We start from the raw sequence: 41491 nt of genomic DNA on the forward strand, positions 1-41491 counted from the left end.
CCGAATACCCCCGCCGCCGCCAGCAGCGCCTTCAGCGGGGACTCGAGCCGGAATGCCAGCAGCGTGGTGCCGGCGGCGGTGGCCGCCATGGACAGCAGGCACCACAGATAGATGGCGATCACGCCGATGCCGAGCGCCTGTGCGCGCCGCGAACTCCCGGCCCGCAACACCAGCCAGATCGTTCCCGCCAGGCAGAACGCCCCGAGCAGGTTGAACTCGGTCATGGGCAGCGGCAGTCGCGAACCCGACTCCGGCAGATAGTGGAAGGCCGAACCGGATCCGAGAGAAGCCTTGCCGGACACGAACTTCAGCAGGAACGGCGTCCACACCGTCAGTGCCAGCAGGCCCGAGACCGCGCCGATTCCGATGAGCCGCACCAGGATCGGCAGCATCGACCGCCAGCTGCGTTGCGCACGAATCGCGAGTCCGGCCGCGATCACCGCCATCAAGCACACCGCGAACACCGCGACACCGAAGTACAGGCTGTAGAAAGTGGCCGCGAGCCCGAGGAACCCTCCGGCTCCGAGCACCGCGCCCCAGCCCCCGGCCGTCGGCTCGGCGGCATCCGGCTCGGCGGGCCGGTGCAGCGCACCCCAGGCCAGCAGCAGGGCAGGGCCGAGCAGCAGGGTGAGCACCGCGCTGTACGCCTCCGGCGCACCGTAGGCCAGTGTCACCGCCGTCGTCGCGGCCGCCACCGCCACCGCCCAGTCGGCGCGAATCAGCTTGGACCACAACACCAGCGCGATGGCGGCCACCACCGCAAGCCCGATGATCGCGTACGGCTTGAACGCCTCCCACCCCGCCATCCCGGTCAGACTCGCGAACCGCCCCCCGATCCAGAACCACCCGGCCGGATAGAACGGTGGCAGATCGATGTAGTTCATATCGTGCAGCGCCGCACTGTCGGTCAGCCGCGTCAGATACTGGGTCCGGAACTCCTGGTCCACCGACATACCGAACAGGTACAGCTTGGTGGCTGCCAAAGGCATCCCCAGAGTCACCGTCACGAACGCTGAAATACCGCCCCAGGACAGCAGTTTCGCGAGCCAACCCCATTTGCGCAGCCGCAGCAGCACAACCGCCGCCACCAGCATGACCAGCGCGACCACTTGCCCCACCGTGGTCAGCGACCGAGTCACATTGGACGAGTTGAACGCCGGCCAGTGCACGGTCGAGAACGCCTTCAGCCCGATGCCCGCTACCACTGCGGCCACCAGCGCCGCCAGAACGGCCTCCCCGGCCGCCCCGCCGGCTTGCCGCGCCGCCAGAGTCAGTCGACCGCCAGCCCGTCCGCTCATCCGCACCCAGCCTCCGCATTCGTGTCCATGGACCGCGCGTCAGCCTAGCCAGTACCCCGCCCCCGGACACTTCGCCGGGCCTGCCGAGGCGGCGACGCCCGCAACGACCGGTGGTCGGCGCGGTAGTGGCCGGGCTCGACCCCGCCGGTAGCCTCGCGGAATGACCGAGCCCGCCTCCGCCGTGCCCGCCCCGCCGGATCGACCGGTCCGGGTACTGGTCACCGGGGCCGGTGGCTATCTCGGTGGGGCGGTGGTGCGGGCGCTGGCCGCCGCTGGGCACCGACCGGTCGCATTGATTCGGTCGGGTGGAGCCGATATTCCCGGGGCTTGGGATACACGGGTTGCCGACCTGCGCGACTCGAAGGACCTCCGCCGGGCGGTCGCCGGGGTCGATGCGGTCTGCCACCTGGCCGGACTGACCCGGGCCCGGGAGTCCTTCGACGAGCCACTGCGGTACTTCGAGGTGAATACCGGCGGCACCGTCGCGCTGCTCGGGGCCATGGCCGAGGAGGGCGTCACCGGATTGGTGTTCTCTTCGACCTGCGCCGTCTACGGCTCGCCCGACCGGCAGCCGATGACCGAGGATCTCCCCGTCGCGCCTCCCCATCCCTACGCGAGCAGCAAGGTGGCGGCCGAAGCGGTGGTCGAGGCCCAGGCTCTCAGCGGTGCCCTCGGCGCGATCGTGCTGCGGCTGCCGAATCTGGCCGGGGGTGAGGACCGCGACCCGACCCGGCTGATTCCCCGGGTGCTGGCCGCGGCGCGGTCACAGACGCCGCTGGGCGTGAACGGGGATGGCAGTGCCGTGCGGGACTACTTGCATGTGGATGATGCCGCTGCCGCGTTCGTGGCGGCCGTGCACCGGCTCCCGGCACCGGGTGTCTTCGCGCGCTACAACCTCGGAAGTGGGCGGGGTACGAGCATTCTCGATGTGGTGGCCGCCGTCGAGCGGGTGACGGGCCTCCGGGTTCCGTTGACGCACAATCCACCCGCCGCCGAACCGGCGACCCTGGTCGTCGACGCCACCAAGGCGGCGGCCGAGCTCGACTGGCAGCCAAAGCTTTCCGAGGTCGACGCCATCATCGCGTCCCTCGGATAACGACAACGCCGCTCCCGGTCGAACCGGGAGCGGCGCTGGTCTGTCGGGGTTTCAGGGGTTTACCCCTGAGAGTCAGATAGGCAGCTTGCGGAAGATCGGGCGCGGGACGTGGCGCAGGATCATCATCACGAAGCGGAAAGAGCCCGGGGCCCAGACGATTTCCTTGCCCTTCTCGGAGGCGGCCACGGCGAGGAGGGCGACGTCCTCCTTGTTGACCGTGAACCCGTTCTCCTTGGCGTGCGCGGAGAGCTTGGTGCGCACCATGCCGGGGCGGATGACGGTGACGCGCGGGCCGAACTTGGCCAGCGCCTCGCCGAGACCCAGGTAGAAGCCGTCCAGCCCCGCCTTGGTGGAGCCGTAGACGAAGTTGAAGCGGCGCACCCGCTCGCCGGCGACCGAGGACATGGCCAGAATGCGGCCGAAGCCCTGCGCCTTCATCTTCTCGCCGAGCAGCACACCCACGGAAACCGCGGCGGTGTAGTTGATCCCGGCCATCATGACGGCCTTGCGCTGGTCCTGCCAGAAGATCTCGCCGTCGCCGTCGATGCCGAACGCGACCACGGCCACGTCGATATCGCCGCCGGCCCAGGCCGCGTCGATGACGGCCGGGTGGGTCTCGGTCTCCAGCGCGTCGAAGTCGATGACCTGCACCTCGGAGGCGCCGGCCGACTTCATCTGCTGCACCGCGTCCTCACGCAGCGGATCGCCCGGCAGCGCGGCCAGGACGATGCGCATGGGGCCCTTCTTCAGATACTCGGCGCAAATCGCCAAGCCGATCTCCGAGGTGCCGCCCAGCAGCAGAATGGACTGCGGATTCCCTACCGCATTGATCACTGAAGCTCCAGCCTTCTCGCCATATCGGACATGAAAACGCCTGTGGGGTCGACACTTCGGCGGATCTTGATCCACTCGTCGATCCGCGGGTACATCTGGTGGAAAGTCTCCGCGTCGGTGCGCGAATCCTTGGCAGTGTAGAGGCGACCGCCGAATTCCAGGACGCGCCGGTCCAGTTCGCGCACGAACTCGTTGAGGCCGGGCCGCACCGGGAAGTCGACGCAGATGTTCCAGCCCTCCATGGGGAAGCTCAGCGGGGCCGGGTTACCCGGGCCGAAGAACTTCAGTACATTGAGCGCCGTGTAATGCCCCGACCGCTGGATATCAACGATGATCTTGGTGAATTCATCGAGCGCCTCGGGCGGCAAAACGAACTGGTACTGGATGAATCCGGGCGAACCGTAGGCCCGATTCCACTCCGAGACCACGTCGAGCATGTGGTAGAACGCCGTCAAGTTCATGATCTTGTCGGTGTAATTGCCGCCGAGCGCGTAGTACGCCTCGCCGACCATGCCCAGCGTGAACTTGTTGACCGCGAAGGTCGGGAAGATATCCGGCACCGTCATCAGATTCGGCGCATCGAACTTCAGCGGATTCTTGCGCAGCTTCTTCGGCAGCTCATCGAGTTTCGCCAGGCGACCGCGAGACACATTGGCGCGCCCCAGCTTCGGCGGCGCGCTGATCGCGTCGAACCAGGTGGAGGAGTAGGTGTAGTTCTCCTCGGACCCGTCCTTGTGGACCGCGATGGTCTCGTCCAGGCCGGTGGTCTTGATGCCGTCGGCGATGAAGTACGCCGTCTCGGTCGGCGTCATCTCGATGGTGGCGCGCAGGATGATGCCGGTCAGGCCGTTGCCGCCGACGGTGGCCCAGAACAGCTTCGCGTTCTTCTTGGGCCCGATGGTCTGCACCTTGCCGTCGGCGGTGAGCAGATCCAGCGAGCGCACGTGATTGCCGAAGCTGCCCGCGCTGTGGTGGTTCTTGCCGTGGATGTCGGAGCCGATGGCCCCGCCCACGGTCACCTGCCGGGTGCCCGGCAGCACCGGAACCCACAGGCCGAACGGCAGCGCCGCCTTCATCAGCTGGTCGAGGGACACGCCCGCGTCCACATCCACCAGCCGGGAGTCCCGGTCGATGCGGTGAATGCGGTTGAGCGCGGTCATGTCGACCACCAGGCCGCCGGCATTCTGCGCGTGATCGCCGTAGGAGCGGCCCAGGCCGCGGGCGATGACACCGCGACGCAGATGCGCGGGCTTGGCGTCGTTGTCCTCCGCGACCATGGCGACCGCCTTGGCGATCAGCTCGGGGTCATTGGTGGAGAGCACTTCCGACGTGGTGGCTGCGGTACGACCCCAACCGGTCAAGCGCCGGGTCTGCGTCGGCAGAACCTGCGACGCGGTGCCCTCTTGATCTTTGCCGACGACCGGGCTCTCGCCTGCGGAGCTGAGCTCCGCGGCGGCCGCGGTGGTGGTCTGAGCTTTCGTGGACATCGGCATAGAGGCTACAGGCATAACCGTCTCGAGGCTTGTGTCCTTTGTCCCGGGCATTACTCTTCTGCTTTGTGACCGCGGAACCCCATCTGCCCCTGCCGCCCGAGCTGCCCCTCGTCGACGAACCGGGTGGTACGGACGTTGATCTGAAGACCCAGATCATTCGATTCGCGGTCACCGGCGGGCTGTCGGCCATTGTCGACTTCGGCCTGTACACGCTGTTGTTCAAGGTGGTCGGATTGCCGCTGCCGGTGGCGAAGTCGATCAGCTTCATCGCGGGTACGACCACCGCGTATCTGATCAATCGCCGCTGGACCTTCAAGGCGGAGCCGAGCCGCAAGCGGTTCATCGCGGTCATCGCGCTGTACGCGGTGACCTTCGCGCTGCAGGTCGGCATCAACCAGGTCTGCTACTACGCACTGCCGGATGCCTGGTGGCGCATGTTCTTCGCCTTCTGCGTCGCGCAGGGCACCGCCACCGTGATCAACTTCATCGTCCAGCGGGCCGTGATCTTCAAGATCCACTAGGAGTCGACGAGGGCGTTGTTCTCTTCCTTGGCCCGGAAGTAGTCGCCGCCCTTCGCGCGCATATTGTCGGTACCCCACTGCCGGGCCTCGCGTTGCGCCGGGACCAGGTGCGGAATGTGTTTGCGGCAGTGGATGTAGGCCTCTTCCACATCGACCACGACCCAGCGTTCCGGCACCCGCCCGCGCTGTTCGGCGGGCAGGTCGGGCACGCAGCGGCGCATGAGGGCGTCGTCGACGATGCGGGCGGTGCCATTGAGGTGCAGGCCGATGAGGTCGTGCACGAAATCGATCATGAGAATGCCCACGTGGGGGTTTTCGAGAATGTTGCCGAGGCTGGCCATCACGCCATTGCCGCGGTATTCCGGATACGCCACGGTGTGGTCGTCGATCACGTGCAGGAAGCCCGGATTGCCGGCGCGGAAGCTGGAATCGCATTCGCCGTGCTTGTCGGAGGTGGCGATGAACGCCATATCCATCCGGCCGATGAAATCGATCATGTGGGTATTGAGCCGATCCCGCACTTGATCGTTGTAGAAGCGCTGCGCCCGTTCCTCGCTACCGTAGCGTTCCTGCAGTTCCCGTTCGCCGTCGCTGCCGTTTCCGATACCGGGCATCGCGGGTCCCCTTTGGTAGCTGAATACCGGATAGAAGAGGCTCGGCCACGAACTACGGCCAGCCGAAATCCTATACGGTTTAACTATTTTCGTGTGGCGAATGCGTGAACCGGCACATCTGCCCTGGTGGGGCTTTCTCGACTGTGGCCGGACAAACGTTCCCGAGCGAGGATCCTCCCGGACGGAAGGGCTCACAAGAGTCGTTTGTCCCTTAACTGGGGGGATGCTGACCGTGGTTCCGGGTCGCAGGTCTGCGAGATCCCTAGGGGGCGCGGGGATTTCGCATTCCTGATTTGTCCATTTTGCAGAGTTTCGGCGTGCATTCTCCGGATGTCATCCCCCTAGCTGAGGGCGATCTTCGGTGCAAGAAACATAAATACCGAAAGGTCTATCTACTCGCCTTGCGCTCCAGTCGCATTCGATCCAGCACCGTCACCGCGCCCCGGCCCAGCCGCACCACGCCCTGATCCTCCAACTCCCGCAACACCTTGTTGGCGGTTGCCCGGGTGGTGCCGGCCATCGACGCCAGATCCTCCTGCGTCAGCCGGATCACCGCCGGTGCGCCCGCACCGTCCCCGTACGCGGCGGCCAGATACGTCAGCCGCCGCAGCACCCGCGTCTCCACCGGCAGATACAACGCCTCCAGCACCGCGGCCGAGAGCCGCCGCACCTGGGCCGCCAGCGAGGTGGTGAGAAACCGCTCCACCTGTGGATGATCGCGCCGCAGCCGCTCGAGCTGGGTCCGGTTCAGGGTCAGCGTCTGCACGTCGGTGGCGGCCACGATGGTCGCGGTGCGACGCGCCTCCGGGCTCAGCAGCGCCTGCTCGCCGAACATCTCGCCCGGCCCGAGCACGGTGAGGGTGGCGGTGTGCCCGAGCGGGGTGGTGACCCGCACGAGCAGCCGCCCGCTCACGATCAGATGCACGGAGTCGCCGGGATCGCCCTCGTGGCAGACGATGTCGCGACGCCGGAACCGGCGCGGCGTGCACGCCGCGACGAACTCTCGCCGCTCCTGCGGCGAAAGCCCGTCGAGCAGTTCGAATTCCGTCACGCTGTGCCTCGCGGTCGGGTCACGCCCGGCTCAGCGTGACTGGAACCCCATTGAACACGGCGTTGCCGGACGGGGCGTCGACCTGCGAATCATCGGTCAGCGCATTGGCGTTCACCCCGGCGTGGGTCCGCGCCACCGCCTGTGTGCTGTCGGCGTGTCCCCACCCGTGCGGCAGGCTCACCACGCCCGGCATGATGTCGTCGGTCGGCTCGACCTCGACGGTCACCGTGCCCGCCGCCGATTTCACCACCGTCAGCCCGGTCAAGCCCAGCCGCGCCGCATCCTCCGGATTGATCTGCAGCGTGCACCGATTCGACCCGCCCATCAACGGCCCCACATTGTGCAACCAACTGTTGTTCGACCGCAGCTGCCGCCGCCCCACCAGCACCATCTCCGGCTGCTCGGCGGTGGCCCGCGCGCGCAGCCGCACCAGATCGGCCAGCATCTCGGCGGGCGCGAGCTCCACCTTCCGCGACGCGGTGCGCAGCACCCCGGGCAGCCGGGACTCCAGCGGCCCCAGGTCGATGCCGTGCGGATTGTCGAGCAGCACTTGCAGATTCAGCTTGCCGCGCCATTCGCTCGACTCGTCGGGCTGGGTGGCCCACTCGCCGAAGGGGCCGAGCCGCAGCATCATGTCGAGGCGCTGTTCGGTGGTGTTGTCGCCCAGCAACTCTGCGCGCCGGTCGGCCACGCCGGCCTTGTGCAGCGTGCCCGCGATGACGATCTCGTCGATCACCGTGAGCGGGTCCAGGCCCGGCTGGGGTTGCTGGCCGGAGATCGCCAGCGCGAGGCGGGCCATCACCTCGGCCTCCGACATCTCGTCCGGGCCCAACGGGACCACGGGGCGCGAGTAGCGGGCGTAGTTGTGGACGGCGAAGTTGAGCAGCGCGAAATCGTAGTGCGGCGACTGCAGAATGCGCGGCGGCGGCAGGATGACGTCGGCGTGGCGGGTGGTCTCGTTGAGATAGCGGTCCACGCTGACCATGAACTCCAGGCCCGCGAAGGCGGCATCCAGCCGTGCGCCGCTGGGTGCGGACAGCACCGGGTTGCCCGCCACGGTCACCATGGCCCGGATCTGCCCCTCGCCGGGGGTGAGGATCTCGTCGGCCAGCGTCGCCACCGGCAATTCGCCCATGGCCTCGGGCAATCCGCGCACCCGGCTGCCCCAGCGTGCGGTGCGGAAGGGCCGCGACCGCACGATGCCCAGCGCCGCCCCGGTCGCGAACATGGCCCCGCCGGGCGAGTCCAGATTGCCGGTGAGCGCATTGATCACATCCACCAGCCACTGGGTGAGCGTCCCGAATTCCGCCGTGCAGGTGCCGATTCGGGCGTAGACGGCGGCCGTCGGGGCGGCGGCCAGTTCGCGCGCGATCCGCACGATGGTCTCGGCGGGCACCCCGGTGCGCACGGCCGCCAGCTCCGGCGTGAAATCGGCGGCGGCGGCCCGGATCTCGTCCAGCCCGTTCACCTCGACGCGCAGCTCGGCCAGATTCTCCGCGAACAGCGTGTGCACGATGCCGAACAGCAGGTAGGCATCGCTGCCGGGCCGCACGAACAGGTGCTCGTCGGCGAGCTTGGCGGTGCGGGTGCGCCGCGGATCCACCACCACCAGTCGCCCGCCGCGTTTGCGCAGCGCCTTGAGGCGGCCCGGGAAATCCGGTGCGGTGCACAGTGACCCGTTGGATTCCAGCGGGTTCGCGCCCATCATCAGCAGATAGTCGGTGCGGTCCAGGTCGGGAACCGCCACCGTCAGCGGATCGCCGAACATGAGCCCGCTCGACACCTGCTTGGGCATCTGGTCGGCGGTGCTGGCCGAGAACAGGCTGCGGGTGCCCAGCGCGCGGATCAGCAGCGGCACGTACAGCGCGCCGGCCACGGTGTGCGCGTTCGGATTGCCCAGGTACAGCCCGACCGCCTGATTGCCGAACTCGGCGGACACCTGCGGCAGCCGCTCCCGGATCACCTCGAACGCCTCGTCCCAGCTCGCCGCCCGCCAGGCGTCGGTGGCGCGATCACGAATCATGGGCCCGGTCAGCCGATCCGGATCGGAGTCCAGATGTCCGAGGGTCGCGCCCTTGGGGCAGATGAAGCCCCGGCTGAAGGGGTCGGCGTGATCGCCGCGCACCGCGGCGATGCGGTTCGCGCTGTCCAGGGTGAGCTCGAGGCCGCACACGGCCTCACAGAGCGGGCAGGTGCGCAGCACCGTCCGGGGGCTGTCCGTGACGTGGGTCATACCCAATGATCGCCCGCGACCCCGCCCGGCGAAACACCGGAACAGACCGAATCGGCTTGTGCGGGACTTACGTGGCCTTGTGGGGGACTCACACAGCCGAAGGACCGAAATGTTGGAGGGTCACACCATCGGCGAAAGTCGTTGCGGTTGACAGGATCTAAACGTATCGGCGCACGTACCCAGATCTTCGTTCCCGCCGGAATGACGAGGCGTTATGTCCGCTCTCTCTGAATTTGCAACGTTTGTACCCGGATACGGCGAAACCCGCGAGCGCCGGGGTGCACTCGCGGGTTTCGCGTCGATATTCGAGCCGGTGTCAGGAGGCGATACGAGCCGCCTGCGGAGCGCCCTTGGCGGCCGCGCGCACCGCGGCGGCGATGGCGACGACCGGCGGAAGCCAGCGGGCCTCGTGCGGGGCGACGCCCCAGCAGGCCGCGCCGGCGGACAGCTTGCTCGGCGGCAGCGGGATGCCCGCGCCGTCGGTGTAGACGGCAATGCCCGCGGCCCGCAGCGCCTCGATGGCCCGCTCGGCCTTGCGCAGTCCGGTCACCAGGTGGATCTCGCGGCGCTCGGCGCCCGGGATCTCGATGACCGGCCCGGTCAGATCATTGGCGCGCAGGTAGCGGCGCACGAAGGCGGCGGTGTCGCCGGTGACCTCGATGCCCGATACCTCGTCGTCGGTGACCAGGCAGATGCCATTGGCGGTTTCGGCGACCGTCCAGCCGCGCTGGATGTAGTCCTGCGCTGATTCTGCAACGGCTGACGAAAACGTCGTACGCACTGGTTTCTCCATTCCCCGGTAGATCTAGTTCCTGCTCTGTGCGTCGTATCGGCCTGAGGTGTCCGGGTCGTTACACACCCTTTTTCACCAACGGTCCGGTTCTGTCTGAGAACGTCCTATGCCCGGTCTGTTTTGACCCTTTAGTGACATTGGCGCAGCAGTGACCCGACCTGCCCGTGACGGTCCTGCCTGCGCCGACGCCGTCAAGGGCGGTGACGCCCGCCGCCAACCCGCAAGCGGGACAACGGTGGGACGTGTTCTACACCACACTGTCTCGGACTGTCCGCCCCCGGCGTTACGGGCGACACTTGATCCGCCGAAAAGGTCTGCGGGAGAGGAGATCGGCGGCATGGCCGATCAATCGGGCGGGAACACAGCCGAACTCGAGGAATTCGAGGAGTTCGACGAGATCATCACCGAGGGTCGCTGGGCCGCCTTCAAGGAGTCCGCGACCCGCCGCATGTCCCGGCGGCTGGCCGAGGAAGAGGAGGCCGAGGAACCGGTCGAACCCTTCGCCAGCCCAAGCGCTTTCGGCTCCTGGAGCGTGGATGCCGCGCGCGCCCTGCTGGACCTGCAGTTTCACCGCGCCGCCACCCGCACCCTGCTGCCGCTGGCCTATCTACTCGGGCTGGCCGGCGCGGTCGCCATCCCGATTGTGGGAACCGTAGGGCTGTGGCGGATTTCGGCCTGGCTGGGCATCGTCTTCGGAGTCTGCTTCGCGATTCCGCTGGGCCTGGTGATCGCCGCGACCGTGCGCCTGCTGCTGGAGTTCGTGCTCAACGCGTCCCGGCTGGCGGGACGGGTCGCCCATATCGCCGATATGGCCGACGATCTTTTCCAGGCGTTGTCCGATGTCGCCGAGCCGGTCAATCAGCTCTCGAAAGACGTTCAGGCCGTGCAGTTCTGGCGCTTCCGCAAGCGCTCTTCGAGGAAGTAACCTGGACCGAAGGTCGACATCCTAACCACCAGGCCGCGTCCCGCGTCCATGGATCGCTGAGTTTTCCTGTGCAACAATGCGATCGCAACACTGGTATAGGGGGACGAATGGCTCTACCGCAGGGGATTACCGGATCGACCGTGCCGCGTCGGCAGCTCGGACGACACCTGCGCGACCTGCGCAATCGCGCGCGCATGACGACTCGGGTGGCGGCGCAGCGATTGGAATGGTCCGAGGCGAAGATCTGGCGCATCGAAACCGGTCAGACCTCGTTGCGCAGCCTGGATGTCGAGGCCATGTGCCGCATCTACGGGGCGCCCGAGGACGCCATCGAACCGCTCACCTCGCTGGCCCGGGAAACCAAGGCCCGCGGCTGGTGGACCGAGTTCGGTGATGTGATCGACGAGGGCTACGAGGTCTACATCGGTCTGGAGGAGGCCGCGAGCCGCCTGGTCAGCTACGAGAACGAGCTGGTCCCGGGGCTTTTGCAGACCGAGCAGTACTACCGGGCGGTGCTGGCGGGAGCCTACCCGGGCATCTCGCCCGAGCAGCTCGACCGCCGGGTGCGGGTGCGCACCGCGCGGCAGTCACTGCTCACCCGCGCCGACTCGCCGCTGCACCTGGACGTGGTGATCGCGGAGGCGGTGCTGTGGCATCGCATCGGCGGTGACGAGGTCACCCGCGGTCAGCTGGATCGGCTGCGCAAACTCGCCGAACTGCCCAATGTCCGGTTGCGCCTGCTGCCGGTGGAGTGCGGCTATCACCACGGGATGGACGCGGGCCGCTTCGTGCTGCTCGAATTCCCCACCGCGGCAGGCGAACCCACCGAACCGCCGGTGGTCTACGTGGAAACCTTCACCGGCTCGTCCTATCTGGACAAGGAGCATGAGGTGGAGCGCTACCGGGAGGCGGTCGCGGCGGTCAATGCCGTTGCGGTGGAAGCACTCCCGGTGATCGAGACGCTGCGCGCCTCGATGTGACCCGCTAGCACTCAGCCCAGATTCCGGGCCAGCACCTCGCGGTGCGTGGGCGCGGCCTGCCGATGCAGTTCGCGCCCTTTCTCCGTCACGCACACGAAGATCGCGCGCCGATCCTCGGTGCACAGCGTGCGATCCACCAGTCCTTCGCGTTCGAGCCGCGCCACCGTGCGGGAGAGCGCGCTCTGACTGAGGTAGATGTCATTGGCCAGGTCGGCCATCTTGCAGCTGTCGCTGCCGGTTTCGACGAGGCGGTCGAGGGTTTCGAATTCGCTGAGCCCGATGTGGTGGCGGCCTTGCAGTTCTTTTTCCAGAGCGCACGAGGTCGTCGCGTGCCGGGCCAGCAGATCGCGCCACTGATCTATGAGCCCGGCCGGTTCCGTCTGCGAGAGAGACGTCACCGCGGGCCGTTCGACAGGCGCTGTCGGCTTCGGCATGCGGCCATCCTAGTCCTGACAGCAGAAGCATGCAACCGCATTAAATGCTTGTGCATTTGATGCGTGCGCATGTACTGTCCTCTCTCGTGACTTCCACCGAGATCCGCCCCGCAGTGAGCAATGCGGCCGACTCCGCGAAATGGACCGGCCGGCTCTGGGGCATGCTCATCACCCTGTGCATCGTGCTGTTCCTCGACGGCCTCGACGTGTCGATGATCGGCGTCGCGCTGCCCTCCATCGGTTCCGAACTCCACATCCAGACCTCCACCCTGCAGTGGCTGGTCAGCGGTTATGTCCTCGGCTACGGCGGCCTGCTGCTGCTGGGCGGCCGCACCGCCGACCTGCTGGGTCGCCGCAAGGTCTTCCTGATCGCCCTGGCCGTCTTCGCAATCGCCTCTCTCTCAGGCGCTTTGGTGAGTTCGCCCGCCCTGCTGATCCTGACCCGCTTCATCAAGGGCCTGGCCGCCGCGTTCACCGCGCCCACCGGCCTGTCCATCATCACCACGAATTTCCAAGAGGGACCGGCCCGTAACAAGGCGCTGTCCATCTACACCGTCTTCGGTGCGGGCGGCTACTCGATGGGCCTGCTGTTCGGCGGCCTGATGACCGGCCTCGGCTGGCGCTGGACCTTCCTGCTGCCGGTGCCCGTCGCGATCGCCGCGCTGGTCTCCGCGTACTTCCTGGTCCCCAAGGACAAGCCGGCCGAAGAGGGCGGGCACGACCTGATCGGCGCCCTGCTGTCCACCGCCACCATGCTGCTGCTGGTCTACACCGTGGTCTCCGCGCCGCAGGCGGGCTGGGCCTCGGCTCGCACCATCGGATCGTTCGCCGCGGTGCTGGTGCTGGGTACGGCATTCGTCTACGCCGAGAACAAGGTTCGCTACCCGCTGGTGCGGCTGGGCATTCTGCGCAAGCCCACCCTGGTCCGGGCCAGCCTGGCCATCATCGCGGTCGCCGGTTCGTATTTCAGCTGGCAGTTCATCACCACGCTGTACCTGCAGGACGCCCTGGGCTGGTCGCCGCTGAAGCTGTCGATGGCGCTGCTGCCCGTCGGTCTGTTGGTGGTCGCCTCCGCCTTCGTCTCCGACAAGCTGGTGGACCGCTTCGGCACCGGCCCGATCATCGCGATCACCATGGTGGTCATGGCCGTCGGCTACCTGCTGTACCTGCGCATCGACACCGCGCCGTCGTACCTGACCGTGCTGCTGCCCGCGGTGCTGCTGGTCGGCATCGGCTGGGTCGGCTTCCCCGCCATCAATATTCAGGCCACCAGCGGCATCGAGGATGACGAGCAGGGCCTCGCGGCCGGTGTGCTGCAGACCGCCATGCAGGTCGGCGCGGCCATCGTGCTCGCGGTGACCACCGCCATCGTCACCTCGGGTGTGCCGAGCGATCCGACTCCCCAGGCCATGCTCGACACCTACCGCCCGGGTCTGGAATTCGCCGCCGGTGTCTCCATCGTCGGAGCCCTGGTCGCCCTGACGGTGTTCATCCCCAAGCTGCGTGCCCGCCGCCAGGAGGTCCGCGAGCGGGAGGTCGAACTGGTCGGCTAGTGACTCACCGGCCGGGACTGCCGCTCACACAGGACCGGCCGGTCACCTGAAAAGAGAAGGGGCGCACCGCAGCACGCGGTGCGCCCCTTCGTTTTACGGCTTTACGGCAAGCGGAGATCCGCGAGGCGCGGGGCCGCCGCGTCCTTGTCGGAGCGAATGAAGGTCAGCGGTTCGCCGTCGCGCCCGACGGTCGGCCACTCGATGGCCAGCTCCGGATCGAAAGCGTCCAGGTCCCGGTCGAATTCGGGGGAGTACTCCAGCGAGCACAGGTAGTTGACCGTCGAGTTGTCCTCGAGCGACAGCAGCGCGTGCCCCAGCCCCTCGGCCAGGAACACCGCCTTGCGCTCCACATCGTCGATGACTACCGCGTCCCACTTCCCGAACGTGGGGGAGTCGCGGCGCAGGTCAACCACCACGTCCAGGAACGCCCCGCGCACGCAGGTCACGTATTTGGCCTGGCCGGGCGGAGTCTCGGTGTAGTGGATGCCGCGCAGCACGCCCGCCGCGGAGGTGGAGATATTGACCTGCAACAGGTCGAAGGGCCGCCCGACGGTCTTCTCGAATTCCGAGGCCTTGAACGACTCGTAGAAAACGCCGCGTTCATCGCCGAACTGCCGGGGCGTGAACTCCCACGCGCCCGGTACCGACAGTTCCCGAATCCCCATGTCTCACTCCCAAGTTCGGCCGTGGTCCAGCAGACCCAGCAGATATTTACCGTAGCCCGATCGCACCAGGGGTTCGGCCAGTCTGGTCAGCTGATCATCGTCGATGAAGCCCAGCCGCCAAGCCACCTCTTCCGGCACGCCGATCTTGAGGCCCTGCCGTTCCTCGATGGTGCGCACATAGTTGGCGGCATCCAGTAGCGAGTCGAAGGTGCCGGTGTCGAGCCAGGCGGTACCGCGGGCCAGCACCTGCACGTGCAGGCGGCCCTGTTCCAGATAAGCCCGGTTGATATCGGTGATCTCGTATTCGCCGCGGTCGGAGGGTTTCAGGTCGCGGGCGATGGCCAGCACGTCGTTGTCGTAGAAGTACAGCCCCGGGATGGCGTAGTTGGATCGCGGGTGCTTGGGCTTCTCCTCGATGGAAATGGCCCGGCCGTCGTCGAATTCGACCACGCCGTAGGCGGTCGGATCGGAGACCCGGTAGGCGAAGACCGCGCCGCCGTCGAGGTTGTGGAACCGCTGCAACTGGGTGCCCAGGCCCGGGCCGTGGAAGATATTGTCGCCCAGCACCAGTGCGGCGCTGCCGGTGCCGATATGGTCGGCCCCCAGCACGAAGGCCCGCGCCAGCCCGTCCGGCTCCGGCTGCACCACATAGGAGATGGAGACGCCGAAGCGACTGCCGTCGCCGAGTAGCCGCTCGAAGGCCGCGCTGTCCTCGGGCGTGGTGATCACCAGGATGTCCCGGATCCCCGCCAGCATGAGGGTGGAGAGGGGGTAGTACACCATCGGTTTGTCGTACACCGGGACCAGCTGTTTGCTCACCCCGCGGGTGATCGGGTGCAACCGTGATCCGGTGCCCCCGGCCAGGATGATTCCGCGCATGTCACGAGAGTCTGCCAGTTCGGCCGTGGGCGCGACGGGCAGGTTCCGACTGGACTTCGAATCGATCACGCCCGTTTACCACGATGCGGATCCGGCCATTTCTGTTGCATAGGTCACGTTCTCATGGTGTTCTGAAACAACACTATGTGAGATGTCAGCGCCGACACTCGTGGTTCGGCGCGCCGATAAAGAGGTAGGTGCGCGATGGGCCACAACGACGTCCCCGTCCAGAATCCGAACCGGACCAGCGCCGCCGCGCGGATGCTCGAGCTCGTCTCCCGGACCATGATCCGGCCGATGGGCGAATTGGTGCCCGTCACAGCCGCATCCATGCCGATGGTCAGCGGTGTCATCAACAACCTGGCCAAGTTGCGCCCGTCCCCGAGTGGGGTGGAACGGGAGCAGGTGCAGCTCAAGGGCTTCCGCATGGAGATCGTCCGGCCGGCCGGGGCGAGCAAATCGCTGCGCGATGGCGCGGTGCTCTACATGCACGGCGGCGGTTTCTTCCTCTGCGGACTCGACACCCACCGACCTGTGGTCGCCTCGCTCGCCCGCCGCACCGGGTTGCCGGTAGTTAGCGTCGAGTACCGGCAGCTCCCCGAAACCGATATCGCCGGAGCCGTCACCGACTGCCTCACGGCCTACAAATGGCTGCTCGCGCACGGCGCGCCGGCATCCCGCGTGGTGTTCGCGGGCGACTCCGCCGGCGGCTATATGACCTTCGCGACCGCGCTGCGCGCCCGCGACAACGGACTACCCGTCCCGGCCGGGCTCGTCGGCCTGTGTCCCGCACTGGATCTCGACTGCACCGAGAAGCGCCGCCACCCCAACTACCACCGCGACGCGCTGATCCCGCTGTCCGCGCTGGAATCGGTGGTGAAGCTGGGCGCGGAGGTCGACGGCCGGATCGATCCGCGGCTGTCCCCGGTCAACAATGTGCTCGCCGGACTGCCGCCCGCGCTGCTCATCATCGCCGAGGACGAGGTGCTGCGCCGCGACAGCGAGATCATGGCCGAACGCCTCGCCGCCTCGGGAGTGCCCGCGACCCTGGAGATCTGGCGCGGCCAGGTGCACGCCTTCATGGCCATCTTCCCGAACATGCCCGAGAGCCGGGCCGCCCTGGCGCACGTGGCGCGCTTCGTCCGCGAGCGCATCGAGGCCGGACAGGTCGCCCGCACCGCGTAATCGTGATCGGCCGTAATCGTGATCGGCACAGCGTGATTGATGATGTGGGGCTCGGGGCGTACGACCTCGGGCCCCACATCTGTTCCAGCACACAGCGAAACGCCCGCCCGGCTGAGCCGGGCGGGCGTTTCGTAGAGCTGCGGTCCGCGAATTACTTGGCGGAGATGTGCGGCTCGTTGATGGTGGAGAAGTACTGGATCGCGGCGGCGATCGCGACCGGCGCGGTCACGAACAGCTGGCCCGCGAGGGTGCCCAGGAAGCCGACGGTCGAGGCGCCGACCATGCAGCCGATGATCGGGCCGGCACCGAACAGGGTGGCCAGCGGGATGGAGGCCAGACCCGCGACACCGAAGCCGAGGACGCAGCCGACGGCCGCGCCGCCGAGGCCACCGACCAGGGTGCCGATGGTGGCACCGGTGGAGATGGTGTCCTTCAGGCGGTTCCAGGCAGCCTGCTCACGGTCGTAGTCCGACTTCCAGGGGGCCTGGTCCTCGTAGGGCAGGGCCACGTCCTGGACGGGCGCGTAAGTCGCGTGCGCCTCGTCGAACTGCGGGGTCAGGGTGGCGGCGTGGTCCGAGATGTCGGCCACGACCGGGAACTCGAAGTTGTCGACGCGGAACTTCAGCGGCATGCCGGCGACGACGGTGCCGTTGGCGGCCTTGATCTCGAAGTTGCCGTTCTCCACGACCATGGCGCCGGCGTCCGTGCGGACGATGGTGCTGGTGTCGGTGGTGGTGGCGGTGTAGTTGATCGGCGCGCTCTCGTCAGCGGCGGGCGCAGCGTTCACGGTTCCGGCGGTGATGCCCAGGGCAGCGACAGCCAGCGCCGCGGTGGCGGCGAATTTCCTCATCAGCATTTTGTTGAAACCTCATCGAAGAGCTCGGGGGGACAACACGAATCGAAATGGAGGACAGCTAACGAGCGGTGAACCCATCGTGACCGTTCGTTCAATTTTTGTTCACCATCACGATCATGCGGTCTGCAAGGTATCGGAAAAGTGCAGCGTGGTAAAGGTTTTGGCGCGGATATACGATCCGCCTGAACGTTACCTGAGAAGCGGTGTGTGACGAAGGTCACACCTCAGACTTGGAAAGTCGTGACTATTGGCGTGTGAATGTCACGCTGAGGACACCAAATTCCGACATTTAGACTGCGTCGGTGCCTTTCGATTAAGTACATATGTTTCAACCGGATGTCCGATTCCGCGCACGTCGGTGGGGTGGGTGGTGTAAAGACCGCAACTTCTCCGGACCGCGCGATGGCATCCCGACCGGGGCGACGTAGTGTTTACCCGGTGCGACTGCTCGTAACCGGCGGCGCCGGCTTCATCGGCGCGAACTTCGTTCAACAGACCGTGACTCGACGTTCCGGCGTGCACGTCACGGTGCTGGACAAACTCACCTATGCGGGTAACCGCGCCTCCCTCGACCCGGTCGCGGATCGAATCGAGTTCGTACACGGCGACATCGCCGACACCGCGCTGGTGGATCGCCTGGTCGGCGGTGTGGACGCGGTGGTGCATTTCGCCGCCGAATCACACAATGACAATTCGCTGGCCGACCCGTGGCCGTTTGTCCAGACCAATATCATCGGCACCTATTCGCTGCTCCAGGCGGTGCGCCGGCATCAGGTCCGGTACCACCACATCTCCACCGACGAGGTGTACGGCGATCTGGAACTCGACGACCCCAAGGCATTCGACGAGAACACGCCCTACAACCCGTCGAGTCCCTATTCGGCCAGCAAGGCCTCGAGCGACATGCTGGTGCGCGCGTGGGTGCGATCCTTCGGGGTGCGGGCCACGATCTCCAACTGCTCCAACAACTATGGGCCCTACCAGCATGTGGAGAAGTTCATCCCGCGCCAGATCACCAATCTGATCGACGGGGTGCGGCCGCGCCTCTACGGCAGCGGTCACCAGGTGCGGGACTGGATTCACGTCGAGGATCACAACGGCGCGGTGTGGGAGATCCTGGAGCGCGGGCGAATCGGACAGACCTATCTGATCGGCGCCGACGGCGAGCGCGACAACAAGTCCGTGGTGGAGTTGATTCTGGAGGCATTCGGCCGCGCCGCAGACGATTTCGACCACGTCACCGACCGACCAGGCCACGACCTGCGCTACGCCATCGACTCCTCGCTGCTGCGTACCGAACTCGGCTGGGAGCCGCGTTACCGTGATTTCCGCCAGGGCCTGGCGGCCACCATCGAGTGGTATCGCGACAACGAATCCTGGTGGCGGCCACAGAAAGCGACCACCGAAACCGCCTACGCAGAAGCCGGGGAAAAAGTCCTCTAGCTCCAGCCGGAGCGGTAGTCCGCCCAATCCTGTTCGGTGGCAGTGAAATCCACATAGAGCGCGACACCGAAGGCGCGGCGATCGCGATCGGTGCGGCCCAAACCCAAGCGGACGCCGCGGATGGCGGCCGCCACGGTTTCGGCGGAGGCGTGATGGCCGAGATCGTCGGCGCGAAATGCGGGCAGGCCCATCAGTAGATCCACGCTCGGCGCGGTGACCTGCAACGCCAGTGTGGTTTGTTGAGCGAGATATCCGCCGTAGAGCGAGCGGGTCGGCATCGCGGTGTCGTACGACATGACCGCGATTTGATCGACCCGCCGCGCGACCTGCGCGAAATAGGCTTGTGACCACCATTTTCCGTGGCCGAACAGCGCAAGTCCGAGTGAATGCAATCCGGGTAGCGGATCGATAACCGGGGCGGATACCGACAGTAGTGCCCGGCGTGCGGAAGTGACGGCGCGCACTTGCTCCAGGATGGTCAGATAACCGGTCGATCCGGAGCGCACCGGCTCGAAATCGAAGTGAATGCCGTCGAATCCGAGATCGAGCACCTGTGTGGATGTCGTGACAACATGATCACGTGTTGTCGAATCCTCGGCATTCAAGCCGTCGAATTCGGGGGCCAGCACATCTCCGAGCCAGGCCTGCACGCGAATTCCGGGCAGGGTCCGATGCACCGCGTCGATGAACCAGCGGGCCTGTGGATACAGCTCTGCGGGCAGGGTGCCGTCATTTTCCAGCGGCCCGGTGTGGACGTACAGATCCTTGATTCCGGTCCCGGCCAGCCGAATTCCCAGCTGAGCGATATCGGTGTCGGATTTTCGACCATCCACCCAGGCGTGCCCGAGCCAGAGGGCGTCCCGGTCGCGGGTCCGGGCGGTGTCCGACGGGCTGCCGGCGTCCTCGAGCCGCAGAAAGACTGCGGCCCCAGCAACTGGCATGAGTAGTAGGCAGGCAATAACCAGCAACACCAAGGCTATTCGCCGTTTCCGGGACCAGCGGCGCCACCCGGCACGCATCGCGACCAGGCAGCGCCGAAGATGACGCAGGCTCAGCCCCAGACGATGGTGGAGTACTCGACCACCGCCGCGAGGAGTGCGACCGAGCTTGCCGTCACCACGGTGATCACCATGCCGCGCACCGGGATCCGGCCCGCCGCGTTCGTGAACCGTAGCGGCATCCAGCGCAGGAGTACCGCCAGACCCAGTACCGCGAGCGGCACGAAGTAGCGGCCCTGCACGCCGTCGACGATGAAGTAGCCGACGGGGGTGAAGGACATGTACAGGGTCACGTAGATCATGGCCACGCTGGCGGCCACGGTCGCCAGCACCAGCCAGGTACGGGTCCGGTTGGCGGCCAGTGGTGAGAAGCGCTCGGCGACACCGATGCTCATGGTGAAGGCCAGCAGGCAGGCCAGCACCGTGAGAGCGGGCACCTCCACGTAGGAGAAGCCGAGCTCACCGAAGAACTGCATGAACCAATGCTGGTCGCGGCGCGCGATGCTGTCGCCGAACACCCGCAGGAAATGCACCGGATCGGTGAGGATGCCGTGCAGCTGGTCGCCCGGACGCACGCTGCCCCAATCCTTCTCGGGCCGCATCAGGCTCATGCCGTCGCCGGTCGGCGCGGCGACCTTCATCCACGCCGCGAACGACACCGCGCCGATGCCCGCGGCCGCCCACGGCAGCACGCGCTGCCAGGTCGCGATCCGCGCGGTGCCGCCTGCACCGGAGATAGCGGAGGCGCCGGAGACATCGCGGCCGAAACCGAAGCGGCGCGCTGGGATCAGCACGGTCAGCATGGCGATCAGCACGTAGGTGGGCTTGCACACCGGCAGCAGGATGGTGGTCGCGAGCGCGGCGACGGTCTCGGGCTTGGAGAGCCGCTCCCCGAGGAACAGCCCCTTCACCACCAGCGCCGACACCAGCAGCGCGAGCGCGTTGGTGACGGTGTCCGCGGTGACCGTGCCGGCCTGGAACAGGGCGATCGGCAGCACCGCGACGGTGAAGGCCAGCCACTGGACCCGGTGCCCGCGCAGCACGCGCAGCGCGAAACCGGCGATGGCCAGGTAGGCGACGAGCCCGGCCCAGCGGGTCGCCAGCATCATGCCGCCGACGTTCAGGTCGAGAGCTTCGGCGATCCGGATGCCCGCGGCGGCGGGCAGATACGGGACGGGTGAGTAGGCCGCGGTATTGGTGAACCACACCTGCTTGGTCTGCTCGGAGACCGCCATGCCGCCGAGCGCATCGTAGGCGTGCGGGTCCTCGACCATGGGTTCCGGCTCATCGGCATTGTTCTGGTAGTCGTGCATGGCGTAACCCATCAGCGCGTCGATGCTGACGGGTACGTCGCCGCCCCAGGCCGGTCCCCGGTCGTCGTGGATCTTCTCGGGCAGGAAGCCGCCGTGCGCGACCTGATAGGCGCGCCCGAACTGGGTGATCTCGTCGTGGCCCCAGAACGGCGGGGTCAGCACCGACCACACCGCGCCGAAGATGCCCGCGATCAGCAGGAAAGTCAGTGCGGCCGAGCCGAATCGGCGTTCGACACCGATCACTGCGCGGCGCAGTCCGGCCTTGCCCGCAGCGCGGTCGGGCGCGGCGGCCGGGATCTTCTCCGGCACGGCGACGGCGGGTTTCTCGTTCGCTTCGGTAACCACGATGTCCGATTCTGCTTTGCCGTTCGGGTCCTGCCCAGCAAGCACCGTCATCGCGTCGGACCGGCGGCCGCGTCATCCGCGCCCACGGCGGAATAACGCAGGTACATCAGGCGGGCGGCCTCGTGCCGGGAGCGGCGGATGCCGTCCAGGATCAGGCCGGCCGTCCAGGCCAGGCTGCCCAGTAGTAGCAGGGTGAAACCGAGGAATAACGTCGGGAACCGCGGCACCGTGTGGGTCTGATAGAACTCGACCACGATCGGGGTGATCAGGATGACCGACACGATCCAGGCCAGGGTGCCGAAGAGGCCGTAGAAGGCCACCGGTCGCTCGTGCCGGGCCAGGCCGACGATCAGGCGCAGGATCTTGAAGCCGTCGCTGTAGGTGCGCAGTTTGGACTCGCTGCCCGCGGGCCGATCCCGGAACCCGACCGGCACGGCGGTCTGCGGGACGCCGAGGTGCTGCGAGTGCACGGTCAGCTCGGTCTCGATCTCGAACTCCCGCGACACGGCCGGGAAGGACTTCACGAAGCGCCGGGAGAAGACGCGGTAGCCGCTCAGCATGTCCTCGACGTTCTCGCCGAAGACCTTGCCCACCACACCGTTCAGCACCTTGTTGCCGGTTTCGTGCCCGGCCCGGTACGCCGATCCGGCCTCGACCTCGCGGCGCACGCCGAGCACGTGGTCGTACGGACCGTCGAGCAGGGCCTGGATCATCTCGGGGGCCGCGGCCGCCTCGTAGGTGTCGTCGCCGTCGATCATGAGGTACACGTCGGCTTCGATATCGGCGAAGGCGCGGCGCACCACATTGCCCTTGCCCTTACGGTGCTCGGTGCGCACGATCGCCCCGGCCGCGCGCGCCTTCTCGGCGGTCGCATCGGTGCTCAGGTTGTCGTAGACGTAGACGACAATGCCCGGGACGGCTGCCTTGAGGTCGGCGACGACCTTCGCGACGGCGGCCTCTTCGTTGTGGCACGGCACAATGGCGGCAATACGAAGCTCGGTGGAGTCCACCCGGTCAATCCTCTGATCGGAGGCGAATATGAACACCGGGAGGGTACCCGACGTTCACAGGTATATGGGTGCGGCGGGTTGGGGTACCGTCGCCCGGTGTCTGCGAATGAGTCGATGGCGGTGAGTGATTCCACCCCGAATCCCTCGGTGACCGGGAAGGTCCGCGCACTGTTGCAGCGTGGGGGCGCATTCCTGGTGGTCGGTGCGATCGGCTTCGTGGTCGACGCGGGCACCTACAACCTGCTGGTCTTCCTGGGCGGCGAGGGCCCGCTGTTTCATCAGCCGCTGCTCGCCAAGATCATTTCCATCGGGGTGGCCACGGTCGTCACCTATTTCGGCAACAAGTGGTGGACCTACTCCGACCACGAGGGTGACACCGGGGCCCGGCACATCCTCATCTACGCATTGCTGAATGTGATGGCCATCGGACTGCAACTCGGGTGCCTCGGATTTTCACGCTACGTTCTCGGACTGGACAGTCCGTTGGCGGACAACGTTTCCGGCACGCTCATCGGCCAGGCAGTGGCCATGGGCTTCCGATTCTGGGCTTACGGGAAATTCGTCTTCACCGGAACACGCGAGGCCGAACGCTAAGTGCGGGTTCGCGCTGCCACCATGATTGGTGATTGATATTCTCGCCCCGCCGTGCAAGAGACAGTGGCTGTGCGACCACGTCGGATTGAGCCGGTGTCTAAGTATTCAAAGGATGTCGAGGGATTCATGGATGCGTCGGCTGGCCAGGCCGTGACCGAACACGAGGACCGCAAGAGCGCCGAAGCTCCGGCGACCCTGCGTGCCGACCACGCCGCGCCGGAACGGCTGGTGTTGGCGCGCGGGATCTTCATGGGTCCCGCGCCGAAGATCAGTGACGACCTGTACGCGGTCGCCAAGGGCAAGGTCACCCGGGAACGGCAGCTGCTACGTCTGGAGAAGGGCGCGTCGGTCCACACCAACACCTACTTCGGTCGCTTCGCCGCCGCCTACTGGCAGCGCTGGACCAAGGTCACGGCCGTCGAGGTGGGCATGACCCTCGAGGTGACCGGCAAGGTGCGGGTGCGGCTGGCCGCCTCCGATATCGCCGGGCACCGTCGCGTGGTCGACACCGCCGTGGTCGAGGAGACCGGTCGGGTGGTGCTGAACGCGCCGCTGGACATGTACATCGACGGTGGCGCGATCTGGCTCGAGATCGAGGCGCTCGGTGGTGACGCCGTGATCACCGATCTGGCGTGGACCGCGGCCGCCCCCGAGCACGTGCGCCCGGTGGCCATCGCCATCTGCACCTTCAACCGCGCGCAGGACTGCGCCAATACCGTTGCGGCGCTGGCCTCGGACGCGACCGTGCTGTCGCTCATCGACGCGGTGTACGTGGTCGACCAGGGCACCGACCTGGTGCAGGATCAGGCCCTGTTCACCGAGACCCAGCCGAAGTTCGGTGACAAGCTGCGCTACATCCGGCAGCCGAATCTCGGTGGTGCGGGCGGTTTCACGCGCGGCCTCTACGAGGTGTCCGGCGCCAACGAGCACGCCGACGTCATCCTCATGGACGACGACATCCTGTGCGAGCCCGAAACCGTGCTGCGGCTCAACGCCTTCGCCAATCTGACCGTGGAACCCACCCTGGTGGGCGCGCAGATGCTGTTCCTGTTCAACCCCGACTACCTCAATGTCGGTGCGGAAGAGACGAATCTGGGCAAGCTGCGCCACGGCCAGAAGGTCGCCAAGGCACTGCGCAACACCTCCATGCTCAAGAAGCATCAGGAACGCCGGGTCGACGCCGGCTACCAGGCCTGGTGGACCTGCCTGATCCCGGCCGAGGTGGTCAAGAAGATCGGGCTGCCGGTGCCGATCTTCTTCCAGTGGGACGACGTGGAATACGGCCTGCGCGCGCGGGAGAACGGTTTCGTCACCGTCACCCTCCCCAATGCCGCGGTCTGGCACGCCGACTTCTACTGGAAGGACTTCGACGACTGGGCGCGCTACTTCTCCTCGCGCAACTCGCTCATCGTGTCCTCGCTGCACCACAACCTGGACGGGAAAACCATTACCCGCCAGCTGTTCCGGGAGATCGGCGAATACCTGGTCGGCATGCAGTACGGCCTGGCGCACACCACCCTGCAGGGCATCGAGGACTACCTGAAGGGTCCGGAGACGCTGCGCGACGGCGGCATCGAGGCGCTGGCCAAGGCCCGCGGCTCGCGCTCGGACTATCCCGAGACGGCCAAGCATCCCGCCGCCACCTCGCCGGTTCCCAACGCGCACCTGCACGTTCGCCGCGCGGGCGGGGAGCCCAGCCACCCGCTGCTGGTGCTCTACAAGCGCGCCCTCAACCAGTGGACCGGCCGCGTCATCCCCGGCCCGGTCGCGATCACCCGCGAGGACGCGCACTGGTGGCACGTCGGCCTGTTCAACCACGTGGTGGTCACCGATGCGTCGCAGTCCGGTGTCCGAGTCCGCGTGCGTGACAAGGCGACCGCCCGCCGCCTGCTGCTGCGCGCCTACCGCGTGCTCAAGCAGCTCCGCAAGGAATTGCCCGACCTGCAGAACCGCTGGCGCGCCGCCATGCCGGAACTGACCAGCCGCGAGAACTGGGAACGCCTCTACGGAATCGACCAGAACGCACGGTAATCGCCTGAACATGGCCCGGGACATCCTGTCCCGGGCCATGTTTCGTTTCAGTGGGCCGTGTTTCGTTTCAGCGGGTGGTGAGCAGGGTGCGGGCGGCGATCGCCAGGTCGTCTTCCAACCAGGCCGGGAGTTCGGCGGCGTGGGAGTGGCGGCGCAGCGCGGCGTAGGGAAGATCCACCACGGCCCGGCTGACGGCGTCGATCTCGCGTTCGCCGTCGGCCCCGTAGACGCCGGTCGCGATGCGGTGCAGCAGCGCGAACAGGGGTTCGTTCATGCGCGCCAGGCGATCCCGGAACTCGGTGTCGGGTGCGCCGTCGACCAGGTCGCTGGGCCGCAGCTCGAGCAGCAGCTTGGCGTCTTCGAGGCATTCGCGGCCGAAGGCGACCGCGCCCGCCGTCATGGCCACGGCCGCTTCGATCGGATCGTCGGCCTCGGCGGCGGCCAGCACGCGGGATTGGAAGCGATCCAAGGCCCGGATCCAGGCTTCGATGAGCACCCCGTTGCGATTGCCGAAGCGGTGATACAGCGTGCCCACGGGTGCGCCGCTGGCCGCGGCGATCGCGGCCACGCCGGCCGCGCGGGGACCCTCGCGCAGCACCAGCGCGCGGGCCGCGTCGAGGATCACATCGGTGTCGTGCTTGCGGGGAGGCGCCATGAACTAGTACGTTCCTTCTATATGGAGCGTTTGCCCTATATCGATGAGCATTCCAGGGTAATCAATGCCGACCGCGCGCAGACATGGGCCGCCCTACTGCGCACGACCTGCAAGAACCCTGACGATCTCAACACACTGCCCCGGGGATTCGAGCTCGACGAGGCCGACCCGCCGAGCCTCTTGGCCATGAAGGGTCAGCACTGGTTCTCCCGCTACGCCCTGACCTTCCGGCTCGACGAGGCAGATCCCGCCCACACCCGCCTCACCGCCATCAGTCACGCCGCCTTCCCCGGCATCCACGGCCGGATCTATCGCGCACTGGTCATCGACAGCCGGATGCACCGCCTGGTGGTGCGGGATATGTTGCGCCGCATCGCCGTCATGGCCGTGCATCCGGCATAGGCCGCCCTTGTCAGAGGAACAGGTCGGTGGTGAGCGGTCCGTCGCCGGGCACCACCCGGTACTTGTCGAGATCCGTGATGCCGTGTGCGGCAAGGACATCGTCGTCGATGAAGAAGTTGCCGGTGGTGTCCTTGGCCGGTGAGGTCAGGACCAGGTAGGCGGCGTCGGCGTAGATGTCGGGGGTACGGGAGGTGGAGATCATCTCCTCGCCGCCGAGCAGGTTCTTGACCGCCGCCGTCGCGATGGTGGTGCGCGGCCACAGCGAGTTCACGCCGATCCCGTACTTGCGCAGCTCCTCGCTCAAACCCAGTGTGGTGAGCGACATTCCGTACTTGGCGATGGTGTAGCCCAGCGCCATGCCCGCCCACTTCGGGTCCAGGTTCAGCGGCGGCGACAGGGTGAGGATGTGCGGATTGCGCCCGGCCTGCGCGGATTCCTTCAGGGCCGGAATGCTGAGCTTGGACAGCAGGAAGCTGCCGCGGCAGTTGATGTCCTGCATGAGGTCGTACTTCTTCATGGACAGGATCTCGGTGGGGGAGATGTCGATGGCGGAGGCATTGTTCACCACCATGTCGATGCCGCCGAAGCGCGCCACGGTCTGCTGTACCGCGTCCGCGACCGCCTCGTCATCCCGCACGTCGCCGAGGTATTTCAGCACCGTGCCGCCCGCCGCCTCCAGTTCGGCCCCGGCGGTGTGAATGGTGCCCGGCAATTTCGGGTGTGGCGCATCGGTTTTCGCGATCAGGGTGATGTTCGCGCCGTCGGCCGCCGCCCGCTTGGCGATCTCGAGCCCGATTCCGCGACTGCCACCCGACATGATCATGGTCCGGCCCGCCAGCGGCTTGGCTGCATCGGTCATGGGTCCCGCTCCCGTCTGCTGTTGTGTCGCCCCCGGGTTCGATCATCCGCGTCTCGGTGATCGAGCGGGGCGGAATTTCTCTCACTTCGGACAGTAGGCGCGAAATGCCCGATATGCAACAAGGTGCATAGGGGTAGCGCTGGCACCACCTCGATTCGGGTGCGCGGGGCATGGGCGGCGACCGGCCGCGTTCCTAGGCTCGAATCGGCCGGAAAAACCGGCCCGAACAGGAGGAATCTCTTCCATGAGCGCAATGCGGCGGCCGCGTGGCCGGGTCGTGCTGGCCGGTATCGGGGTGGTGGCCGTACTCGCGGCCCAGGCATGCGGCACCGACTCCGGGCGCGGCGAACCCGCCCGCAAGGAGCTCTACGCCACCGTCACCCAGGCTCTCGACGGCCTCATCCGGGCCGGGTTTCCGGGCGCACAGGTCGTGATCGACGGTCCGCGGGGCCACCACGTCCTCACCGCCGGTAAAGGCGACCTGAGCACCGGCGCACCCATGCCCGAGGATGGCCGCGTCCGGATCGGCAGCAATACCAAGACCTTCGTCGCCACCGTGGTGCTGCAGCTGGTCGGTGAGGGCCGGGTCGAACTCGACGCCCCGATCGAGCGCTACCTACCGGGTGTGGTGCACGGCAACGGCAATGACGGCAACCGCGTCACCGTCCGCCAGCTGCTGCAGCACACCAGCGGCCTGCCCGACTATCTGGCGGGTGGCGATCCCTCGCTGACCCCGGAACCCGGCTCCCGGCAGTTGAAGGCCGATGCCGAGGAAATTCGCTGGGGTCATTACGAACCCGCACAACTCGTGGACTTCGCCATGTCCTCGCCGCCGCGCTTCGAGCCCGGTGCGCGCTCGGTCTACACCAACACCAACTACGTCTTGCTCGGCATGCTCGTCCAGCAGGTGACCGGTCGCCCGGTGGCGGCGGAGATCGGCAGTCGCATCCTGACACCGCTGGGCCTGCGCGACACTTACTTCCCGGACTCCCGCGAGACCGGCATCCGGGGACCGCATGCGCGCGGATATCAGGAAACCGCCGGGCAGCGAGTCGATTTCACCGACCTGGACCCGTCCTGGGCCGATGCCGCGGGCGCGATGATCGCCACGCCGTCCGACCTGAACCGCTTCTTCACCGCGCTGCTCGGTGGCAAACTGCTGCCCGCCGCACTGCTGGACCAGATGAAGCAGACCGTCCCGTGGGATCGCGGCCAGCCCGGTTCCGGCTACGGGCTCGGCCTGATCCACCAGGCGATCTCGTGCGGAGCGCAAGTGTGGGGCCACGGAGGCAGCATCCCCGGCTTCGGTACGCACACCGGCGTGGCCGCCGACGGCACCGCGGTGGTGCTGACCGTCAATCAGCTCCCGGTCGACAAGGCCACCGACGAAGCCGTGGTCAAGGTTTTCGACACCGCCTTCTGCTCATGAAAGGAACCGCAGTGCGATTTCGTGAGATCGCCCGCAGCCGTAAGGGACTGACCGCGCTGGTGGTCACCGGCCTGGCCGCGGCGGCGGTCGGCACGGCCGCGGTCACCGAACGATCCGACACCGGACGCGCCGAATCCCTGGACCGCTACTACCATCAGCGCCTCGACTGGAAGTCCTGCGCCGAACCGGAACTCGACGACGCCGGCGCGCGCTGCGCCGAGGTCACCGTGCCGCTGGATTACACACAGCCGCAGGGCCGTACGCTCACCGTCGCCATTTCCCGCATCCCGGCCACCGATCCCGCGCAGCGGCACGGCGTCATGCTGTCCAATCCCGGCGGCCCCGGCGGCGCGGGCCTGGACTATTTCGTCGACACCAGCAAGGCGATGACAGCCGATGTGCGCGCACGCTACGACCTGATCGGTATGGATCCCCGAGGAGTAGGCCGCTCCACGCCGGTGAACTGCCACTGGCCGACCGGATTCGGGCTGCAATTCGCGGGCGTGGACGCCAAGGGTTTCGCCGAATCCGAAGCCACCCAGCGGGATCTGGCGGATCGCTGCGCCACGGCCGAGGGAGATCGGCTGCCGTACATCACCACCCGCAATACCGCCCGAGACATGGATGTCATTCGAGAAGCGCTGGGGGAGCGGCAGATCAGCTACCTGGGCACCTCGTACGGGACCTACCTGGGCGCGGTCTACGCCCAGATGTTCCCCGAGCGCTCCGATCGGTTCGTGCTGGACGGCAGCGTGGATCCGGAACGGTACGGCGCGTCGGGCATGGTCCAACTGATGGGCGCGCCCAATGAGGCGGCCTTGGACGCCTGGGCCGTCTGGGTGGCCGCGCGCTCGGACGAATACCGGCTCGGCGCAACGGGACCGGAGGTGCGTGCCACCATCGAGCAGCTGATCGCCCGGGCGGCCGAGCGACCCATCCGAATCGGCGATTTCGACGTCGACGCGCACACCCTGCCGATGGTGCTCTACATCCCGTTCGACTCACCGCACGGCTATGCCCTGGCCGCGCAGCAGATGCGGGAACTCGCCGATGCCGCCGCCGGTACGCCTGTGCAGCCGGACGAGGACTTGGCGGGCAAGCTGGCCATCATCCTGCGCGCGCGGCCTCACGACCTGTCCCCGCAGATGGCCGTGCTGTGCGGTGATGCCGGGGTGCCTCGCGATCCGGCCTGGTACCGCCGCAATCTGGAGGCGGCCCGCACCACCGAGCCGGTTTTCGGGGCCCTCGCCGAGAACATCACGCCCTGCGCGTTCTGGGCTCCACCGGTCGAATCGCCCACGGTCATCGGCAATTCCGTGCCCACGCTCATCGTCCAGGCGACCGGGGACACCCGCACCGCGTACAGCGGCGCGCTGGTCATGCACCGCGCGCTGACCGCTTCGCGCATGGTGACCCTGCAGGATGTGGCCATCCACTCCATCTTCGGCCGCTACCCGAACACCTGCGTCTACGGCGCGGTGAACACCTATCTCCGGGACGGGTCGTTGCCCGCCGCCGATGTCACCTGTCGTGACTGATCAACCGGCATTCAGGTAGGCGAGCACCGCCAGCACCCGTCGATGCCCGACCTCGTCGGCGAAAAGGCCCAGTTTGGCGAAGATGCTCCGAATGTGTTTGAGCACGGCCCCTTCGGAGACCACGAGGCGCTCGGCAATGGTGCCGTTGTCGAGCCCCTCGGCCATCAAGGCCAGCACCTCGCGCTCGCGTGGGGTCAGCGCCGCCAGCGGATCATCGGTCTTGCGCCGCACCAGCAGTTGGGCGATCACCTCCGGATCCATGGCGGTCCCGCCCTCGGCGACCCGGCGCAGTGATTCCAGGAACCGGTCCACCCGCCCGACCCGCTCCTTGAGCAGATACCCGATCCCGCCCGCCCCGTCGCCGAGCAGTTCGGACGCGTAACTGTCCTCGACCCACGCCGAGAGCACCAGGACCGGCAGTCCCGGATGAATCTGCCTGGCGCGCACTGCCGCCCGCAACCCGTCGTCGGTGTTGGTGGGCGGCATCCGCACATCCACCACCACCGCGTCGGGCCGATCGGCGGTGACCACCCGCAGGAAATCGTCGGCATTGTCGACGGCGGCGACCACCTCGATACCGGCGGTCTGCAGCAGCAGCGCCAGACCTTCCCGCAGCAGTGCGTCGTCCTCGGCGATCACCACACGCATTGCGCCCACACCTTATTCACCGTTCCCTCATGAGCCACACGGCAACTCCACCCGCACCACGGTAGGTCCGCCCGCCGGGCTGCTCAGTACCATCCGCCCGTCCAACGCCTCGGCCCGCCGCCGGATCCCGGCCAGCCCGCCGCCCTCGCTCTCGGCCGCGCCACCGACCCCGTCATCGTGGATCTCGACGATCAGCAGCTCGGCCGTACCGCCGAGACCGACCCGAAGGCGCTGGGCCCCGGAGTGTTTGGTGGCATTGGTCAGCGCCTCCGCGATGACGAAGTAGGCGGCCGCCTCGACCGCCGCGGGTCGTCGCCCGATGCCGGCGGGCTCGGCGTTCGCCGGAGCACCCCCGTCGATATCGAGTTCGCAGGGGATCGGCGACCGGGCGGCCAACGCCGAAATGGCGCTTGCCAGACCACGATCCGCCAGCACCGGCGGATAGATATCGCGCACCACGGCCCGCAGTTCGGTGAGTGCGGCCTCGGCGGTGTCCTGGGCCTTGCGGACCAGTTCGTCCGCCGCGTCCGGATCCCGTTGCCGCAGTTGCCCGGCCACTCCGAGTTGCAGGATCACCGCCGCGATCCGCGCCTGCGCCCCGTCGTGCAGATCCCGTTCGATGCGCCGCAGTTCGGCCCCGTGCGCGTCCAGCGCCGCCGCCCGCGTCGCGGTCAGCTCCGCCACCCGCACCGCCAATGCGGTCCCGGACGGCGGACCGAGCAGCGTTCTCGCCAGCAGTGCCTGCCAGCGGGCCACGATCGGCAATTGCAGGGTCAGGACCGCCAAGGGAATCGCGATCAGTGCACTGACTCCCGCGAGCGTCCAGGAATCGACCACGAAGCCGAAGTTGTCGACCCGCACCAGCTGCCAATACGCCGGAATCGCCAGCTGATTCAGCACCCCGAAGGGCAGTCCGATCGCGAACACCGCGACAAAGACTCCGGGTACCCCGTGCAGCACCATCCATGCGACGGTCCGTCCGTTGGCCGGATCCCGGAGGGCGGTCGTCAACCGCTGCCACAGCCCACCGGTGATCGGCGCATAGGTCATCGTGATCGGCGTACCCAGCCGCTTCCCGGCTCGCCGCCGCTCGAACCCGGCCAGCGGCCGGATCAGCCGCAGATACTCGGGAATCGCCGGAATGCCCACGCCGATCACGGAGGTGGCCGCCACCAGCACCAAACCCATCAGGGCCAAGGTCGCCACCATCCCGGTGAGCCCGCCGACCAGCAGATACCCGATGCTGCCCGACAGCGACCGCAGTCTGCCGCGCGGCCGTCCGGCCACGGTGGGTGCCGTGGCCGGACGATGCGGGGCGGTGGTCATCCCACCACCCTAGGTAGTTGATCAGCGCTGCTTGCCGCCGCGCTCCTTGTACATGCGGCGCTGATCCTTGTTGATCTGCTTCCACACCTTGCTGCGGTCGGCCCGCGCACGGGCATCCGTGCGAGAGGCCAGCCAGTCGTTCTCGCGATTGAGCTTGCGGTAACTGTCGAGGCGGCGCTGCGGCAGCGCACCCGCCTCGATGGCCTCGAGGACCGCGCACCCCGGCTCGGACTCGTGCGCGCAGTCGGCGAAACGGCAGTGCGCGGACAGCGATTCGACATCGCTGAAGGCACGGCCGATACCCTCGGCGGCATCCCAGAGACCCACCGAGCGCAAGCCCGGCGTGTCGATGAGGGTGCCGCCGCCGGGCAGCGGACGCAGCTCCCGATGCACAGTGGTGTGGCGGCCGCGCTTGTCACCCTCGCGAACCGCGTTGGTGGCGAACACTTCCGCACCGAGCAGGGCATTGGCGAGGGTGGATTTGCCTGCGCCGGAAGGCCCGATCAGTGCGACGGTGCCGTAGAGCAACGAGGTCAGCACATCCATCCCGACACCGTTGTCGGCGCTCACCGCCAGCACGGTGACGCCGGGCGCGGCGGCCCGGACGGCCTCGATCGGAATATCGTGCGCCAGATCGGCTTTGGTGAGGACCACGGTGGGTTGCGCACCGGATTCCCAGGCCAGCGCGAGCAATCGCTCGATGCGCCCGAGATCGATATCCCCGTCGGCAGGCGAGCACACCAGCACGGTGTCGACATTGGCCGCCAGCACCTGGTGCGCGGATTTGGCTCGGGCATCGGGTTGCCCGGACACGGCGGCCCGGACGATGGCGGTGCGACGCGGCAGCAGCGCACGCACGGTGCGGCCACGATCGATGGCCACCCAGTCACCCGTGCACAGTCCGCTGATCTCGGAATCCGAGCGGGGGAGCTGGGCGCGGACGACCGCAGCGCTGAATCGGCTCTGAAAGTCGGCGGTGGGAAGCGGTGCGGCGATATCGCATTCGCTGCGATCCATGCGGATCACGCGGGCCGGAATCAGATCGTCACCCAGCAGCGGCAGATAGTCGGCGGCGAGGGTGGAGTTCCAACCGTAGGGGTTGAGCAGGTCGAAGTCGACCGAAGACATGTGGAGTCCTTTGACGGGCCGAGCCCGAATCACGGACTCAGCGAGAAGAATTCGAGGTGGATACGCGGGCCGCGCGCCATAGCGCGGGCACAGCAATCCGCACTGCCGTCGTCACGTAACTCCACCTCCCATCTCTCCTCATGCCGTCACCGAGGTGACTGCGCCCAACAAGAACGGGGACAACCTTGTCAGGCTGTCCCCGGTTCGCGCAACGTATTTTCCAGCGTCAGGATTTGGGCTTGTCGAATTGTTCTCGACGGCCCATCCGCTGCAGGCGTAGCCACTCCATGAGCCCGGCCGGATCCTTCTGCTGAACCAGGAAGAACCACCCGAATCGGGCGACTTCCTGCGGCAACAGTTTCCGCATGCCCGGCTGGGCCATCAAATACCCGCGATTGCGATACGTGAAGTGCCGCTTGACCGGATCGTCCGGGTACTGGGTGTGCATGCGCCCGCCCAGGATCGGCTTGAACTCGGCGGAACCGTTGGGGTGCAGGTAGGCGGTCTGCAGACAGGTGCCGAACGGCAGCCCCGATCGCACCAGACGGCGATGCACCTCGACCTCGTCGCCGCGCACGAACAGCCGCAGGTCCGGCACGCCGATCTTGTCCACCGCCTCCGCGGACACCAGCGCGCCATTGAACAGCGAGGCGATACCGGGCAGGAAGTCCTCGTCGCCGAGTTCCGAGCGCAGCCGCCGCCACACCACGCCCCGGCGCAGCGGGAAGGCCAGCCGGTCGGGATCGTCGATATCCGCGACCACCGGCGACACCTCGACCAGGCTGTGCCGCTTGGCGCAATCGAACAGCGTGGCAAGCACTTCCGGCCCCTCGGGCCGCCCGTCGTCGTCGGCCAGCCACACCCAGTCCGCACCCATGGTCAGCGCGTGCAGCATGCCGAGCGCGAAGCCGCCCGCCCCGCCCAGGTTGTGTTCCGAACCCAGGTAGGTGGTCTCCATCGGCTGCTGCTTCACCAGCTCACCGACTTCGGCCTCATTGCCGTTGTCCACCACGATCAAATGGTCGAGGGGACGGGTCTGGCTCGCGAGCACCTTCAGCGACTCGGCCAGCAATTCCCGGCGTTTGTGCGTGACCACGATGGCGACAATGCGCGCATCGTCGCCATAGACGGGCGTGGACTGCTCACTCATACGGGATTCCGTTCCGGTTCACGTTCCAGATCCCGCAGCACCTGCGCCACGTGATCACCCGCCTCGGGGCCCTCGTAGGCTCGCACGACTTCTTCGATTCCACCGTGCATCCGCACGTTGCCGTGGTCGATCCAGAGAGCGGAATCACACAGTTGCGCCAGGAATTCGTTGGAATGCGAGGCGAATACCAGAATTCCGGAGCGGGACACCAGTTGCTGCAGCCGGATCCGCGCCTTCTTCATGAACTCCGCGTCCACCGCGCCGATGCCCTCATCGAGCAGCAGGATCTCCGGATCGATGGAGGTCACCACGCCCATCGCCAGCCGCACTCGCATACCCGTGGAGTAGGTGCGCAGCGGCATCGCCAAATACTCACCCAGTTCGGTGAATTCGGCGATCTCGTCGATCTTGGCGAGCATCTGCTTGCGGGTCTGCCCGAGGAACAAGCCGCGAATGATGATGTTGTCGTACCCGGAAATCTCCGGATCCATGCCGACACCGAGATCGAAGACCGGCGCGACGCGGCCGCGAATGCGCGAGGAGCCGCGGGTCGGTTCGTAAATGCCCGAAAGCAGGCGCAGCAGCGTCGATTTGCCCGCACCGTTGTGGCCGACCAGGCCGACGCGGTCGCCCTCCTTGAGCGAGAGGTTGATATCCCGCAGCGCCTCGATCACGACGACATCGGACTGATTGCGTCCGATCGCGCCGCCCGCCTTGCCCATGAACGCCTTCTTCAGCGAACGGGACTTGGCGTCGAAGATCGGGAACTCGACCCACGCGTTCTGGGTTTCGATACTCACATGGTCGGTCATTGAGCCTTCACACCCAGTAGGGGACGCGGGAACGGAACTGCTTCATTGCCAGGATCGCGACGGCCCAGCCGACCACGGTGATGGCCAGCACCACGATCCAGGACAGCACCGGCTGCGGCTCGCCCAGCAGGGGCGCGCGCACGATCTCCAGGTAATGGTAGGTCGGAACCAGTTCGACCAGCCGGGCGCGTTCGCTCACCGCGCCGCCCTGTTCGTGCAGCGACTTGGTGCTCCACATGACCGGCGTCAGCACGAACAGCATGAGCGTCATGCTGCCGAGGATCGGCGCGATATCGCGGTAGCGGGTGCTGAAGATGCCGAACGCGATGCTCACCCACATGGCGTTGGCGAACAGCAGCAGGATGCCCGGAATCGCCAGGATCGCCGTCCAGTGCAGATCCCGCCAGACCCCGAAGCCCACCAGCATGACCAGATAGATCACCAGGTTGTGCGCGAAGAACAGGAACTGCCGCCACACCAGGCGATACACGTGCACGCTCAGTGCCGACGGCAGCTGTTTGATCAGGCCCTCATTGGCGATGAAGACATCGGAGCCCTCGAGAATGCTGGCATTGATCACATTCCAGACGATCAGGCCGACCGTCACATAGGGCAGATAAGTGTGCAGCGGCTGATGGAACAGGGTGGCGTAAAGGAACCCCATGGCCGCGGCTTGCACGCCGGTCGCGATGGTGATCCAGAACGGCCCGAGTACCGATCGGCGGTAGCGCTGCTTGATGTCCTGCCAACCGAGCGATAGCCACAGCTCGCGCTGCGAGAATCCGTCGCGGAAGTCCTTGAAGGCGCGACGGAACGTCTGGGAGTCCGACACTAGCGGCACTGGAGAATTGTCCAGGGTCGCCTCGGCCTCGACCGAGTCGGGGGGAGCAGCAGCAGGCACAGCACCCGACCTTATCTAATAGCTGTTCCTTTGCGACGAGAACCTGCCGCCGACCCCGACATATCTGCGGCAGGCTGTGTCTCTACGCACTGCTCAGAGGTATTGACCGCCGCCGGAGCCCTGGCCGCCGCGCGGGTCGCCGCTGCTGCTCGCACCCGGGGGCAGGGCTTGGCGCATCTGCTCGAGTTGGGCGCGGGCCGCCATCTGCTGGGCGAACAGGGCGGTCTGGATGCCGTGGAACAGACCCTCGAGCCAGCCCACCAATTGCGCCTGGGCGATTCGCAGTTCCGCGTCCGACGGGATGGTGTCGTCGGTGAAGGGCAGCGCCAGCCGCTCGAGCTCTTCGCGGAGTTCGGGTGCCAGCCCGGTTTCCAGTTCGCGGATGGAGGTGCGGTGGATCTCGCGCAGCCGGGTGCGGGAGGCGTCGTCGAGCGGCGCGTGCCGGACCTCTTCGAGTAGTTGCTTGATCATGGTGCCGATGCGCATGACCTTGGCGGGCTGCTCCACCATGTCGGCCAGCGACTCCCGATCCCGAGCCTCATCCGAATCGCCCGAATCGTGTTCGCCGACAAACTGTCCGGTGATCTCCACCGGCTCGCCGCCGATCTGCGCCGCCGCCGGGATGAACAGCGGCTTGCCCTCGGGTCCGATCACGACGATGGATTCCGGAACCCCATCCGATTGCGTCATCCCCCCATCCTGCCGAATCCCGCCCGAACCCGCTAAGCGCCACCCCACTTCGCAAGCATTCGGGAGCCACATTGCAAGCATTCGGGGAGCCACGGTGTAACTCCCGGCGGGCCCGAAGCGAAGCCGTGGGTAGGCCAGACCAATACAGTCCGTCCGGTTTGCGCGGTAGATGCAGGTCGTCCCAGTACTTCCATCCCTACCGTTACCCAGTTGTGCCCTCTCCCTTTAGAGTGGCCAGCATGACTTACGACGTCGCACGGGTGCGGGGCCTCATACCGTCCCTGGGCGACGGCTGGATCCACCTGGACCCGCAGGCGGGCATGCTGGTTCCGGATGCGGTATCCCGGGCCGTCTCAACGGGTTTCCGGACCTCCGCCTTCTCGCACACCAATCGGCATGGCGCCGCGCAGCGCAGTGCCGCGATTCTGGAGGCCGCCCGCGAGGCCGTCGCCGATCTGGTCGGCGGGGACCCGGCGGGCGTCGTACTCGGACCGGACCGCGCGGTCCTGCTGGCCTGGCTGGCCGAATCGCTGAGCTCCCGACTGGGCCTGGGCACCGGGATCGTGCTGTCGCGCCTGGACGACGAGGCCAATGTCGCCCCGTGGCTGCGCATCGCGAATCGCTATGGCGCACACGTGCGCTGGGCCGAGGTGGAGATCGAGACCTGCGAGATGCCGGCCTGGCAGTTCGAGGAACTCATCGGGCCCACCGCCCGGCTGGTCGCCCTGACCGCCGCCTCACCCATCGTCGGTTCCGCGCCCGCGGTCCGGGTGGCGGCCGACCGGGTGCACGAGGTCGGCGGGCTGCTGGTCGCCGACTGCTTCGGTGCCGCGCCCTACGCGCTCATCGACATCGACGAACTCAATGCCGACGTGATCGCGCTCAGCGCCCCCGCCTGGGGCGGCCCGCAGATCGGCGCGCTGGTCTTCCGCGATCCCGCGTTCCTGGACCGGATTCCGTCCATGTCGCTCAATCCCTATGCCAAGGGCGCGGAACGGCTCGAGGTGGGCGGTCACCAGTACGCGCTGCTGGCCGGGCTCGCCACCTCCATCGACTACCTGGCCTCGCTCGACGAACGCGCCAAGGGCACCCGGCGCGAACGCCTGGAAATGTCGATCACTTCGCTGCAGGACTACCACGATTCGCTCTTCGAGCAGTTGATGGCGGTGCTGGACACCATCCCCAACCTGACCGTCATCGGCCGCGCCTCCACCCGCATCCCCACGGTGAGCTTCACCATCTCGGGGATGCAGGCGGAGAAGGTCTCGGCCAAGCTGGCCGACGCCCGCATCGGCACGCTGAGCGGCTCGCACGGCGGCAGCCGCCTCCTCGACGCGCTGGGCGTCAATGACGAAGGCGGCGCCGTGACCATCGGACTCGCGCCCTACACAACGAGATTCGAGATCGAGCAGCTGGGCCGCGCGCTGGCGGCCCTGGACACCTAGAGCTCGCGGATCTGCAGGATCACCTTGCCGACGCTCTCGTCGGAGTCCAGCAGGCGATGCGCTTCGGCGGCATCGGTGACGGCGATCTCCGCCGACACCACGGGCACCACGGTGCCGTCCGAGATCAGCGGCCACAGGTGTCGCCGCAGCTCGGTGATGATCTCCGCCTTCGACCCGCGCCCGTGCTCGGGCCGCCGTCGCAGATTGGTGGCGTGAATGGAACCCCGCTTGCCAAGCAGCGCACCGAGATTCAATTCCGCTTTCACCCCACCCTGCATGCCGATCACCACCAGATGCCCGTCCTCGGCGAGCGCCTCGACATTGCGTTCCAAATACGCCGCGCCCATGACGTCGAGAATGATGTCCGCGCCGGGATATTCGCTGTGCAGCGTGGTCACGAAATCATGCTCGCGGTAATTGATCAGCACCGTCGCACCCAATTCCCGGCACCGATCCAGCTTGAACTGCGAACCCGCGGTGACCGCCACCCGCGCGCCCAGCGCCCGCGCCACCTGGATGGCGTGCGTGCCGATCCCGCTGCCGCCGCCGTGAATCAGCAGCAACTGCCCGCTGTGCAACCCCGCGGTCATCACCAGGTTGGACCACACCGTCGCCGCCACCTCGGGCAGCGCGGCCGCCGCGGCCACATCCAGTCCCTCCGGCACCGGCAGCACCTGGGTGGCGGGCGCGTTCACCCGCTCGGCGTACCCGCCGCCGGACAGCAGTGCGCACACCTTGTCCCCGGCCCGCCAATCCCGCACCCCGGCACCGACTTCCGCGACCACCCCGGACACCTCCAGGCCCAGGGTCTCGCTGGCCCCGGGTGGCGGCGGGTAGAAACCCTGCCGTTGCAGCAGGTCCGCGCGATTCACCCCCGCGGCCACCACATCGATCGCCACTTCGCCCGGTCCGGGCGCGGGCAGGTCGTCCACCTGCGCCCACTTCATGACCTCTGGCCCACCGAAACCGTCGAGTGTCACCGCATACATGAAAACGAGCGTACGACCGGAGCTCACCGTTTAGTGTCAGGCACTCCTCGGTGCGGGCACGGGAACATCTCGGGATGGGCACAGCGTCCGCTCAGCTTCACCCGTCACCGTAGGTGGAGGCATTCGAAAGGAGATTCCATGATCACCACCCTGGCCGCCCTCGGCGGCATGGTCGTCCTGGCGGCAATGGCGATGTCCGGCTTTATCGCGGAGGACGCGCCCCGAGCCCTGGTCCGCGTGCGCAAGCGCTGACCGAGTCGGATATTTCCGGACTCGAAAGTTACGCTCCGGGAAAGTAACTTCGACCCTCTCCGCGCGGGGGTGCGAGGTACTAGCGTTCCCGGCTATGAGCAGTTTCGTCGATTTCCAGAACGAGATCTATCTCTCCGGCCTGGCGGGCATCGTCCCGGCGCTACCCATGACGGCGGCGGGGCTGGAAGAGAAGGCTCGGGAAGTACTGGATCCGGCGGCCTTCGCCTATGTGGCGGGCAGTGCGTCCACCGAACGCACCGCGCACGCCAATCTCGCCGCCTTCGAAAAATACCGGCTGCTGCCGCGCGTGCTGCGCGGCGCGAGCGGTCCCGGGGCCCGCGATCACACCGTCGAGGTGCTCGGAACCCATTTGGCCGCACCGATTCTCACCGCACCGGTGGGCGTGCTCGGCCTGCTGCACGAGCGCGGCGAGACACTGGTCGCCGAGGTGACCAAGGAACTGGGCATCGGCATGGTGCTGTCCACCGCCGCCTCCTCCACCATCGAGGAGGTCGGTGAGCGGGCCGGCGCCTGGTGGTATCAGCTGTACTGGCCCAATGACATGGAGCTGGCCCGCTCCTTCGTCGAGCGCGCCGAAAAGGCCGGAGCCAAGGCCATTGTCGTCACCGCCGACACCCCGAGTCTGGGCTGGCGGCCGCGTGATCTGGCGCTGGGCCACCTGCCGTTCCTGCGCGGTCAGGGCATCGCCAACTACCTGTCGGATCCCGTCTTCCGCGCCAAGCTCACCGCCCCGCCCGAGGAGAGCGAGGAGGCCATGCGCGCCGCCATCCTCACCTGGATGGGACTGTTCGGCAATCACGCGCTGCGCCCGGCCGATATCGCCCGCCTGCGGGACTGGACCGAACTGCCCATCGCCGTGAAGGGCGTACTGCACCCCGACGATGCCCGCCAGGTGGTGGACGCGGGCGCGGACGCGGTGGTGGTGAGCAATCACGGCGGCCGTCAGGTGGACGGCGCGATCGGCGCGCTGGATGCCCTGCCGACCATTGTCGCCACCGTCGGGGATCGCGCGGATGTGCTGTTCGACTCCGGAATTCGCAGCGGCTCCGATGTCATGATCGCGCTCTCGCTGGGCGCGAAGGCGGTGCTCTACGGCCGCCCCTGGGTGTACGGGCTGGGCCTGGCCGGCGCCGACGGCGTACGCCACGCGCTGCGCTGCCTGCTCGCGGATTTCGATGCGGCCATGGGACTTTCGGGTTGTACCGGCCCACACGACCTGAGCCGCACCATGATCTCCTCGTATCGCGTTTGAGGTCCGCGGCGCGGAGGAACACTGCTGGTGAGGGCACTGTCGTGGCCTGGTTGTGTGGACTGTCCGGGCCATCGAGCCGAGGAGGGGCGATCAAACACCGTCACTACACAGAGCACGGGGCAGCCGAGGGCACACGCGGGACGGCCGACGGCAACGGCCGCGCGGCGGCAGAAGCGAAATGGCTCACCCCGGAACAACAGCGCGCGTGGCGGGCCTACATGGACGGCAGTCAGCGCCTGATGACCGATCTCAACCGTCAGTTGCAACGCGACGCCGATCTGTCCTTCGCCGACTACCGCATCCTGGTGAAACTGTCCGAGGCGCCGGGCCGTTCGCTGCGCATGAGCGATCTCGCCGACGGCGTGCTCTCCTCCCGCAGCCGCCTCACCCACCAGATCCGGCGCATGGAAGCCCAGCAGATGGTCCGCCGCATCGCCTGTGAGGACGACGGCCGCGGCGTCCTGGCCCAGCTCACCGACGAGGGCCTGCGCCGACTACGCGCCGCCGCCCCCGGCCACGTCGCCGCCGTCCGCCGCTTCTTCGTGGACCTGCTCACACCCCAGCAACTGGCCGCCGTCGCCGCCGCCCTGGACCTGGTGAACCAGGCCGCCGACCAGCGCGCCACCACCCGCCCGACCGCCGATCTGGATTGACCCGCGCCCCCTGCCCGGAAGTGGGAGGCCGACCGCACACGCCATCAGTTAATATCTGATCGCCTGGAAGCGTGGCAGAGCGGCCGAATGCACTCGCCTTGAAAGCGAGCGTTGGGAAACCAACCGGGGGTTCAAATCCCTCCGCTTCCGCTGAAAACGGGCAGGTCAGACCCTGTTTTTTCTAGGGTCGGACCTGC

39 protein-coding genes and 1 tRNA gene (1 of these 40 running past the window's edge) are annotated in these 41491 nt (G+C 67.2%); 16 read left to right on the plus strand and 24 right to left on the minus strand.

From position 1 onward, the window contains the following. On the minus strand, window positions 1-1298 hold the 5' portion of the coding sequence (locus ACFXHA_RS22015; RefSeq protein WP_379359489.1) for a galactan 5-O-arabinofuranosyltransferase. The gene continues 631 nt to the left of window position 1, outside the view; the window shows 1298 of its 1929 coding nt (coding positions 1-1298); the start codon lies at window positions 1296-1298; the stop codon falls past the left edge of the window. 160 nt (window positions 1299-1458) lie between these two features. Here ACFXHA_RS22015 and ACFXHA_RS22020 point away from each other — a divergent pair, with 160 nt between their 5' ends. Continuing rightward, complete coding sequence (locus ACFXHA_RS22020; protein WP_379359491.1) at window positions 1459-2394, plus strand: NAD-dependent epimerase/dehydratase family protein; 936 nt, start codon at window positions 1459-1461, stop codon at window positions 2392-2394. A 72-nt stretch (window positions 2395-2466) separates the two neighbouring features. Here the strand turns inward: ACFXHA_RS22020 and ACFXHA_RS22025 are convergent, their stop codons facing one another. Both ACFXHA_RS22025 and ACFXHA_RS22030 read right to left on the minus strand, forming a co-directional pair. After that, complete coding sequence (locus ACFXHA_RS22025) at window positions 2467-3228, minus strand: decaprenylphospho-beta-D-erythro-pentofuranosid-2-ulose 2-reductase (protein WP_379359493.1); 762 nt, start codon at window positions 3226-3228, stop codon at window positions 2467-2469. Continuing rightward, window positions 3225-4715, minus strand: coding sequence for an FAD-binding protein (locus ACFXHA_RS22030; RefSeq protein ID WP_379359495.1), 1491 nt, complete (start codon window positions 4713-4715; stop codon window positions 3225-3227). The genes ACFXHA_RS22025 and ACFXHA_RS22030 overlap by 4 nt, the downstream gene beginning before the upstream one ends. A gap of 71 nt (window positions 4716-4786) precedes the next feature. Between ACFXHA_RS22030 and ACFXHA_RS22035 the strand changes: the two genes are divergently transcribed. Continuing rightward, a complete protein-coding gene (locus tag ACFXHA_RS22035) occupies window positions 4787-5242 on the plus strand; it encodes a GtrA family protein (RefSeq protein WP_379359497.1) in 456 nt (151 codons plus the stop codon). Here ACFXHA_RS22035 and ACFXHA_RS22040 read toward each other — a convergent pair. The 4 genes from ACFXHA_RS22040 to ACFXHA_RS22055 form a co-directional block, all read right to left on the minus strand. Continuing rightward, window positions 5239-5856, minus strand: coding sequence for a pyridoxamine 5'-phosphate oxidase family protein (locus tag ACFXHA_RS22040; RefSeq protein WP_379359499.1), 618 nt, complete (start codon window positions 5854-5856; stop codon window positions 5239-5241). The two genes, ACFXHA_RS22035 and ACFXHA_RS22040, sit on opposite strands and share 4 nt — an antisense overlap. A 388-nt stretch (window positions 5857-6244) precedes the next feature. Beyond that, on the minus strand, window positions 6245-6907 hold the full coding sequence (locus ACFXHA_RS22045; RefSeq protein WP_379359501.1) for a Crp/Fnr family transcriptional regulator: 663 nt from the start codon (window positions 6905-6907) through the stop codon (window positions 6245-6247). A gap of 19 nt (window positions 6908-6926) precedes the next feature. After that, window positions 6927-9140: a molybdopterin-dependent oxidoreductase gene (locus ACFXHA_RS22050; protein ID WP_379359503.1), complete on the minus strand. Its 2214-nt coding sequence runs from the start codon at window positions 9138-9140 to the stop codon at window positions 6927-6929. A 316-nt stretch (window positions 9141-9456) separates the two neighbouring features. Then, a complete protein-coding gene (locus tag ACFXHA_RS22055; RefSeq protein ID WP_379359505.1) occupies window positions 9457-9921 on the minus strand; it encodes a hypothetical protein in 465 nt (154 codons plus the stop codon). Window positions 9922-10270: 349 nt separating this feature from the next. Between ACFXHA_RS22055 and ACFXHA_RS22060 the strand changes: the two genes are divergently transcribed. Together ACFXHA_RS22060 and ACFXHA_RS22065 are read left to right on the plus strand one after the other, a co-directional pair. After that, on the plus strand, window positions 10271-10858 hold the full coding sequence (locus ACFXHA_RS22060) for a DUF4282 domain-containing protein (RefSeq protein ID WP_379359507.1): 588 nt from the start codon (window positions 10271-10273) through the stop codon (window positions 10856-10858). Window positions 10859-10965: 107 nt separating this feature from the next. Continuing rightward, window positions 10966-11838, plus strand: coding sequence for a helix-turn-helix domain-containing protein (locus ACFXHA_RS22065; protein WP_379359508.1), 873 nt, complete (start codon window positions 10966-10968; stop codon window positions 11836-11838). Window positions 11839-11849: 11 nt separating this feature from the next. Here the strand turns inward: ACFXHA_RS22065 and ACFXHA_RS22070 are convergent, their stop codons facing one another. After that, the gene (locus ACFXHA_RS22070; RefSeq protein ID WP_379359510.1) at window positions 11850-12272 is read right to left on the minus strand and encodes a MarR family transcriptional regulator; all 423 of its coding nucleotides are present in this window, start codon (window positions 12270-12272) and stop codon (window positions 11850-11852) included. Window positions 12273-12358: 86 nt separating this feature from the next. Between ACFXHA_RS22070 and ACFXHA_RS22075 the strand changes: the two genes are divergently transcribed. Then, window positions 12359-13825 (plus strand): MFS transporter, encoded by a 1467-nt coding sequence (locus ACFXHA_RS22075; protein ID WP_379359512.1) that lies wholly within the window; start codon window positions 12359-12361, stop codon window positions 13823-13825. 101 nt (window positions 13826-13926) lie between these two features. Here the strand turns inward: ACFXHA_RS22075 and ACFXHA_RS22080 are convergent, their stop codons facing one another. Continuing rightward, on the minus strand, window positions 13927-14490 hold the full coding sequence (locus tag ACFXHA_RS22080) for a dTDP-4-dehydrorhamnose 3,5-epimerase family protein (RefSeq protein WP_379359514.1): 564 nt from the start codon (window positions 14488-14490) through the stop codon (window positions 13927-13929). A 3-nt stretch (window positions 14491-14493) separates the two neighbouring features. After that, complete coding sequence (gene rfbA, locus ACFXHA_RS22085) at window positions 14494-15369, minus strand: glucose-1-phosphate thymidylyltransferase RfbA (RefSeq protein WP_379359516.1); 876 nt, start codon at window positions 15367-15369, stop codon at window positions 14494-14496. 204 nt (window positions 15370-15573) lie between these two features. Between rfbA and ACFXHA_RS22090 the strand changes: the two genes are divergently transcribed. Beyond that, the gene (locus tag ACFXHA_RS22090) at window positions 15574-16554 is read left to right on the plus strand and encodes an alpha/beta hydrolase (protein WP_379359518.1); all 981 of its coding nucleotides are present in this window, start codon (window positions 15574-15576) and stop codon (window positions 16552-16554) included. Window positions 16555-16705: 151 nt separating this feature from the next. On the opposite strand, the gene ACFXHA_RS22095 is transcribed toward ACFXHA_RS22090, so the two are convergent. Beyond that, complete coding sequence (locus ACFXHA_RS22095) at window positions 16706-17410, minus strand: hypothetical protein (protein ID WP_379359520.1); 705 nt, start codon at window positions 17408-17410, stop codon at window positions 16706-16708. Window positions 17411-17848: 438 nt separating this feature from the next. Between ACFXHA_RS22095 and rfbB the strand changes: the two genes are divergently transcribed. Continuing rightward, window positions 17849-18853: a dTDP-glucose 4,6-dehydratase gene (gene rfbB, locus ACFXHA_RS22100; protein WP_379359522.1), complete on the plus strand. Its 1005-nt coding sequence runs from the start codon at window positions 17849-17851 to the stop codon at window positions 18851-18853. Here the strand turns inward: rfbB and ACFXHA_RS22105 are convergent. The 3 genes from ACFXHA_RS22105 to ACFXHA_RS22115 all read right to left on the minus strand — a co-directional run bounded on the left by ACFXHA_RS22105 (window position 18850) and on the right by ACFXHA_RS22115 (window position 22519). After that, window positions 18850-19794, minus strand: a complete 945-nt coding sequence (locus ACFXHA_RS22105; RefSeq protein WP_379359524.1) for a hypothetical protein — start codon at window positions 19792-19794, stop codon at window positions 18850-18852. The two genes, rfbB and ACFXHA_RS22105, sit on opposite strands and share 4 nt — an antisense overlap. Before the next feature lie 110 nt (window positions 19795-19904). Next, window positions 19905-21509 carry a DUF2142 domain-containing protein gene (locus ACFXHA_RS22110; protein WP_379359526.1) on the minus strand — a complete coding sequence of 535 codons (1605 nt, stop codon included), beginning with the start codon at window positions 21507-21509 and terminating at the stop codon, window positions 19905-19907. Window positions 21510-21556: 47 nt separating this feature from the next. Continuing rightward, complete coding sequence (locus ACFXHA_RS22115) at window positions 21557-22519, minus strand: glycosyltransferase (RefSeq protein WP_379359528.1); 963 nt, start codon at window positions 22517-22519, stop codon at window positions 21557-21559. 96 nt (window positions 22520-22615) lie between these two features. On the opposite strand from ACFXHA_RS22115, the gene ACFXHA_RS22120 reads away from it, so the two are divergent. Beyond that, entirely contained in the window at window positions 22616-23113 is a 498-nt protein-coding gene (locus ACFXHA_RS22120; RefSeq protein WP_379359530.1) for a GtrA family protein, read from the plus strand. A 126-nt stretch (window positions 23114-23239) separates the two neighbouring features. Next, entirely contained in the window at window positions 23240-25144 is a 1905-nt protein-coding gene (locus ACFXHA_RS22125; protein ID WP_379359532.1) for a glycosyltransferase, read from the plus strand. A gap of 67 nt (window positions 25145-25211) precedes the next feature. On the opposite strand, the gene ACFXHA_RS22130 is transcribed toward ACFXHA_RS22125, so the two are convergent. Continuing rightward, the gene (locus ACFXHA_RS22130; RefSeq protein WP_379359534.1) at window positions 25212-25799 is read right to left on the minus strand and encodes a TetR/AcrR family transcriptional regulator; all 588 of its coding nucleotides are present in this window, start codon (window positions 25797-25799) and stop codon (window positions 25212-25214) included. A 21-nt stretch (window positions 25800-25820) separates the two neighbouring features. Between ACFXHA_RS22130 and ACFXHA_RS22135 the strand changes: the two genes are divergently transcribed. Further along, on the plus strand, window positions 25821-26201 hold the full coding sequence (locus ACFXHA_RS22135) for a hypothetical protein (protein ID WP_379359536.1): 381 nt from the start codon (window positions 25821-25823) through the stop codon (window positions 26199-26201). A gap of 10 nt (window positions 26202-26211) precedes the next feature. Here the strand turns inward: ACFXHA_RS22135 and ACFXHA_RS22140 are convergent, their stop codons facing one another. Further along, window positions 26212-27060, minus strand: coding sequence for an SDR family oxidoreductase (locus tag ACFXHA_RS22140; protein WP_379359538.1), 849 nt, complete (start codon window positions 27058-27060; stop codon window positions 26212-26214). A gap of 244 nt (window positions 27061-27304) precedes the next feature. Between ACFXHA_RS22140 and ACFXHA_RS22145 the strand changes: the two genes are divergently transcribed. Continuing rightward, window positions 27305-28489, plus strand: coding sequence for a serine hydrolase domain-containing protein (locus tag ACFXHA_RS22145; protein ID WP_379359539.1), 1185 nt, complete (start codon window positions 27305-27307; stop codon window positions 28487-28489). Window positions 28490-28500: 11 nt separating this feature from the next. After that, window positions 28501-30027, plus strand: coding sequence for an alpha/beta hydrolase (locus ACFXHA_RS22150; RefSeq protein WP_379359541.1), 1527 nt, complete (start codon window positions 28501-28503; stop codon window positions 30025-30027). On the opposite strand, the gene ACFXHA_RS22155 is transcribed toward ACFXHA_RS22150, so the two are convergent. The 7 genes from ACFXHA_RS22155 to ACFXHA_RS22185 form a co-directional block, all read right to left on the minus strand. Further along, the gene (locus ACFXHA_RS22155; protein ID WP_379359543.1) at window positions 30028-30675 is read right to left on the minus strand and encodes a response regulator; all 648 of its coding nucleotides are present in this window, start codon (window positions 30673-30675) and stop codon (window positions 30028-30030) included. 27 nt (window positions 30676-30702) lie between these two features. Beyond that, window positions 30703-32001 carry a sensor histidine kinase gene (locus tag ACFXHA_RS22160; RefSeq protein WP_379359545.1) on the minus strand — a complete coding sequence of 433 codons (1299 nt, stop codon included), beginning with the start codon at window positions 31999-32001 and terminating at the stop codon, window positions 30703-30705. Between the two features lie 21 nt (window positions 32002-32022). After that, complete coding sequence (gene rsgA, locus ACFXHA_RS22165; protein ID WP_379359547.1) at window positions 32023-33129, minus strand: ribosome small subunit-dependent GTPase A; 1107 nt, start codon at window positions 33127-33129, stop codon at window positions 32023-32025. A gap of 226 nt (window positions 33130-33355) precedes the next feature. Beyond that, window positions 33356-34279: a glycosyltransferase gene (locus tag ACFXHA_RS22170; RefSeq protein ID WP_379359549.1), complete on the minus strand. Its 924-nt coding sequence runs from the start codon at window positions 34277-34279 to the stop codon at window positions 33356-33358. Then, on the minus strand, window positions 34276-35091 hold the full coding sequence (locus ACFXHA_RS22175) for an ABC transporter ATP-binding protein (protein ID WP_379359551.1): 816 nt from the start codon (window positions 35089-35091) through the stop codon (window positions 34276-34278). Before ACFXHA_RS22175 ends, ACFXHA_RS22170 begins: the two co-directional genes overlap by 4 nt. 7 nt (window positions 35092-35098) lie before the next feature. Continuing rightward, window positions 35099-35932 carry an ABC transporter permease gene (locus ACFXHA_RS22180; protein WP_379359553.1) on the minus strand — a complete coding sequence of 278 codons (834 nt, stop codon included), beginning with the start codon at window positions 35930-35932 and terminating at the stop codon, window positions 35099-35101. 153 nt (window positions 35933-36085) lie between these two features. Next, window positions 36086-36682, minus strand: coding sequence for a bacterial proteasome activator family protein (locus ACFXHA_RS22185; protein ID WP_379359555.1), 597 nt, complete (start codon window positions 36680-36682; stop codon window positions 36086-36088). 239 nt (window positions 36683-36921) lie between these two features. Here ACFXHA_RS22185 and ACFXHA_RS22190 point away from each other — a divergent pair, with 239 nt between their 5' ends. Continuing rightward, complete coding sequence (locus ACFXHA_RS22190; protein ID WP_379359557.1) at window positions 36922-38127, plus strand: cysteine desulfurase-like protein; 1206 nt, start codon at window positions 36922-36924, stop codon at window positions 38125-38127. Here the strand turns inward: ACFXHA_RS22190 and ACFXHA_RS22195 are convergent. Then, complete coding sequence (locus ACFXHA_RS22195; RefSeq protein WP_379359559.1) at window positions 38124-39116, minus strand: NAD(P)H-quinone oxidoreductase; 993 nt, start codon at window positions 39114-39116, stop codon at window positions 38124-38126. The genes ACFXHA_RS22190 and ACFXHA_RS22195 overlap by 4 nt on opposite strands. 346 nt (window positions 39117-39462) lie before the next feature. Here ACFXHA_RS22195 and ACFXHA_RS22200 point away from each other — a divergent pair, with 346 nt between their 5' ends. From ACFXHA_RS22200 to ACFXHA_RS22210, 3 genes are all read left to right on the plus strand, one after another. Then, window positions 39463-40641, plus strand: coding sequence for an alpha-hydroxy-acid oxidizing protein (locus tag ACFXHA_RS22200; protein WP_379359561.1), 1179 nt, complete (start codon window positions 39463-39465; stop codon window positions 40639-40641). 41 nt (window positions 40642-40682) lie between these two features. Beyond that, window positions 40683-41294 carry a MarR family winged helix-turn-helix transcriptional regulator gene (locus ACFXHA_RS22205; protein ID WP_379359563.1) on the plus strand — a complete coding sequence of 204 codons (612 nt, stop codon included), beginning with the start codon at window positions 40683-40685 and terminating at the stop codon, window positions 41292-41294. Window positions 41295-41359: 65 nt separating this feature from the next. Continuing rightward, window positions 41360-41444: transfer RNA gene (locus ACFXHA_RS22210), tRNA-Ser, on the plus strand. Window positions 41445-41491 lie beyond the last annotated feature (47 nt).

Source organism: Nocardia sp. NPDC059240, assembly GCF_042753865.1.
GTDB lineage: Bacteria > Actinomycetota > Actinomycetes > Mycobacteriales > Mycobacteriaceae > Nocardia.

Excerpts from the sequence above, each read along its gene's own strand:
- ACFXHA_RS22020 (WP_379359491.1), top strand. The coding sequence starts at position 1,459 with ATGACCGAGCCCGCCTCCGCCGTGCCCGCCCCGCCGGATCGACCGGTC.
- ACFXHA_RS22030 (WP_379359495.1), bottom strand. The coding sequence starts at position 4,715 with ATGTCCACGAAAGCTCAGACCACCACCGCGGCCGCCGCGGAGCTCAGC.
- ACFXHA_RS22040 (WP_379359499.1), bottom strand. The coding sequence starts at position 5,856 with ATGCCCGGTATCGGAAACGGCAGCGACGGCGAACGGGAACTGCAGGAA.
- ACFXHA_RS22050 (WP_379359503.1), bottom strand. The coding sequence starts at position 9,140 with ATGACCCACGTCACGGACAGCCCCCGGACGGTGCTGCGCACCTGCCCG.
- ACFXHA_RS22060 (WP_379359507.1), top strand. The coding sequence starts at position 10,271 with ATGGCCGATCAATCGGGCGGGAACACAGCCGAACTCGAGGAATTCGAG.
- ACFXHA_RS22065 (WP_379359508.1), top strand. The coding sequence starts at position 10,966 with ATGGCTCTACCGCAGGGGATTACCGGATCGACCGTGCCGCGTCGGCAG.
- ACFXHA_RS22070 (WP_379359510.1), bottom strand. The coding sequence starts at position 12,272 with ATGCCGAAGCCGACAGCGCCTGTCGAACGGCCCGCGGTGACGTCTCTC.
- ACFXHA_RS22080 (WP_379359514.1), bottom strand. The coding sequence starts at position 14,490 with ATGGGGATTCGGGAACTGTCGGTACCGGGCGCGTGGGAGTTCACGCCC.
- rfbA (WP_379359516.1), bottom strand. The coding sequence starts at position 15,369 with ATGCGCGGAATCATCCTGGCCGGGGGCACCGGATCACGGTTGCACCCG.
- ACFXHA_RS22090 (WP_379359518.1), top strand. The coding sequence starts at position 15,574 with ATGGGCCACAACGACGTCCCCGTCCAGAATCCGAACCGGACCAGCGCC.
- ACFXHA_RS22095 (WP_379359520.1), bottom strand. The coding sequence starts at position 17,410 with ATGCTGATGAGGAAATTCGCCGCCACCGCGGCGCTGGCTGTCGCTGCC.
- ACFXHA_RS22105 (WP_379359524.1), bottom strand. The coding sequence starts at position 19,794 with ATGCCAGTTGCTGGGGCCGCAGTCTTTCTGCGGCTCGAGGACGCCGGC.
- ACFXHA_RS22125 (WP_379359532.1), top strand. The coding sequence starts at position 23,240 with ATGGATGCGTCGGCTGGCCAGGCCGTGACCGAACACGAGGACCGCAAG.
- ACFXHA_RS22130 (WP_379359534.1), bottom strand. The coding sequence starts at position 25,799 with ATGGCGCCTCCCCGCAAGCACGACACCGATGTGATCCTCGACGCGGCC.
- ACFXHA_RS22135 (WP_379359536.1), top strand. The coding sequence starts at position 25,821 with ATGGAGCGTTTGCCCTATATCGATGAGCATTCCAGGGTAATCAATGCC.
- ACFXHA_RS22140 (WP_379359538.1), bottom strand. The coding sequence starts at position 27,060 with ATGACCGATGCAGCCAAGCCGCTGGCGGGCCGGACCATGATCATGTCG.
- ACFXHA_RS22145 (WP_379359539.1), top strand. The coding sequence starts at position 27,305 with ATGAGCGCAATGCGGCGGCCGCGTGGCCGGGTCGTGCTGGCCGGTATC.
- ACFXHA_RS22155 (WP_379359543.1), bottom strand. The coding sequence starts at position 30,675 with ATGCGTGTGGTGATCGCCGAGGACGACGCACTGCTGCGGGAAGGTCTG.
- ACFXHA_RS22160 (WP_379359545.1), bottom strand. The coding sequence starts at position 32,001 with ATGACCACCGCCCCGCATCGTCCGGCCACGGCACCCACCGTGGCCGGA.
- rsgA (WP_379359547.1), bottom strand. The coding sequence starts at position 33,129 with ATGTCTTCGGTCGACTTCGACCTGCTCAACCCCTACGGTTGGAACTCC.
- ACFXHA_RS22170 (WP_379359549.1), bottom strand. The coding sequence starts at position 34,279 with ATGAGTGAGCAGTCCACGCCCGTCTATGGCGACGATGCGCGCATTGTC.
- ACFXHA_RS22175 (WP_379359551.1), bottom strand. The coding sequence starts at position 35,091 with ATGACCGACCATGTGAGTATCGAAACCCAGAACGCGTGGGTCGAGTTC.
- ACFXHA_RS22185 (WP_379359555.1), bottom strand. The coding sequence starts at position 36,682 with ATGACGCAATCGGATGGGGTTCCGGAATCCATCGTCGTGATCGGACCC.
- ACFXHA_RS22190 (WP_379359557.1), top strand. The coding sequence starts at position 36,922 with ATGACTTACGACGTCGCACGGGTGCGGGGCCTCATACCGTCCCTGGGC.
- ACFXHA_RS22195 (WP_379359559.1), bottom strand. The coding sequence starts at position 39,116 with ATGTATGCGGTGACACTCGACGGTTTCGGTGGGCCAGAGGTCATGAAG.
- ACFXHA_RS22200 (WP_379359561.1), top strand. The coding sequence starts at position 39,463 with ATGAGCAGTTTCGTCGATTTCCAGAACGAGATCTATCTCTCCGGCCTG.